The organism is Pseudomonas sp. CFBP 8758, from assembly GCF_014841725.1.
Taxonomy (GTDB): domain Bacteria; phylum Pseudomonadota; class Gammaproteobacteria; order Pseudomonadales; family Pseudomonadaceae; genus Aquipseudomonas; species Aquipseudomonas baltica.
Genome location: NZ_JACYUK010000006.1, coordinates 1 through 57,671, shown reverse-complemented (window position 1 = coordinate 57,671; position 57,671 = coordinate 1). Strand labels below are relative to the sequence as shown.

The 57,671-nt window shown below is 63.6% G+C and carries 38 protein-coding genes (1 of these 38 running past the window's edge); 26 read left to right on the top strand and 12 right to left on the bottom strand.

Annotated features, from left to right (window positions below):
- The 3 genes from IFT75_RS14245 to glgB all read left to right on the top strand — a co-directional run.
- Positions 1-299 carry the 3' end of an alpha-1,4-glucan--maltose-1-phosphate maltosyltransferase gene (locus IFT75_RS14245; protein WP_192055280.1) on the top strand. The gene continues 1,729 nt to the left of window position 1, outside the view, so 299 of the gene's 2,028 nt are visible here — the last part of the coding sequence; the start codon falls outside the window, past its left edge; its stop codon occupies positions 297-299.
- Positions 300-394: 95 nt separating this feature from the next.
- The gene (gene treS / locus IFT75_RS14240) at positions 395-3,718 is read left to right on the top strand and encodes a maltose alpha-D-glucosyltransferase (protein ID WP_192055278.1); all 3,324 of its coding nucleotides are present in this window, start codon (positions 395-397) and stop codon (positions 3,716-3,718) included.
- Positions 3,715-5,958, top strand: a complete 2,244-nt coding sequence (gene glgB, locus IFT75_RS14235) for a 1,4-alpha-glucan branching protein GlgB (protein WP_185793235.1) — start codon at positions 3,715-3,717, stop codon at positions 5,956-5,958. Before treS ends, glgB begins: the two co-directional genes overlap by 4 nt.
- A gap of 72 nt (positions 5,959-6,030) precedes the next feature.
- Here glgB and IFT75_RS14230 read toward each other — a convergent pair whose 3' ends face one another.
- The 9 genes from IFT75_RS14230 to glgA form a co-directional block, all read right to left on the bottom strand.
- On the bottom strand, positions 6,031-6,639 hold the full coding sequence (locus IFT75_RS14230) for a class I SAM-dependent methyltransferase (RefSeq protein ID WP_192055276.1): 609 nt from the start codon (positions 6,637-6,639) through the stop codon (positions 6,031-6,033).
- Complete coding sequence (locus IFT75_RS14225) at positions 6,636-7,394, bottom strand: PIG-L deacetylase family protein (RefSeq protein WP_122477836.1); 759 nt, start codon at positions 7,392-7,394, stop codon at positions 6,636-6,638. Before IFT75_RS14225 ends, IFT75_RS14230 begins: the two co-directional genes overlap by 4 nt.
- The gene (locus IFT75_RS14220) at positions 7,391-8,398 is read right to left on the bottom strand and encodes an acyl-CoA dehydrogenase family protein (RefSeq protein WP_192055275.1); all 1,008 of its coding nucleotides are present in this window, start codon (positions 8,396-8,398) and stop codon (positions 7,391-7,393) included. The genes IFT75_RS14225 and IFT75_RS14220 overlap by 4 nt, the downstream gene beginning before the upstream one ends.
- Entirely contained in the window at positions 8,395-10,557 is a 2,163-nt protein-coding gene (gene glgX, locus IFT75_RS14215; protein WP_122477839.1) for a glycogen debranching protein GlgX, read from the bottom strand. The genes IFT75_RS14220 and glgX overlap by 4 nt, the downstream gene beginning before the upstream one ends.
- A 222-nt stretch (positions 10,558-10,779) precedes the next feature.
- Entirely contained in the window at positions 10,780-11,130 is a 351-nt protein-coding gene (locus tag IFT75_RS14210; RefSeq protein WP_192055273.1) for a DUF2934 domain-containing protein, read from the bottom strand.
- A 14-nt stretch (positions 11,131-11,144) separates the two neighbouring features.
- Positions 11,145-13,934: a malto-oligosyltrehalose synthase gene (locus IFT75_RS14205; protein ID WP_192055271.1), complete on the bottom strand. Its 2,790-nt coding sequence runs from the start codon at positions 13,932-13,934 to the stop codon at positions 11,145-11,147.
- Positions 13,931-16,015, bottom strand: a complete 2,085-nt coding sequence (malQ, locus tag IFT75_RS14200) for a 4-alpha-glucanotransferase (RefSeq protein WP_192055269.1) — start codon at positions 16,013-16,015, stop codon at positions 13,931-13,933. Before malQ ends, IFT75_RS14205 begins: the two co-directional genes overlap by 4 nt.
- On the bottom strand, positions 16,012-17,805 hold the full coding sequence (treZ, locus tag IFT75_RS14195; protein ID WP_185793242.1) for a malto-oligosyltrehalose trehalohydrolase: 1,794 nt from the start codon (positions 17,803-17,805) through the stop codon (positions 16,012-16,014). The genes malQ and treZ overlap by 4 nt, the downstream gene beginning before the upstream one ends.
- 35 nt (positions 17,806-17,840) lie before the next feature.
- On the bottom strand, positions 17,841-19,403 hold the full coding sequence (gene glgA, locus IFT75_RS14190) for a glycogen synthase GlgA (RefSeq protein ID WP_122477847.1): 1,563 nt from the start codon (positions 19,401-19,403) through the stop codon (positions 17,841-17,843).
- 403 nt (positions 19,404-19,806) lie between these two features.
- Between glgA and gnd the strand changes: the two genes are divergently transcribed.
- The 5 genes from gnd to nudC are packed head-to-tail and all read left to right on the top strand — an operon-like array spanning position 19,807 to position 26,084.
- Complete coding sequence (gene gnd / locus IFT75_RS14185) at positions 19,807-21,021, top strand: phosphogluconate dehydrogenase (NAD(+)-dependent, decarboxylating) (protein WP_446731072.1); 1,215 nt, start codon at positions 19,807-19,809, stop codon at positions 21,019-21,021.
- Positions 21,018-22,526 carry a glucose-6-phosphate dehydrogenase gene (zwf, locus tag IFT75_RS14180; RefSeq protein ID WP_192055268.1) on the top strand — a complete coding sequence of 503 codons (1,509 nt, stop codon included), beginning with the start codon at positions 21,018-21,020 and terminating at the stop codon, positions 22,524-22,526. The genes gnd and zwf overlap by 4 nt, the downstream gene beginning before the upstream one ends.
- Complete coding sequence (locus IFT75_RS14175; RefSeq protein WP_185793244.1) at positions 22,523-23,350, top strand: Cof-type HAD-IIB family hydrolase; 828 nt, start codon at positions 22,523-22,525, stop codon at positions 23,348-23,350. The genes zwf and IFT75_RS14175 overlap by 4 nt, the downstream gene beginning before the upstream one ends.
- Positions 23,351-23,407: 57 nt before the next feature.
- Positions 23,408-25,222, top strand: coding sequence for a glycoside hydrolase family 15 protein (locus tag IFT75_RS14170; RefSeq protein WP_185793245.1), 1,815 nt, complete (start codon positions 23,408-23,410; stop codon positions 25,220-25,222).
- Positions 25,223-25,253: 31 nt separating this feature from the next.
- On the top strand, positions 25,254-26,084 hold the full coding sequence (nudC, locus tag IFT75_RS14165; protein WP_185793246.1) for an NAD(+) diphosphatase: 831 nt from the start codon (positions 25,254-25,256) through the stop codon (positions 26,082-26,084).
- Here nudC and IFT75_RS14160 read toward each other — a convergent pair.
- Both IFT75_RS14160 and tkt read right to left on the bottom strand, forming a co-directional pair.
- Positions 26,052-26,843: a TSUP family transporter gene (locus IFT75_RS14160; protein ID WP_185793247.1), complete on the bottom strand. Its 792-nt coding sequence runs from the start codon at positions 26,841-26,843 to the stop codon at positions 26,052-26,054. The two genes, nudC and IFT75_RS14160, sit on opposite strands and share 33 nt — an antisense overlap.
- 255 nt (positions 26,844-27,098) lie before the next feature.
- The gene (gene tkt / locus IFT75_RS14155) at positions 27,099-29,168 is read right to left on the bottom strand and encodes a transketolase (RefSeq protein WP_185793248.1); all 2,070 of its coding nucleotides are present in this window, start codon (positions 29,166-29,168) and stop codon (positions 27,099-27,101) included.
- Between the two features lie 227 nt (positions 29,169-29,395).
- Here tkt and hemB point away from each other — a divergent pair, with 227 nt between their 5' ends.
- On the top strand, positions 29,396-30,370 hold the full coding sequence (gene hemB, locus IFT75_RS14150) for a porphobilinogen synthase (RefSeq protein ID WP_192055266.1): 975 nt from the start codon (positions 29,396-29,398) through the stop codon (positions 30,368-30,370).
- A 9-nt stretch (positions 30,371-30,379) separates the two neighbouring features.
- Here hemB and IFT75_RS14145 read toward each other — a convergent pair whose 3' ends face one another.
- The gene (locus tag IFT75_RS14145; RefSeq protein ID WP_185793250.1) at positions 30,380-30,802 is read right to left on the bottom strand and encodes a DUF4174 domain-containing protein; all 423 of its coding nucleotides are present in this window, start codon (positions 30,800-30,802) and stop codon (positions 30,380-30,382) included.
- On the opposite strand from IFT75_RS14145, the gene IFT75_RS14140 reads away from it, so the two are divergent.
- From IFT75_RS14140 to IFT75_RS14060, 17 genes are all read left to right on the top strand, one after another.
- Complete coding sequence (locus IFT75_RS14140; protein WP_244652756.1) at positions 30,801-31,259, top strand: hypothetical protein; 459 nt, start codon at positions 30,801-30,803, stop codon at positions 31,257-31,259. The genes IFT75_RS14145 and IFT75_RS14140 overlap by 2 nt on opposite strands.
- Before the next feature lie 214 nt (positions 31,260-31,473).
- Positions 31,474-32,412 carry a hypothetical protein gene (locus IFT75_RS14135; RefSeq protein ID WP_192055264.1) on the top strand — a complete coding sequence of 313 codons (939 nt, stop codon included), beginning with the start codon at positions 31,474-31,476 and terminating at the stop codon, positions 32,410-32,412.
- A 318-nt stretch (positions 32,413-32,730) separates the two neighbouring features.
- On the top strand, positions 32,731-33,651 hold the full coding sequence (locus IFT75_RS14130) for an aldo/keto reductase (RefSeq protein WP_185793252.1): 921 nt from the start codon (positions 32,731-32,733) through the stop codon (positions 33,649-33,651).
- A gap of 12 nt (positions 33,652-33,663) precedes the next feature.
- The gene (locus IFT75_RS14125; protein WP_185793253.1) at positions 33,664-34,965 is read left to right on the top strand and encodes an NTP/NDP exchange transporter; all 1,302 of its coding nucleotides are present in this window, start codon (positions 33,664-33,666) and stop codon (positions 34,963-34,965) included.
- An 82-nt stretch (positions 34,966-35,047) separates the two neighbouring features.
- Positions 35,048-37,027, top strand: a complete 1,980-nt coding sequence (locus tag IFT75_RS14120) for a putative bifunctional diguanylate cyclase/phosphodiesterase (protein WP_185793254.1) — start codon at positions 35,048-35,050, stop codon at positions 37,025-37,027.
- Positions 37,028-37,205: 178 nt separating this feature from the next.
- A complete protein-coding gene (locus IFT75_RS14115) occupies positions 37,206-38,483 on the top strand; it encodes a serine/threonine transporter (protein WP_185793255.1) in 1,278 nt (425 codons plus the stop codon).
- Between the two features lie 88 nt (positions 38,484-38,571).
- Complete coding sequence (locus IFT75_RS14110; RefSeq protein WP_122477871.1) at positions 38,572-39,066, top strand: hypothetical protein; 495 nt, start codon at positions 38,572-38,574, stop codon at positions 39,064-39,066.
- Positions 39,067-39,317: 251 nt separating this feature from the next.
- On the top strand, positions 39,318-39,581 hold the full coding sequence (locus tag IFT75_RS14105; RefSeq protein ID WP_185793256.1) for a DUF1652 domain-containing protein: 264 nt from the start codon (positions 39,318-39,320) through the stop codon (positions 39,579-39,581).
- Positions 39,582-39,707: 126 nt separating this feature from the next.
- Positions 39,708-40,208, top strand: coding sequence for a thiol peroxidase (tpx, locus tag IFT75_RS14100; RefSeq protein ID WP_185793257.1), 501 nt, complete (start codon positions 39,708-39,710; stop codon positions 40,206-40,208).
- 557 nt (positions 40,209-40,765) lie between these two features.
- A complete protein-coding gene (locus IFT75_RS14095; protein ID WP_192055262.1) occupies positions 40,766-42,061 on the top strand; it encodes an MdtA/MuxA family multidrug efflux RND transporter periplasmic adaptor subunit in 1,296 nt (431 codons plus the stop codon).
- On the top strand, positions 42,058-45,213 hold the full coding sequence (locus tag IFT75_RS14090) for an MdtB/MuxB family multidrug efflux RND transporter permease subunit (RefSeq protein WP_185793259.1): 3,156 nt from the start codon (positions 42,058-42,060) through the stop codon (positions 45,211-45,213). The genes IFT75_RS14095 and IFT75_RS14090 overlap by 4 nt, the downstream gene beginning before the upstream one ends.
- Positions 45,210-48,317, top strand: coding sequence for an efflux RND transporter permease subunit (locus IFT75_RS14085; RefSeq protein WP_185793260.1), 3,108 nt, complete (start codon positions 45,210-45,212; stop codon positions 48,315-48,317). Before IFT75_RS14090 ends, IFT75_RS14085 begins: the two co-directional genes overlap by 4 nt.
- Positions 48,314-49,753 (top strand): efflux transporter outer membrane subunit, encoded by a 1,440-nt coding sequence (locus tag IFT75_RS14080; protein ID WP_122477882.1) that lies wholly within the window; start codon positions 48,314-48,316, stop codon positions 49,751-49,753. Before IFT75_RS14085 ends, IFT75_RS14080 begins: the two co-directional genes overlap by 4 nt.
- 169 nt (positions 49,754-49,922) lie before the next feature.
- Positions 49,923-52,013 (top strand): putative bifunctional diguanylate cyclase/phosphodiesterase, encoded by a 2,091-nt coding sequence (locus IFT75_RS14075; RefSeq protein WP_185793261.1) that lies wholly within the window; start codon positions 49,923-49,925, stop codon positions 52,011-52,013.
- 26 nt (positions 52,014-52,039) lie between these two features.
- Positions 52,040-52,786, top strand: a complete 747-nt coding sequence (locus IFT75_RS14070) for an SDR family oxidoreductase (protein ID WP_185793262.1) — start codon at positions 52,040-52,042, stop codon at positions 52,784-52,786.
- A gap of 529 nt (positions 52,787-53,315) precedes the next feature.
- Entirely contained in the window at positions 53,316-56,150 is a 2,835-nt protein-coding gene (locus IFT75_RS14065; protein ID WP_244646880.1) for a bifunctional diguanylate cyclase/phosphodiesterase, read from the top strand.
- A 29-nt stretch (positions 56,151-56,179) separates the two neighbouring features.
- Positions 56,180-57,577, top strand: a complete 1,398-nt coding sequence (locus IFT75_RS14060; protein ID WP_192055260.1) for an FAD/NAD(P)-binding protein — start codon at positions 56,180-56,182, stop codon at positions 57,575-57,577.
- Positions 57,578-57,671 lie beyond the last annotated feature (94 nt).

The window sequence follows — 57,671 nt, the reverse complement described above, 5'->3', positions numbered from 1 at the left end:
CTCATCTGGGCGTCGAGTTCTTTCAGTGCTACAACGATAACGTCCTGTATTTCGGCAAGCGGACCGCTGACCGCAGCAACTATGTGCTGGTCGCCGTGAGCCTCGATCCCCACAACGTCCAGGAAGCCCATTTCGAGCTGCCGCTGTGGGAGTTGGGCCTGGACGATGATGCGGCCACCAATGGCGAAGACCTGATGACCGGGCATCGCTGGACGTGGCATGGCAAGAGTCAGTTCATGCGGATCGACCCTGCCTATCAACCGTTCGGCATCTGGAGGATCACCCGCGTACAGCCGTAGGCAAGTGCCACGTCGTACGCCGCACTCGGTGTCTTACGCTGCTCCAGGCGATGTCCAGCCGCTTTAGACACGCTGCTCACTACAGGGAATCCACAATGGCGAAAAAGCCTCGGTCGCAAGCGTTCATCGATGATCCGCTCTGGTACAAGGATGCGGTTATCTATCAGGTCCACGTCAAGTCGTTCTTCGACTCCGACAACGACGGCATCGGTGACTTTCCGGGGTTGATCGCCAAACTCGATTACATCGCCGATCTGGGCGTCAATACCATTTGGCTGCTGCCGTTCTACCCGTCGCCGCGTCGCGACGACGGCTACGACATCGCCGAGTACAAGGCGGTGCACTCGGACTACGGCACGTTGGCCGATGTGCGACGTTTCATCAGCGAGGCGCACAAGCGCGGCTTGCGTGTGATCACCGAGCTGGTGATCAACCACACTTCCGACCAGCACCCCTGGTTTCAGCGCGCGCGCAAGGCCAAGAAGGGCTCCAAGGCTCGCGATTTCTATGTGTGGTCCGACAGCGACGAGAAATACGACGGCACGCGAATCATCTTTCTCGATACCGAGAAGTCCAACTGGACCTGGGACCCCGTCGCAGGCCAATACTTCTGGCACCGTTTCTATTCGCACCAGCCGGATTTGAATTTCGACAACCCGCAAGTGATGAAAGCAGTCATTGACGTCATGCGCTACTGGCTGGACATGGGCATCGACGGTCTGCGCCTGGATGCCATTCCGTATTTGATCGAGCGTGACGGCACCAACAATGAGAACCTGCCCGAAACCCACCAGGTGCTCAAGCAGATCCGTGCCGAGATCGACGCCAATTACCCGGACCGCATGCTGCTGGCCGAGGCCAACCAGTGGCCAGAGGACACCCAGCTGTACTTCGGCGATGCTCACGGCGACAACGGCGACGAGTGCCACATGGCGTTCCATTTCCCGTTGATGCCACGCATGTACATGGCACTGGCGCAGGAAGACCGCTTTCCGGTCACCGACATTCTGCGCCAGACGCCTGCCATTCCAGCCAACTGCCAATGGGCGATCTTCCTGCGCAACCACGATGAACTGACCCTGGAAATGGTCACCGACCGTGAGCGCGATTACCTGTGGAACTACTACGCGGCCGACAGCCGCGCGCGGATCAACCTCGGCATTCGTCGTCGCCTGGCGCCGCTGCTCGAACGTGACCGCCGCCGGGTCGAATTGCTCAACAGCCTGCTGCTGTCCATGCCCGGCACACCGACCCTTTATTACGGTGACGAAATCGGCATGGGCGACAATATCTACCTGGGTGACCGCGACGGTGTGCGCACGCCCATGCAGTGGTCGATCGACCGAAACGGCGGCTTCTCTCGCGCCGACCCGGCCAGCCTAGTGCTGCCGCCGATCATGGATCCGCTCTACGGCTACCAGTCGGTCAACGTCGAAACCCAGGCCAACGACCCGCACTCGCTGCTGAACTGGACCCGGCGCATGCTCGCCGTGCGCCGTCAGCAAAAAGCGTTCGGCCGTGGCACCCTGACCATGCTCACGCCGACCAACCGCCGCATCCTGGCCTACGTGCGTGAATACACCGGCAGCGATGGCAAGACCGAGATCGTGTTGTGCGTAGCCAACGTCTCGCGTGCCGCCCAAGCGGCTGAATTGGATCTGTCCCCGTACGCCGGCATGGTGCCGGTAGAGATGCTCGGCGGCAGCGCCTTCCCACCCATCGGTCAGCTGAATTTTCTGCTGACCTTGCCACCCTACGGCTTCTATTGGTTCCTGCTGGCCAGCGAAACCCAGATGCCGAGTTGGCACGTCGAACCGGCCCAAAGCATGCCTGACTTCCAGACCCTGGTTTTGAAACAACGGATGGAGGAGTTGCTCGACGAGCCGTCGCGCAGCACTCTGGAAAACACCTCTCTGCTGCAGTACCTGCCCAAGCGACGCTGGTTCGGCGGCAAGGACGTAGCCATAGACAACCTGCGCATCGCTTACGGCGTGCGCTTCGGCACGCCGCAAAGCCCGGTGCTCCTCAGTGAGCTGGAGGTCACCGCCGGTGGCCAGACCAGCCGCTACCAGTTCCCGTTCGGCTTCATTCCCGAGGAGCACAGCGGCTCGCCGCTGCCCTTGCAACTGGCGCTGTCGCGTGTTCGGCGCGGCCGTGAAGTCGGCCTGATCACCGACGCCTTCGTCCTGGAAAACTTCATCCACTCGGTGATCGAAGGGCTTCAGGTCGAGAAGACCCTGGCGACCGGCGAAGGCGAGATCCGCTTCCAGGCCACCGAGCATCTGACGGCCCTGAATCTCGACCAGACTTCGGTGATCCGCTACCTGTCGGCCGAGCAGTCCAACAGCTCGGTCGTGGTCGGCGGCAGCCTGGTGCTGAAGATGATTCGCCGCGTCAGCGGTGGCATCCATCCAGAGCTGGAAATGGGTGCCTACCTGACCGCCGCGGGCTACGCCAACATCTCGCCGCTGATGGGGTCCGTCAGCCGTGTGGATGCCAGCGGAACACCGCACTTGCTGATGATTGCCCAGGGTTACCTGAACAATCAGGGCGACGCCTGGGAATGGACCCAGAACAACCTCGAGCGCGCGATTCGCGACGAGATGGCCTTCGCCCATTCCGAACAAGGCCAGCGCTACGACGCACTGGGCGAGCTGGCAGACTTTGCCGGCATGCTCGGCCAGCGCCTGGGCGAGATGCACGTCGCCCTGGCGGCGTCCGGCGCCCAGGCCGATTTCCTCGCCCGGGTGAGCAACCGGAAAGATGCCCAAGGCTGGGCTACAAGCATCGCCAGCCAGGTCGAGCGGGCGCTGGGCCTGCTCGAGCAGCGCCGCGCCGAATTTGCCGAGCAGGACCAGGCTTTGGTGGCCGAACTGCTGGGCCGACGCGAAGAGTTGCTGGCCCAGGTCGAGCGCCTCAGCGCGCAGGCCACTGGCGGTCTGATCATGCGGGTCCATGGTGACCTGCACCTGGGCCAGATGCTGGTGGTGCAGGGTGATGCCTACCTGATCGACTTCGAGGGCGAGCCTGCACGGCCACTCGAAGAGCGCCGCGCCAAATACAGTCCTTACAAGGATGTAGGAGGCGTATTGCGTTCGTTCGACTACGCTGCGGCCATGGCGATCCGCAATGTACAAAGCACCGATGCCTCCGAGGAAGCAGCATCGGCGCGCCAGCGCGTGGCCCAGCGCTACCTGGCCGAGGCCCGCCATGCGTTCATCGGCGCCTACGACCTGGCGACCAAGGCCGTGCCACATCAGTGGCAGGACCCGGACGGCGCGCGCGCGGCACTGGATTTGTTCAGCCTGGAAAAGGCTGCCTACGAGATCGCTTATGAAGCGGAGAATCGCCCGAGCTGGTTGGCCGTGCCCTTGCACGGACTGTTCGGGCTCTTGAGTACGAGGGAGAATAAGCAATGAGTGCGCACAGCGAACATGGCAAGCGCGATTCCGGCGCGTTGCCGGCAAAAGCCGATATCGAGGCGCTGATCCGTGCCGACCATTCCGATCCGTTCTCGGTTCTGGGTGCCCATAGCGATGGCGGCACAGGCAGCTACATCCGTGCCTACCTGCCGACGGCCCTGAGCGTGCAGGTATTGGCCAAGGACGGGGGGCATCCACTAACGACCCTCGACCAGGGCGACGTGCCCGGGTTGTTCACCGGCCATATCGAGCAAAGCCAACCCTACCTGCTGCGCGTGCAGTGGGCCGGGGGGGTGCAGGTCAGCGAAGACCCGTACAGCTACGGCAATCTGCTCGGCGACATGGACATCTACCTGTTTGCAGAGGGCAAGCATCGCAACCTGGGCAGCGTCTTCGGTGCCCAGTTCATCGAAATCGAAGGCGTGCAGGGCGTGCGCTTCGCCGTCTGGGCACCGAACGCCAAGCGGGTTTCGGTGGTCGGTGACTTCAACGTCTGGGACGGTCGCCGTCATCCAATGCGCCAACGCTTCCCGGCCGGCGTCTGGGAGTTGTTCATCCCCGGCCTGCAGCCTGGCGAACCGTATAAATACGAGATTCTTGGCCAGCACGGCATTCTGCCGCTCAAGGCCGACCCGATTGCCCTGTGCACCGAGTTGCCGCCGTCCACCGCCTCGCGGGTGGCCAAGCCGATGCAGTTCGCCTGGGACGACAACGCTTGGCTGGATATCCGCGCCGAGCGTCACGCGCTGGGTGCACCACAGTCGATCTACGAACTGCACGCCGGTTCATGGATGTGCGAGCTCGACGAAGCAGGCGAGGTGGTTCGTCCCTACAACTGGCATGAACTGGCCGAGCGCCTGATTCCGTACGTGCAGAAGATGGGCTTCACCCACATCGAGTTGCTGCCGATCATGGAGCACCCATTCGGCGGTTCGTGGGGTTATCAGCCGTTGTCGCAGTTCGCGCCGTCGGCCCGCTATGGCACGCCGGAAGACTTCGCGGCGTTCGTCAATGCCTGCCACAAAGCCGAAATCGGTGTGATCCTGGACTGGGTCCCGGCGCATTTCCCCACCGACGAGCATGGCCTGGCGCGTTTCGACGGCACTGCGCTGTACGAATACGACAACCCGCTGGAGGGCTTCCATCAAGACTGGAACACGCTGATCTACAACCTGGGCCGCACTGAAGTGCATGGCTTCATGATTGCCTCCGCGGTTCACTGGCTCAAGCAGTTCCATATCGACGGCCTGCGCGTCGATGCCGTGGCGTCGATGCTGTACCGCGACTATTCGCGCAAGGCAGGGGAATGGGTGCCCAACGAGTACGGCGGCCGTGAGAACCTGGAAACCATCGCGTTCCTGCGTCACCTCAATGACGTGGTGAAACAGGAAGCACCGGGGGCCATGGTGATAGCCGAAGAGTCCACCGCCTGGCCGGGCGTGACTCAGCCCACACAGGAAGGCGGCCTGGGTTTCGACTACAAGTGGAACATGGGCTGGATGCATGACACGCTCAACTACGTCCAGAACGATCCGATCCACAGGCCGCATCATCACGGGCAGCTCAGTTTTGGTTTGGTGTATGCCTATTCAGAACATTTCGTGCTGCCGATTTCCCATGATGAGGTCGTGCATGGCAAACACTCGCTGATCGACAAGATGCCCGGTGACCGCTGGCAGAAGTTTGCCAACCTGCGTGCCTACCTGAGTTTTATGTGGACTCATCCGGGCAAGAAGCTGTTGTTCATGGGTTGCGAGTTCGGCCAGTGGCGAGAGTGGAACCACGATCATCAGCTGGATTGGTACCTCACCGAGTACTCCGAACACAAGGGTGTTCAGCAGCTGATCGCCGACCTCAACAGGCTGTACCGCGAAGTACCGGCACTGCACCAGCAGGACTGCCAGCCCGAGGGCTTCCAGTGGTTGATCGGCGACGACGCCACCAACAGTGTCTTTGCCTGGCTGCGCTGGAGTGCCAATAACGAGCCGGTGCTGGTGGTGGCCAACTTCACGCCGGTTCCGCGCGAGGCCTACCGCGTAGGCGTGCCGTTCGGTGGCGAGTGGGAAGAGCTGCTCAACAGCGACGCCGAGCAGTACGCTGGCTCCAACTACGGCAACGGCGGCAAGGTCTTCGCCGAAGAGGAGGGCAGCCATGGCCAACCTCACGCCATCAGCCTCAACCTGCCACCGCTGGGTGTATTGATCCTGCGTCCTACGCGGGCCGATATCCAGGGCTGACGGTAATGAAAAGGGGCTCCTTCACGGAGCCCCTTTTTTTCGACTGAGTATCAAGTCTGCGTGTTCCAAGGGTCAGCGCAATCCCTCGTGCTGGGCGACGGTCGTCGACTCGCAGCTCCACAGTTCCAGTAGAAAATCACCCTCCCTGTGTTCCACCAGCCGGTGCATGCCCAATTCCGCGTGCAGCTGTTCGTGGACCTGCGTGGCCGTCTGCGGCGCACCCTCGATGCTCGCCAGCCAGTGACAGGCAACCACCTGGCCACCGGGGTTCAAGCAAGCACGAGCTTTCTCGATGACCTGGCTGAGGTCGGCGCGACTCAGGTAGTAACCCAGTTCATTGAGCACGATGAGGTCGAAGCGCTCGCCTGGCCAGTCGGCGGGCAGGGCAGCCTGTCGCGCCTGGGCGTGGGCGATGTCGCTCAGGCGCGCCTGGGTCAGGCCCACCGCGCGGGTATTCATGTCGCAGCTGAGCAGGGAGTCGCAGCGCGTGGCCAGTGCCAGGCTGGTCTCGCCGTTGGCACAACCGGGCTCGAAGATCGCGCCATATCGCTCCTGCGGCAGGCAGGCGAGCAGCAATGCCCGCTTGCGCCGCTCGTACCAGCGATGACGCATGGCCCAGGGGTCGTCGTTGCCCTCGTAGAGCTTGTCGAAATACTGGTTGTCGACGCTTTGTCCGCTCATAGAAACACCACCTCGAACGGCTGCAGCAACCGCTCCAGAACGTAGGGGGGCAGCACAGGCGCCAGGCCTATCTGTGGATCGCCTTCCAGCTGACTGGCGAAGGCATGCACCGCATGGCTCTTGCGCGCCACCATCACCTTGTCCAGCGGCAGCTTGCGCGCGCGCGACCATGGGATCCGATCGTCTTCGGGCTGCGCCCAGTGCCAGGTCCAGATCGGCAGTTCATGATGGCTCGCGCCAGCAGCCGCGGCCGCCGTTGCGCCCGCACGGCCTACCGCCTCATGGTCGGTGTGGCCATCGTTGCACCAGGTGCTGAACACCACATCGGTGGGCTTGAGGTAGCGCTGAATGAACTCGGTGAGTCGTTGCTCTTCGTGCGCCACACCGCTGTCGGCAAAGCCTCCGCGAATCCATTGCAAGCTGTGCAGGGGTAGGCCCAGACGGTGCAGCGCCTCGGCGCTCTCCTGCGGGCGCACCGCGCTGAGGCGTTCGGCGGGCCACGTCTGCGAGCCCGGATGGCTGGCGCTGCCGTCGGTGACGGAAATGATCAGGATCTGCCGATCCAGCCCTGCCAGCAATTGCAAAAGCCCACCACAGCCGAGCACTTCATCGTCCGGATGCGGGGCGATGATCACCGCCCGCGAGCCGGCCGGTACCAGTGTCTGGGCGTCGATCAATGGCAGTTCGGCCAAGTGTCGCGAGCCGCGCCAGGCCTGCAGGGGCGTGCCCTGGCCTACGATAGGGTTTTCTTTCATAAACTCCAGGTCCGCGTCGTGGGGGCGCCGAGCAACTGGCCCAGCGCAGCGAGGTCGCGCTCGGCATGGCTCTGTCGCAGGTATACCGGCAGATCGGCGATCAACCGGGCGAAATGAGGATCCTTGCAGTACGGGCCCGCGCCCAGGGCTCGGCCGACATGGCTGATGACGGTGTCGGCGGTGTGTTCAGCCACCGCGCGGCACAGTCGCGCCGAATGCTCGAAATGGCCATCGGGCTGCTGGTCGGCAGCAATGGCGGCCTGGCGCAGGACGGCAATGCAGGCCGCCAATGCTCGATCCACTGCGCCCAGGTGCGCCAGTGCATGAGGTTCGGGCCGGGCATGGCAGTGCTGGGCCAGATAGCGCCCAAGCTCGCGGGCAGCACCGAACCAGCACGCGGCGATGCCGATGCCGCCCAGCCAGAAACCGGGGCGGTTGAGGTAGCTTCCTGCGGTTCCGACGCACCAGCCCTCGGCGTTTTCCAGCAGGATCTCGACGCTGCCGGTGTTGGCCATGCCCACGGCGTTCCAGCCGTCGTCGGTGACGCACAGGTTGGCCTGGTCCATCGGCACCGCGACCAGTTGTTGCTGGCCATCGTCATCCCAGGCCGTAAGCAGGCCATGGGTGACGACGCTGGCGCCCGAACACCAGGCCTTGCGGCCGCTGAGCAGCACGCGGTCACCTTCGTGGCGAACCATCACCCGTGCCTGGGGCGGCTCCGAGGCCCAAGTGCCCCAGATCGAGCCCTCGGGCGCGGGATCGGCGCCCAGTTCCTGCATGATGGCCAACGCGTCAGTGTGGCCTTCGTACAGTTTGCACAGGCCCAGATCATGCCCGGCCACGGCCGCCAGGCACTGCCAGCGCTGCAAAGTGTCGCCGCCGGCGGGCAGCGGCAGGCTGTCCAGGCCCGAGGCGCACAGCCGCCGCAGTTCCTTGCCCAGTGCCGCAGTGTCGGCGTAACCCTGCGCCGGCCAAGTCAGAGCCTCGGTCAGGGTCGGTTTCATTCTTCGACATCCCGGTGCAGTTCGAACATCAGCATCGAGCGACCGGTCACCTGGAATTCGCTGCCGAATTCCAGACGCTCATGCTCACCCAGATCCGGGCGGTTGGTGTCGATGCGGCAATTCCAGTATTCACCTTCCGGTACTTCGGGAAGGGTGAAGTTGACGACGTCATGGTGAGCATTGACGATCAGCAGCAGGGTCGCATCGGCGCCCGGTTTGCGAATGCCACTGGGCTGCGCGCGGCCATCGAGCATCATCCCCAGGCAGCGGCCATGGGCGTCTTCCCATTGCTCGGCGGTCATCTCGTTGCCCAGCGGGTCAAGCCAGGTCACGTCCTTGACGCCGATGGCTTCGTTGTACTCGCCGACCAGAAAGCGATTGCGGCGCAGGATCGGGTAGCTGTTGCGCAGCTTGATCAGGCGTTTGACGAAACGCAGCAGGCCCTTGCCGTCTTCGTCGAGCTCCCAGTTGACCCAGCCGATCTCGCTGTCCTGGCAGTAGGCATTGTTGTTGCCACCCTGCGTGCGCGAGAACTCGTCGCCGGCGACGATCATCGGCGTACCTTGGGAGAACAACAGGGTGGTAAAGAAGTTGCGCATCTGGCGCAGGCGCAGTTCGATGATTTCCGGATCGTCACTGGGGCCTTCGACACCGTGGTTCCAGGAGACGTTGTTACTGGTGCCGTCCTGGTTGTCTTCGTCGTTGTCTTCGTTGTGCTTGTCGTTGTACGACACCAGGTCGCGCAGGGTAAAGCCATCGTGCGCGGTGATGAAGTTGACCGAAGAATAGGGCCGGCGACCGCGCTGATTGAACATGTCGCCCGAACCGGTCATGCGCGCGGCGAAGTCGGCAAGCTGGCCGTCGTCACCTTTCCAGAACGCCCGTACGGTGTCGCGGAAGCGATCGTTCCATTCGGCCCAACCCGGCGCGAAGCCGCCCACCTGATAACCACCGGGGCCACAGTCCCACGGCTCGGCGATGAGCTTCACCGAGCGCAGCACCGGGTCCTGGCGACAGGCAACGAGGAAGCTGTGACGTTCCGAGAAGCCGTCGTGGTAGCGGCCGAGGATGGTTGCCAGGTCGAAGCGGAAACCGTCGACGTGCATTTCCGAGGCCCAGTAGCGCAGCGAGTCGGTGACCATCTGCAACACGCAGGGATGGCTCAGGTCCAGCGTGTTGCCGGTGCCTGAGTCGTTGATGTAATAGCGCTTGTTCTCGGGCATCAAGCGATAGTAGGAAGCGTTGTCGATGCCGCGCATCGACAGCGTCGGCCCTTGCTCGTTGCCTTCGGCGGTGTGGTTGTAGACCACGTCGAGAATGACTTCCAGGCCGGCGTCGTGCAGGTGCGCGATCATCTCCTTGAACTCGGCTATCTTGCCGCTGGCGATGTAGCGCGAATGCGGCGCGAAGAACGCAATGCTGTTGTAGCCCCAGTAGTTGTTGAGGCCTTTCTGCAACAGGTGCTGGTCGTTGACGAAGCCATGGATCGGCAGCAACTCGATCGACGTCACCCCCAGGTTCTTCAGGTGGTCGACCACTTCCGGCACGGCGAGGCCGGCGAAGGTCCCGCGCAGGGACTCAGGCACGGCAGGGTGCTGCATGGTCAGGCCGCGCACATGGGCCTCGTAGAAGATGGTCTTGTCCCACGGCACACTGACGCGATGGTCGCGGCCCCAGGTGTAGGCCGGGTCGATGACTTTGCTCTTCGGCACGAACGGAGCGCTGTCGCGTTCATCGAAACTAAGGTCACCATCGGGATGGCCGATGGTATAGCCGAACAGGGCCTCGGACCACTTGAGTTCGCCTACCAGCTGCTTGGCGTAGGGGTCGATCAGCAGCTTGTTGGGGTTGAAACGGTGGCCGTTCTCGGGGTCGTAAGGGCCATGCACACGGTAGCCGTAGATCAGCCCTGGGTGGGCGTCGGGCAAGTAGCCGTGGTAGATCTCGTCGGTATACTCGGGCAACTCGATGCGCTCGATTTCCTCTTCGCCACTGGCATCGAAGATACAAAGTTCGACCTTGGTGGCATTGGCGGAAAACAGTGCGAAGTTCACACCCAGACCGGTCCAGGTGGCGCCAAGCGGGAAGGGCAGGCCTTCGCGAATACGCGACGGTTCGGTCGGTTCTGGCGCGGGTGCAGCTTTCTTGTGCGGACTCATGGTCGATCCTTGCTCTTGTTTTGCACGCATACGGCGCAGGCAGATGTCATAGCATCATCGGTGTCTTCAGAGTCGGGAGGTGCTGAGGCAGGCAACGGGTCGGTGAACGTGCCGTCCGGGTGACGGGCACGTGAAGTTCGGTAACTGCAGCCATCCAGCCCTGGGGCTGGACCGACGGAAGATGTGCCCGCGTGCCAGGTAGCGGCAGTACGCGGGCGGGTGTCACTTTGCAGCGGGCTTTTTCGGTGGACGCGGCTTCTTCGGTGCCGGTGGCTTGCCAGCACCGTCGGCCTTGGCGGCGGGATCCGCTGCTGCATCGGCTGGCTCAGCAGCCTTGCCCGGGGCCTTGGGTTTGGCAGCAGGACCCTCGCCAGCTGGCTTGGGCTTGGGCTGAGCGGCCGCCTTGGGCTTGGCCGCAGCTTTGCCCTTGGCCGGCTTGGAAGGTGCTAGCGCCTCAGCCTCGGCCAGTTTGCGTGCCATCTCCCAATGGCGCTCGTCCTGCCCTTCGGGCTGACCTTCGGATTCCCAGATCTGATAGGCGAATTCGCGGACTCGTTTATCGTCGGCACTCATTTCAACGCTCCTTATTACAGCTCACTTTGTAGGAAGAGATTGACGGGAAACTCTTTCAGCGCAGTGCTCACCAACAATTCCTTCTCTGCTGTGACTGCGTGGTCGGAGAAAAGTCCCTTCAATGTAGCCCCGGATTGCACCGATGGCAAAACGACACGGGTGTCGCCCCAAGCGCTGGCATCGATCAAAGGCGTCTGGGCATCGGCCAACAGGCCGCTGGCCAGACGGGGCACGATCACTATGGCCGTCGTGCCGTCCAGTACGCGAGCGAACGCGTGAATGCGATCGGCATGCACACCCTGGACGTCGAGCTTCTGGTAGCTGCCGTCCCGGAATAGCGCCGGGTGTGCGGCACGAGCCTGAAGCGTGCGCTGGATCATGGCCTGCTTGATGCGACCATCGTGCCAGTCTTGCAGCAATTCGCTGACCGCAGGGCGGGCGTCGAGCGAATGTTCGCGTGCGGCGTAATCCACCGGACGACGATTGTCCGGATCGACCAGGCTGAAATCCCAGTACTCGGCGCCCTGATACAGATCGGGGATGCCGGGCACGGTCATGCGCAGCAGGGTTTGCACCAGGCTGTCCAGCGCGCCGCTGGGCGCAATGGTGCGACTGGCGGCGGCAATGGCATCGCGCAGCGGGCGACCCTTGTCGCTCAGCAGCAATTGCTCGAGAAAGTCGCGGCAGGCTGTTTCGTAGGCTTCGTTCGGCGCACTCCAACTGCTGATCAGCTTGGCTTCGCGCAACGCCTTCTGTTGCCATTGGTACAGGCGCTCGGCGTAGGCGGTCAGGCCTTCGACGTCGTCACTGCGCAAGTCCAGCGGCCAGCTGCCCAGCAGTGCCTGGTAAAGCATCAGCTCGTCGCCACCACTCGGTGCATGGCCGTCGCCGAAGGCACTGCGCAGCGGCGCAGCCAGCTCCAGCCATTGCTGCACTTGCTCGACGTACCAGGGTGCGCGCTCGCTGAGCACGGCCAGGCGCGTACGGGTGTCTTCGCCCCGCTTGTGGTCGTGGGTGGCAGTGGCCAGCAGATTGTCCGGGAAATGCTCGAGGCGCTGCTGACAGGCCTGGTCGAACGCTTCCGGGGTGCCGGCGAACAGTTCGGTCTCGAAACCGACGTCGTTGCGCGAAAGCAATACGGCAGAGCGGTAGAATGCAGTGTCCTCGACAGCCTTGGCCGCCGCCGGCGATGTCAGTTGCTGGAAGCGCACGCAGGCGTGGCGAATCAGCTTGCGTCGACGGCCGATGGGCAGCGCGCGCCAGCGTTCGCCACCCAGCCAGCGCTGCAGGTAATCGAGTACCGGCCAGTCGGCTTCGCCCAACGTACCGCGTGCGCCGTCCATAGCCTTGTGGAAGAAAGCTTCGTCTTCAGCCGGGCGTCCGCACGGGTTGATATAGGTACGGTACACCGGGAAGTGCACGATCAGCTCTTGCAGCGCTCGGCGGATGGCGCCCAGGGTCAGGTCGCGGCTCATCAAGTCGCCGCGGGCCACTTGCAGCAAGGCCTGGGCCACGGACTCGAAATCGCCGGCGAGGGAACCGTTGAGTACCAGGTTGCGAGCCACGTGGGCTTCTTCGATGAACTCGCTGGGGCGGCCACTGACGCGGCTCCACAGCTCGCCCAGTGGCTGCTCGCCGTCAGGATCATGCTGCAGCAACGACACCTGGTTCATGAACTCGTAGCCGGTGGTGCCATCGACCTGCCAGTCACGGTGCAGTGTTTCGCCTGCGCCCAGAATCTTCTCGACGTAGATCGGTACGTGATCGATGCGCGCGGACTCCGGGCGCTGCTGCAACAGGGCGTTGACCCGACGTCGCAGTTTGCGCGAATAGCCACGCGGGTCGGCCAGGCCGTCGATATGGTCGATACGCAAGCCGTCCACCAGGCCTGCGCCGATCAGTTCGAAGATCTTCGCATGGGTCGCTTCGAACACCGCCGGCCGCTCGACACGCAGGCCGCCCAACTCGTTGACGTCGAAGAAGCGCCGCCAGTTGATGTCGTCACCGGCGGTGCGCCAGCTTGCCAGGCGATAGGATTGTCGCTCCAGCAGCTCGTGCAGGCGGTTGAAGCCTTCGTCGCTGGTAGCATCGAACTGGGCCAGGGAGGCTTGGATGGCATCGTTCAGGCCGCCGCTGGCGACACGGGTCGCCAGATCGGCTTGCAGCGTGCGAGCCTCGCCGTACGCGTCGTCGCTGCCATGCAGGTTGGCGAAGCGCGCGCCCAACTCGCTGACCGGTGCATTGCCCGACGCCGCCAGGATGTGCGGGTAGTCGATCGGACAGATCGGAAAGCGATGCTCGTAGTGCTCAACGAAAAAGCTGCCTTGCTCGGCGTCGAACTTCAGTACCAGTTCACCGCCCTGCAGGGCTGCGCCGTAGTCACTGCCGAGAAAGGGCAACAGCAACTGGCCTTCGAGCAACGGGTCGGGCGAGTGCCACTGAATGTCGAAGAACTCCGAATACGGGCTGCGACGCCCCCACTCGAGCAGGTCGAGCCACCACGGGTTGTGCGCACCCCCCACGGCCATGTGATTGGACACGATGTCGAGGATGAAACCCATGTCCTGCTCGCGCAGCGCTGCGATCAGCCGCTCCAGCGCGGGCTGGCCACCCAGTTCGGGGTTGACCTGGGTCGGGTCGACGACGTCGTAGCCGTGCATCGAGCCGGGGCGGGCCTTGAGAATGGGAGACGCGTACACGTGGCTGATGCCGAGCCGGGAAAAATACGGCACCAGGCGAGCGGCATCATCCAGGGTGAAATCCTTGTGCAACTGCAGCCGAACGCTGGCCGTCATTTTTTTCATCGGTAACGCTCACTGGCTTGTTGGCGGGCGCAGGCCAGCAGCTCTAGGCGTCTGGCAGCGTCTTCATCGTCGAGAAGATTCTGGGCATGGGCGCTGTAGCGGCGGCGCCAATTGGGATGACTGTCTATGGTGCCCGGCAGGTTCGCCTGTTCCTCGATACCCAAGGCATCGTCGATCGGCAGCAATACCAGCGGAGCAGGGGTCTGGCCAAGGAAGCGGGTACTGGCGTCGATCATCGCATCGATGTCGTCCACGCCCTCCACCTGGCTCTGCTGCAGCTCGTGTGCAAGCACCTGGCGCAACGCGCGACGCTCGTGCTCGCGGGTCTCGCGCCAGTGTTTCTCGGTCGGCTCGTCGATCAGTTCCAAGTCGCGGTTCCAATCGATGTCACGCCCGCGCCACCAACCGTTGAGGGTCGGCAGGTCGTGGGTGGTCGAGGTGGCCAGGGCGTTGTCTGGCCACGCTTGATTCTCGATGAACACGCCGTCGTTCTGTTCGAACAGCAGCACGCGCATCCCCAGCATCTGCCGGGCTGCCAGCTTCTCACGCAAGCCATCGGGCACCGTGCCGAGGTCTTCGCCCAGCACCACGGCGTGGTGACGGTGGGATTCGAGCGCGAGCAGGCGCAGCATGTCGTCGATGGGAAACTGCAGGTAGGCACCTTCGCCAGGCTTGGCGTCGGCCGGAATCAGCCACAGGCGCTGCAAGCCCATGATGTGATCGATGCGCAGGCCACCGGCGTGGGCGAAATTGGCCCGCAGCATCTCGATGAATGCGCGGAAGCCATTGCGCTGCAGACCCTCGGGCGAGAATGCCGAGATGCCCCAGCTTTGCCCCGAACGATTCAGAATGTCAGGCGGCGCGCCCACGGTCAGGTCGGCGAGCAACTCGTCCTGACGGCTCCAGGCCTGGCTGCCGGCACCGTCGGCACCCACGGCAAGGTCGGCGATCAGACCGATCTTCATGCCGCTGCTGCGCGCCGCTTGTTGCACCTTGGCCAGGCAGCGGTCGATCAGCCATTGGCAAAATGCATGAAAGGCGATCTCATCGCCGTGGGCTGCAGCGAACTCGGCCACGGCCGTGCCGCGTGGGTCATGCCACTGCTGGGGCCACTGGCGCCAGTCGAGGCTTTCACCGCGAGCCTTGAAGACGGCCTGCAAAGCCTCGTAGCGGCAGTGATTCTCCAGCGCTTCGCCACCGGTGTGGCGGAACGCGTTGAAATCCGCATTGAGGGGGTGTTCGTTCTGGCAGAAGCTGTCATAGAGCGCACGCAGCAAGCGCTGCTTGGCCCCGGCGGCAGCTGGCCAGTCCACCAAAGGCAACGCTTCCAGCGCGTGCAGGGTATCGCCCAACCCGGAAGTTTCGATAGCGGTGCGCACGGCGTCTTCACCGAGCACCGCGGCAGGTGCCGCGTACAGGCTGTTGAGAAACAGCCGGCTCGAAGGCGAGTAGGGGCTGTAGCGCGTGTTGTCGCTGCTGCTCATGGCGTGCATGGGGCTGATCGCCAAGGCATCGGCACCGCGCTCGCCGGCACTGCGCACCAGCGTTTCCAGGGCTTGGGTGTCGCCGAAGCCGCCATCACCGCTGCGGCGCACTGCGTACAACTGAACACTCAGCCCCCAGGCGTGGGCCGTGTCCTGGCCATAGGCGTCGGCTACGCTGAAGCAGCGTGGTGGCGCTACAGCCAGGGTGAAATGCTGCTGCTCGATGTGCACGTCCTGATAACCGACGGGCAACAGGCCGGGCAGGGCGCCGTTTTTGTCCAGGCTCAGCGACAGCGTACTGCCGTCTTCCAGCTTGACTTCGCAGGCCGTACCCGGCTCGAAGAACCGCGCAAGATCGAGCGGCTGGCCGTGTTCGACCGTCAACAGTGGGGGCAGGCGATGCGACTGTGCCGTCTTGCGCAACTCGTCCAGGCTTTGCTCGACCTCTTGCACTGAATCGGCAGGATGGCCCAGGCCACGCAGCACCTTGCGCAGGACACCGTCGGCAACCGTCTGCGGCTTGCCATTGGCATCGGTCCAGTCGACGGCGATGCCGGCGCGCTCGGCAAGATCGTGGAGTTGGCGTTGTTCGGTCATACCGCTGTCTCCGAGTCACCCGCCGGAATCAAGCTGACCAGAGCGGTAAAGGCGGGCAGTCCTTGGTTCAGTACGGTGGTGGTGTCGTTCTGGGGCCGGCTGTCGAACAGCAGGTGTTCGGTCTGCAGATGGGCCGGCACGGTCGCCTCGCTCAGGTTCAGATCGATGCGCAACACGCTGCCATCGCCCATTCGCCATTTTGCCGTCACCGCCTTGTCGGCCAATACCTGCGCACCCAGTGACTGGGCACCATCGAGCCGCGGCACGATCTCGTCGCGGCGCAAGGCCAGCAACTGGCGATACAACTGCACCCAGGCCCCGTCCTGGCGGAACTGGAATTCGGCGAAGTCCGGCCGCGACGCTTCGAACGTGCTGGCAGCGTTCGGATCGGGAATCTTCGCCCGGGTTGCTTCGTTGGCGAAGGCGTCGAACGCGGCAAACTCGGCGCGACGCCCCTCGCGGACCGCTTCGGCCAATTCGCCGTGGTGATCGGTGAAAAACAGGAACGGCTCGTCGGCGGCCCACTCGTCGCCCATGAACAGCATGGGAATCATCGGAGACAGCAACAGCAAGGCAGTGGCGGCGCGCAGGGCCGGTTCGCTGCACAGCAGACTCAGGCGCTCACCCATGGCGCGGTTGCCGATCTGGTCGTGGTTCTGCAGAAACAGCACGAAGGCAGTGGGCGGCAGATGACCGCTGGGTTCGCCACGCGATTCGCCCTTCTGGTTGGTATCGCCCTGATAGATGAAACCCTGACTCAGGCAACGCGCCAGCTTTTCGGTCGACTGTTCGCTGAAGTCGGCGTAGTACGCCTCGTCTTCGCCGGTCAGCAGTGCATGCAGCACGTTATGACCGTCGTCGTTCCACTGCGCGTCGTAACCCTGCTCGAGCAGATGAGCCTGGTTGTGCTCGTTCTCCAGCATCAGCCAGACGTGTCGATCGGCGCCGACCTGCTCGCGCAGGGTGGTGGCCATCTCCTGCAGGAAGGTCGGGTCCTGAATGGCATGCACGGCGTCGAAGCGCAGGCCGTCGAAACGGTATTCGAGCAGCCACATGGCGGCGTTATCGATGAAGAAACTTCTTACCTCATCGCGGCGGAAGTCGATGGCATCGCCCCACGGGGTTTTCTTGTCGTGGCGGAAGAAGCCCTTGGCGTAGCGGCCAAGGTAATTGCCATCGGGGCCGAAGTGGTTGTAGACCACATCGAGGATTACCATCAGGCCATGGCCATGGGCGCAATCGATCAAATGCTTGAGCTGTTCGGGTGTGCCGTAGGAGGCTTCCGGAGCATACGGCAGGACGCCGTCATACCCCCAGTTGCGTTCGCCCGGGAATTCGGCGATGGGCATCAACTCGATCGCGGTGACGCCCAGGGCTGCAAGGCGTGCCAGGTGGGATTCGACACCGGCGTAGCCGCCCAGCGCACCCACGTGCAGTTCATAGATGACCGCCTGGGACCATGGTCGGCCCAGCCAGCTGGTGTTCTGCCAACTGTAGGCCAGCGGGTCGACTACAAGGCTGGCTGAATGCACGTCGTCCTGCTGGGCGCGGGACGCCGGGTCAGGCACTGCCATCTCGCCATCGATATCGAAACGGTAGGCGGTACCGGCCGCGCACTTGTGTTCCAGGGTGAACCAGCCGTCGTTGCCGGCGAGCATGGGCAACGATTCGCCGTCGGCGACCTGCAGCCCGACCGAGAAAGCGTCCGGTGCCCACAATGCAAAGTGAGTGAGCCCGGAGTCCTGCATTACTGCACCGTGGGACCAGGTTTCAGTTTTCCGTGAAGGCATCGATGAAACCTCTTCCATTTATTGATTGATCGCCGTTATTTATGATTCGCAGAAGTCTTGCTGCCATGGACCAGCGCCTGATAAAGCTCGGCGTAAGGCTCCACCGCCTCGCTCCAGTTGAAAGGCTGGGTCATCGCGCGGCAGCGCATGGCGTTCAGCAGTTCGGGCTTGCCGAAGACATAAAAGGCGCGCGCCAGGGCGGCCTTGTAGCTCTCGATGGTCGACTCGCCGAACAGAAAACCGGTTACCCCGTCCTCGATGGTGTCGGCCAGGCCCCCGGTGTTGCGCGCCACAGGCAGCGAGCCGAAGCGTTGTGCATACATCTGGCTCAGGCCGCAGGGCTCGTAGCGTGACGGCATCAGCAGGAAGTCGCTGCCGGCGAACATGCGTCGCGCATCGGTTTCGTTGAAGCCGATGCGTACACCCACGCGACCGGGGAAGCGCAGGGCGAGCTCGCGCATGGCCTGCTCTTCCTCGGGCTCGCCGCGGCCGATGATGATCACCTGGCCACCGTTTTCGACGATGAACTGTGTCACGCCTTCGGTAAGGTCCAGGCCTTTCTGGTAGACCAGGCGGGACACCACGGCGAACAGGGGGCCATCAGATTCTTCGATTTCGAACAGCTTGCGCACGTGGGCCGCATTGACCGCCTTGCCTTCCCAGTCGTTCAGGCTGAACGGGCAGACCAGGTGCGGGTCGGTGGCCGACTCCCAGCTGGCGTCGATGCCGTTGGGAATGCCGCTGAGTTTGCCTTGCTGCGCCTTGCTGCTGAGGAAGCCTTCCAGGCCGCAACCGAATTCAGGCGTGGTGATCTCTTCGGCATAGGTCGCGCTCACCGTGGTGATGTGGTTCGCGTAGGCCATGCCGGCCTTGAGAAACGACAGCTTGCCGAAGAACTCCATGCCGTCCTGCTGCATCGCATGGTTGGGAACGCCCAGCTCGGGGCAGCAGCCGCGGCTGAACACGCCTTGGTAGGCCAGGTTGTGGATGGTGAACAGGGTAGGCGTACGCAGACCACGCCAGTGCATGTAGGCAGGCGCCAGGCCGGCAGGCCAATCGTGGGCGTGCACCAAGTCGGGCTTCCAATGCACCATGCCCTGGCCTGCGGCGATGTCGGCGGCTGCCAGGCCCAGGCGGGCGAAGCGGATATGGTTGTCCGGCCAGTCGCGACCGTTGTTGGCGCCGTAGGGGGTGCCATCGCGCTCATACAGTTCTGGGCAGAGCAACACGTAGATGACCAGCCCGTCGGGCATGTCCATGCGGCCGATCTTGCACGGTGGCAGGGCGGCATGGCCGCTGAGTTCGCCGACCACGTGAATCGGGTTGTCGCTGTTGAGCACTTGCGGGTAGCCGGGAATCAGTACGCGAACGTCATGTACCTGACTCATGGCGCGTGGCAGCGCCGCCGACACGTCACCCAGGCCGCCGGTCTTGACCAGGTCGGCAATTTCCGATGTCACGAAAAGAACTTTTTGTTTGTGGGCGCCAGACGGCGTCTGCAGTGCTTTGCTGGTAGGCGTGGGAACCTGCAAGTGGGCGGGTTCCGCCGCTTGCCTGTTGAAACGCTCTCCGTGGTTTTCGACAGCGGCACTGATCATTGTTCTCTCCCGTGCATTACGTACTTGTATGGCAGATCCTGACTCTAAAAAAAGCGCTGATCGATTAGCGCTTCCCGCTGACACACGCACAGGCGCCGCAGGCAACGGCGTTCCTGCCGCAGGCTGCAATGATTCACGGGATGGCAGGCTTGGCGGACAAGAAACAGCAAATAACCTGCTCCCTATCCTGACCTGTCTGATTTGCAAAAAGTTTCGAGTTTTTTGCATCGGATTTCCAAGCGATACATCGCCTGTGGCCTGAGTGTAGGAGATCCGCCATTTTTTTGGGCCAGGCGCGCGACTGACGGCCGATAATTATTGGCACACTCGTACTACAGGCCTCTGCCAGAGGGCTTCCAGCGCACTTTGGCTGTGCGCCGAAAGCGCTTTTGCGCGGTCGTCCATGCCTGCCTCGCAAACCGTTGCGATTTGTGTCGGATCCCAGGTATGGACGTTGATGAAATCGACAAAAAAAGCCAAGTTTTGCCCAGCGTCGCAATCGACCAAAGGTATACTCGGAAACTTACCGGTATCGTCCGGGACTAACTTGGAAGCTCGATCGGGCAATACCCGTACAGGCTTTCAGGACAACACCGTTCAAGAAATATCTTCTTCAAGCAACATAGAGTGGAGCTCTCGCATGCAACTGGGAATCATTGGGCTGGGCCGCATGGGCGGCAACATCGCCAGAAGGTTGATGCGCGCGGGTCATCAAACGGTGGTCTTCGATCGCAATCAGGATTCAGTGCATGGCCTGGCCGGTGAGGGCGCCATCGGGGCCGCCGATCTAGCCGATCTGGTGAGCAAGATGGACACGCCGCGCGCGGTCTGGGTCATGCTGCCCGCCGGCGCTCCGACCGAGGCGACCATCGCCCAGCTGGGCGATCTGCTCGAGCCGGGCGACGTGATCATCGACGGGGGCAACACCTTCTACAAGGATGACATCCGTCGCGCACGCGAGCTGGCGGCACGCCAGTTGCACTACGTCGACGTCGGCACCTCTGGCGGCGTGTGGGGCCTGGACCGCGGCTATTGCATGATGATCGGCGGCGAGCCGGACATCTTCGAACGCCTCGACCCACTGTTCGACTGCCTGGCGCCGGGCATGGGCGACATCCCGCGTACCCGTGATCGCAACAGTTCGGACGATCGTGCCGAGCGTGGCTACATCCATGCAGGTCCGGCCGGTTCCGGGCACTTCGTCAAGATGATCCACAATGGCATCGAGTACGGCATGATGCAGGCCTTCGCCGAGGGCTTCGATATCCTCAAGACCAAATCCAGCAGCGAGCTGCCGGAAGATCAGCGTTTCGACCTCAACCTGGCCGATATCGCCGAAGTCTGGCGTCGCGGCAGCGTGGTGTCGTCGTGGTTGCTCGATCTGACGGCCGATGCCCTGGCCAGCGATCAGCAGCTGAGTCAATATTCCGGCGTCGTGTCGGACAGTGGTGAAGGCCGCTGGACCATCGACGCAGCGGTCGAGCAGGCCGTTCCGGTACCGGTGTTGTCCAGCGCCTTGTTCGCGCGTTTCCGCTCGCGTCAGGACGCGACCTACGGTGACAAGATCCTCTCGGCGATGCGCTTCGGCTTCGGCGGTCACGTCGAGGTTCCCAAATGAGTAGAGCGACCTCGAAAGTAGATGCCGCTCCACCGTCAACCCTGTTTCTGTTCGGCGCCCACGGCGACCTTGTCAAACGCTTGCTGATGCCGGCCTTGTACAACTTGAGCCGGGATGGACTGCTGGACAACGGCCTGCACATTGTCGGGGTCGATCACAACGAGGTGAGCGACGCGGATTTCGCCGCCAAGCTCGAAGCCTTCATCATCGAACAGGCGCGCGCCAAGGGCATCGACGAGCCGGACAAAGTGCTGGATCCGGCGCTCTGGGCCAAGCTGCGCAAGCGCATCAGCTACATTTCCGGCGACTTCCTCGACGACGCCACCTACCAGGCGATTGCCGAGCGCATCGAAGTCAACGGTACCGGCAATGCCATGTTCTACCTGGCCACCTCGCCGCGCTTCTTCAGTGAAGTCGCGCAGCGACTGGGCAGCAGCGGGTTGCTCAAGGAGCAGCCTGACGCCTTTCGCCGGGTGGTGATCGAAAAACCCTTCGGTCACGACCTGGCGTCCGCCGAAGCGCTCAACGCCTGCCTGTTGAGCGTGATGAGCGAGAAGCAGATCTATCGCATCGATCATTACCTGGGCAAGGAGACGGTGCAGAACATTCTGGTCAGCCGTTTCTCCAACGGTATTTTCGAAGCGTTCTGGAACAACCACTACATCGACCACGTGCAGATCACTGCCGCCGAAACGGTCGGGGTTGAAACCCGTGGCAATTTCTACGACCAGACCGGCGCGTTGCGCGACATGGTCCCCAATCACCTGTTCCAGCTGTTGGCGATGATTGCCATGGAGCCCCCGGCGGCCTTCGGCGCCGACGCGGTCCGCGGCGAGAAGGCCAAGGTGATCGGCGCCATTCGCCCCTGGTCCAAGGCCGATGCCTTGAAGAATTCGGTCCGTGGCCAGTACACCGCGGGGCAGGGCGACAAGCCCGGCTATCGCGAGGAGCCCAAGGTCGACCCGCAGAGCAGCACTGAAACCTACGTGGCGCTCAAGGTCATGGTCGACAACTGGCGCTGGGTCGGTGTGCCGTTCTATCTGCGCACCGGCAAGCGCATGAGCGTGCGCGACACCGAGATCGCCATCTGCTTCAAGCCGGCGCCCTACGCGCAGTTCCGCGATACCGAAGTAGACCGGCTCAAGTCCAACTACCTGAAGATCCAGATCCAGCCAGACGAGGGCATGTGGTTCGACCTGCAGGCCAAACGCCCCGGCCCGGCAATGGAGCTGGAGAACGTCAAGCTGGGCTTCGCCTACAAGGACTTCTTCCAGATGCAGCCGTCCACGGGCTACGAGACGTTGATCTACGACTGCCTCATCGGCGACCAGACCCTGTTCCAGCGCGCCGACAACATCGAAAATGGTTGGCGCGCCGTGCAGCCGTTCCTCGACGCCTGGCGCGAGGGCGGCAGCATTGCCATCTACGCGGCGGGCGAAGACGGTCCGGAGGCGGCCGACGAGTTGTTGGCACGCGATGGCCACCACTGGCATCGACTGGGATGAGTGCGGCTTCGCAAGACCTCATCCAGTTCGTCCTCAGCGACATGGACGGCACCCTGCTGATGCCCGATCACAGCCTGAGCCCCGCGGTTATCGAAGCGGTGGCGCAGCTGCGCGAGGCAGGGGTGCGGTTTACCCTGGCGAGCAGCCGCCCGCCGCGGGCCATGCGCCAACAGATTCAGACCTTGGGAATCGACCTGCCGACCGCTGCATTCAACGGTGGCGTATTGGTCAATCCCGACGGCAGTGAGCTGCAGTCCCACTGGGTGGAGCGCGCGGCGGTCGATATTTGCCTGGCGTTGTTTGCCCAGCACCGGCTGGACGTCTGGGTGTTCGCCGACGACCAGTGGCTGGCACGCGACCGCGACGCTCACTATTTTCCCAAGGAGCTGCACGCTCTGGGCTACGAGCCGTTGATCGTCGACGATTTCACGCCCTATCTGGACCGCGTGCACAAGATGGTCGCCACCTCCAGCGACTTCCAACTGCTGATCGATCTGGAACGGCAGCTGCAGGGGCCGCTGAGCGGCAAGGCGATTGCGGCACGCTCGCAGCAGTATTACCTGGACATCACCGCGGTGTTGGCCAACAAAGGCGAAGCCCTGGCAACCTTGGCTGCCGGTTTGAGCATTGACCTGGCCAACACCGCCGTATTGGGTGACGGCGCCAACGATGTGGCCATGTTCAAGCGGGCCGGTTTTTCCGTGGCCATGGGCCAGGGCGAGCAGGCGGTGCGCGACCAGGCCGATGCAGTGACCGCCAGCAATGCGGCAGACGGCGTGGCGCAAGCCATTCATGAGCTGATATTGCCCCGCGCTCGACGTTGATACAGTTTTCCGGCGTGGCACCGACTTCCGGTCCGCGCCCGTGGTCATGAGGGTTCCATGCCGGCACTGATCGAAGACTATGCCCTGTTGGGCAACTGCCGTACCGCTGCTCTGGTTGACAAGTCGGGTTCGCTGGATTGGTTGTGCTTTCCTCGTTTCGATTCCCCTGCCTGTTTCTCGGCCTTGCTGGGTGACAGCGAAAACGGCCGCTGGCGTATCTGCCCCAGTGATGCCTTGACCGCTACCGAGCGCCGCTACCGCGACAGCACGATGATCCTGGAGACGGTGTTCCATACCGAGCACGGCAGCGCCATGCTCGTCGACTGGATGCCGGTGGGTGACCAGGACTGCGTAGTGCGCACGGTGGTCGGCCTGAGCGGGAAGGTCGCTTTCGACATGGAGCTGGTCATGCGCTTCGACTACGGCAGCAGCGTGCCCTGGGTCGAGCAGGCCCATCCCCGGACCCTCACTGCGGTGGCCGGCCCCGACATGCTGGTGTTGCGCAGCGCGTCCGACCTGCACGCGGTGGACCACCGCACCGGCAGCCGCTTCACGGTCGCCGCCGGCGAGCGGCTGTGCTATCGCCTGAGTTTCCAGGCCTCGCACCTGCCGCTGCAACCGGCCGTGGATGCCGACCGCTGCCTGGCCGAAACCGAGCGCTACTGGCATGAGTTCGCCGAGCGCTGCCCCGACGTGGGGGCATGGACGCCGCTGGTCAAGCGCTCGCTGTTGACCCTCAAGGCCATGACCTATGCCCCCACGGGCGGCATCGTCGCTGCGGTCACCACCTCGCTGCCCGAGCAGTTGGGCGGCGAGCGCAACTGGGATTATCGTTACTGCTGGCTGCGCGATGCCACCATGACCTTGCTGGCCTTCATGAACCTGGGCTACTACGAAGAAGCCGCTGCCTGGCGCAAGTGGTTGATGCGTTCGGTTGCCGGCAACCCCGAGCAGATGCAGATCATGTACGGCCTGGCCGGCGAGCGCCGATTGCCCGAGCAGACCCTGCCATGGCTGGCGGGCTACGAGGGTTCGGCGCCGGTGCGCATCGGCAACGGCGCCGCGACCCAGCGGCAGCTGGATGTCTACGGCGAAGTGGCCGACGCCATGAGCCAGGCCATCCGCGCCGGACTGCCGCGACACCCCCGTGGCGCCGCGATTTTCCGCGTCATACTGCCGTACCTGGAAAGCATCTGGGAGCAGCCGGACGAGGGGATCTGGGAGATTCGCGGTGCGCCGCAGCACTTCACCCACTCCAAGGTCATGGCCTGGGTAGCTTTCGACCGTGCGGCGAACCTCGCCGAGCCCACAGAGGAGGGACGGGAGCAGGCCGCGCGTTACCGCGCCGTCGCCGACCGCATCCATGCCCAGGTCTGCAGCCGAGGCATCGATGCGCAGCTGGGGCATTTCGTTCAGGCCTATGGCTCGACCCATACCGATGCCAGCCTGCTGCAGATTGCCTTGACCGGTTTCCTGCCGCCGGACGATCCGCGGGTGGTGGCGACCGTGGCACGTATTGAGAGCACGTTGATGCGCGACGGTCTGCTGCTGCGTTACGACACCGCCCACGGGGTCGATGGCTTGGACCCTGGCGAAGGGACTTTTCTGGTGTGCTCTTTCTGGCTGGCCGATGTCTATGTGCTGCAAGGCCGCATGGCCGACGCCGAACGGCTGTTCGAGCGCCTGGCCGGTCTGTGCAACGACGTTGGCCTGCTGGCCGAGCAGTACGACCCACAGGCGGGGCGCATGCTGGGGAATTTTCCCCAGGCGTTCAGCCAGTTGGGCATCATCAATACCGCGCTCAACCTGTACCGCGCGCAGAACCCGGCCCAGGCCCGCGCTGCCGCCGCCGTGGGCGCGCGCGTGGAATGATCGCGCGGCTGCAAAACGAGGATTCGATTCGATGAGTGAACGCTGGACCACAGCGGTGCTCGATACCGCACAACCCGGTGGCTGGGCCGTGGCTCGCAGCAGTCAGGGATTTCTCTGCAACGCCCAAGGCGTACTGTTCGAGCGTGACTGGCTCAGGCAGCAACCCATCGATGTCCTGACCGAACACGGCATCGGGCATTTCGACGGCCGGCCGGTGTACCTTCTGGAGCTGCGCAGCCCGGACGCACCGGACGGCTGCCACTGGCAGGGCCTGCGGCAGTTCATGCTCGAAGGCGATTTCCAGGTCTACCGCATGCTCGGCTATGCCGCGCAGATTGGCACCTGGGCGCGTGAGCATCGGTTTTGCGGCAGTTGCGGCGGCCCGACATTGCAGGTGCCAGGTGAACGTGCGATGCATTGCGCGCGCTGCGAGTTGCGCAGCTATCCGCGGATCTCGCCGAGCATGATCGTACTGGTCACCCGCGGCGATGAAGTCTTGCTGGCTCGCTCTCCACGGTTCGTGCCGGGTGTCTACAGCACGTTGGCCGGCTTTGCCGAGCCGGGCGAGTCTGCCGAAGACTGCCTGCGCCGTGAGGTGATGGAAGAGGTGCAGGTGAGCGTACGCAACATCCAGTACATCGGCAGCCAATGCTGGCCGTTTCCGCATTCGATGATGCTGGGTTTCCATGCCGAATACGCCGCCGGCGAGATCGTGCCCCAGCTCGACGAAATCGAAGACGCCCAGTGGTTTCGCATCGATGCATTGCCGGCCCTGCCGGCCGGGCGCTCGATTGCCCGGCATCTCATCGACCTGTACGTGGGGCGCCGCTCAGGCCTGCCCGAACCAGTGCTGCCAGGCTAGCCGCACGGTCAGGGCCAGCACGATGGTAATGAACACCGGGCGGATGAACTTGGCGCCGCCGCCGATCGCCGTGCGTGCGCCGAAGAACGCACCCACCGTCACTGCCAGGCCCATGCTCAGGCCGATCAGCCAGTCGACCTGACCGCTGATGATGAACACCGTAAGTGCGGCGATGTTGCTGACGAAGTTCATGCTGCGCGCCACGCCGCTGGCGCGGACCAGGTCCAGTGGGTACAGCAGCATCGTGCTGACGGTCCAGAAGGCCCCGGTGCCGGGGCCTGCCACGCCATCGTAGAAGCCCAGCGTCAAGCCTTGGGGCAATTGCCATTTGCGCTTGATCGGCGCGTGGCTGTCCAGCGGCGCCTTGGGTGTACCGCCGAACAGCAGGTACAGGCCGCAGGCGAAGACGATCACCGGCAGCATCCGGTTCAGCCATTCGGCAGGCATGTAGTGCGCCGCACCCGCACCGAGAAACCCGCCGACCAGGGTGCCCAGCAGCGCATTCTTCCATTGCTGCGGATGGAACAGCTTGCGTTTGTAGAAGGTATAGCTTGCAGTCGCGGCGCCAAAGGTCGAGCTGAGCTTGTTGGTGCCCAGCACCAGGTGCGGTGGCAAGCCTGCAGTGAGCAGGGCCGGCGTGGTGAGCAGGCCACCGCCGCCAGCGATGGCGTCGATGAACCCGGCCACGAATGCTACCAGCACGAGAATGAGCAGGACGCTCGGCGTGACGCTGAGATTGGACAGAAGATCGAAAGACATGGGGTCGGCTTCACGGCAGGGTGCATGCGAAAGGCGCAGGCGAATGCAGCCATTCTAGCCGGTGCGCGGCGCTGCATGCATCCGTAGGAACGGTCTTTGGCCGCGAATGGGAAGCCGCGGAGCCGCAGATGAACCGCGCCGCCCGTTTCGCGGCCAAAGACCGCTCCTACACAGAAGCCTGATACCGTAGGAGCGGTCAGCGGCCGCGAAAGCAACGCCGCGGAGTTCCAGGTTCACCGCGCCGCCGAGATGGGGCTAGCCGATCTGCTCTTTCGCCAGCTTCACCACATTGTCCACGGTGAACCCGAACTTGGCCTGCAACTTGTCGATCGGCGCCGAGGCCCCGAAGCTGTTCATCACCACCTTCGCACCGGTGGCACCCACGTAGCGATCCCAACCCAGCGGTCCGGCCTGCTCGATGGCCACGCGCGCAGTCACCGTAGCCGGCAGCACCTGTTCGCGATACTGCGCATCCTGCTCCTCGAACAACTCCCAGCACGGCAGGCTGACCACACGCGCCGCGATACCTTGCTCGTGCAACTGCTCATAAGCCTGCACAGCAAGGCCCACTTCACTGCCAGTGGCGATCAGAATCACCTGCGGATTCTCGCTGTCGGCCAATACATAGCCGCCACGGGCGACGCCCTCGGCACTGCCGAAGCGCTCGCGATCCAGGGTCGCCATAGGCTGACGCGACAGCACGATGCACGACGGCCGATCGGTCTGTGCCAAGGCAATCTTCCAGGCCTGGGTGGTTTCGTTGGCGTCGCCTGGGCGCAACGTCAGCAGCCCTGGGGTGGCACGTAGCTGGGTCAGGTGCTCGATGGGCTGATGGGTAGGGCCGTCTTCACCGACACCGATGGAATCGTGAGTGAAGACGAACACCACCGGCAACTCCATGATCGCCGCCAGGCGAATCGGCGGTTTCATGTAGTCGCTGAACACCAGAAAGGTCGAGGTGTACGGACGGATGTAGCACAGCGCCAGGCCATTGGCGATCGCGCCCATGGCGTGCTCGCGGATGCCAAAGTGCAGATTGCGCCCCCCAGGCTGGGTTGCCGAAAAACTGCCGGCACCGTCGAACGTCAGGTTGGTCTTGGTCGACGGCGACAGATCGGCCGAACCGCCCAGCAACCAGGGAATCTTCTTGGCGAACGCGTTCAGCACCTTGCCGCCCGCGGCACGCGTCGCCACACCCTTGGCGTCGGTGTCGAAGGCTTCCAGTTCGGCCTGCCAACCTTCGGGCATTTCCCCAGCGCGCATGCGCCGCAGTTCTTCGGCCAGGTCGGGTTCGCGTTCTGCCAGTGTCTGCAACTGCTGTTCCCACTGCGCATGGCGTTCACCATGGCTGTTCAGCAAAGTGTCACGCAGATGATGGGCCACGCTGTCAGGCACCGAGAAGCTGCTGTTCTCATCCCAGCCGTAGGCTTTCTTGGCCAGCTTGATTTCATCGTCACCCAGCGCTTCACCGTGGGCAGCGGCGGTGTTCTGTTTGTTCGGCGCGCCGTAGCCGATCACGCTGTCGACCATGATCAAGGTCGGCGCGTCGCGGTTCTGGGTGAACTGCTCGAAGGCTTTGGCCAACGCTTCGGTGTCGTTGGCGTCGGTGACGTGCAAGGTGTTCCAGCCGTAGCCCTTGAATCGGGTCAGCACGTCTTCGCTGAACGCCAGTTCGGTGTGGCCTTCGATGCTGATCGTGTTGTTGTCGTAGATCCAGCACAGGTTGGCCAGCTTCAAATGGCCGGCCATCGACGCGGCCTCGCTGCTGACGCCTTCCATCATGTCGCCGTCGCCGCAGATCGCGTAGACGTTGTAGTCGAACAGCTTCAGGTCGTCGCGGTTGAAGCGCGACGCCAGCCAGTGCTGGGCCATGGCCATGCCCACGCTGTTGGCGCAACCTTGGCCCAGCGGCCCGGTGGTAGTCTCGACACCGGTAGTGAAACGGTATTCGGGATGCCCGGGAGTCTTGGAGTCCATCTGCCGAAACTGCTTGATGTCGTCCAGGCTGACTGCAGGCTGGCCGGTCTTGGTCCCGTGCTCGTCGATTTCTTCGACGCCCGCCAAGTGCAACAGCCCGTACAGCAGCATGGAAGCATGGCCGGCGGAGAGCACGAATCGGTCGCGGTTGGGCCAGTCGGGATGCTCGGGGTGGTAGCGCAAGAAGCGGCTCCACAGGGTATAGCCCACCGGCGCCAGGGCCATGGGTGTGCCGGGATGCCCGGAATTGGCTTTCTGCACGGCATCCATGGCCAGCGTGCGCAGGGTATTGATGCACAGCTGGTCGGTGGCGGTGGAACTGGCTGGGTTGGAAACCTGATTTGTCATATTGATTCGATCCCACATTGAGTTCGCGAGGAAATCGCGGTGAAGATGTCGTCAGGGTTGACCCTTGAGCGGCCGGGTAAGTTGCGTTGCAAGGCTACCCTCTGCACTCCAACCAATTGTTACCTGCCGTGCAACTCAGCTTTATCGAAATCCGGTTTGCCCGGCGCCCGTCTCCCGGCCTAAGCTTGCCCGCTCGATGCCGTACGCCCTTATCAGTGGAATCCATGATGCCCATCCAGTTTCCTTCCGCCAGGCCGCGCCGCCTGCGCCGCAACGCTTCTTTCCGCGATCTGTTCCAGGAAGCCGAATTCAATCTTGGCGACCTGGTGCTGCCGATTTTCGTCGAAGAAGAGATAGACGACTTCGTGCCCATCAACAGCATGCCGGGAGTCATGCGCATTCCCGAGTCGAAGCTTGCGGGCGAGATCGAGCGCTACGCGCGTGCCGGCATAAAATCGGTGATGACGTTCGGTGTGTCTCACCACCTCGATGCCGATGGCAGCGACACCTGGAACGAAAACGGTCTGGTGGCGCGCATTGCCCGTATCTGCAAGGACACCGCTCCCGAGATGGTGGTCATGGCCGACACCTGTTTCTGCGAGTACACCTCCCATGGCCATTGCGGGGTTCTGCACGGTGACCATGTCGACAACGACGCCACCTTGATCAACCTCGGCAAGCAGGCCGTGGTTGCGGCCCGCGCCGGTGCCGATTTCATTTCACCGTCGGCGGCCATGGACGGCCAGGTGCAGGCGATCCGTGCTGCGCTGGACGAAGCCGGTTTCTTCGACACGTCGATCATGGCCTATTCGACCAAATTCGCGTCGTCGTTCTACGGCCCGTTCCGCGAAGCCGGTGGCACGGCCCTCAAGGGTGATCGCAAGACGTACCAGATGAACCCCATGAACCGTCGTGAAGCCGTGCGCGAATCGCTGCTCGACGAGCAGGAGGGCGCGGACGCCTTGATGGTCAAGCCTGCAGGGGCCTACCTCGACATCATTCGCGATATCCGCGAGGCGTCGCGCCTGCCGCTGGCTGCGTACCAGGTCAGTGGCGAATACGCGATGATCAAGTTTGCCGGCCAGGCAGGCGCGGTGGACGAGCAGCGTATCGTGCGCGAGAGCCTAGGCGCGATCAAGCGCGCCGGCGCCGACCTGATCTTCACTTACTTCGCCATGGACATCGCCCGCGAAGGCATCTGAATCGTCGATTCACTCGCCCTGGCGCATCGGCATGCGGTCGATGGTGCTGAACAAAGCCTGCGGATCGACAGGCCCCGGCTGGTCGACCTTGATGCCGCCGTCCTTGCCCACCAGCAAGACCCGGGCCTGGGCATCGGCCGGGTGCCTGAGCGCCTTGAGCAGCGCCGCGCTGGCCTCATTGCTCAACGGCTGGCCATTGCGGCTGGCCCGGCCGCCGACGATTTCGTAGAGCACCATTTCACGTTCGACGAACGCCTCGCGGTTGACCGGCTTGGCCAGCGCGGTGCGCAGGTCGACCAGGGTGGCATCGCGTGCATCAGGCGCAATGACGATCAGTGGACGACTCTGCCAACGTTCGGCAACCAGCGGGTTGGCGTCGCTGGCATGGGCCAGCGACGCGCCCAGCGCCAGGGCGGTGATCAGGTTTTTCATGTTCCATTTCCTTTCAACGAGCGGGGTCTGGCCCGACAGGGGCATTCTCGACAATGGCATTCCCGGTAGAACTTGGGCATGCGCGATGGGTTCCAAGCCGTATCGCTCCTGCGCAATGGGTAATGCAATGCCACTTAGAATCCAGCATCACGACATCGACCAAACCAACTTGCGCACCGTTAGTGAGATCTGGCTGGCGGGCCCGGCATGCACATTCAGTGCTGAAAGCGAGCTCGACACTCTGTGTTTCTGGCGTGGAAGGCCGGCTGTCAGCCACGACATGCTCAGCGAAGGCACCCATGAGCAGAATCTGCAGCGTCTGTGGCTGGTCATTCCTGACGTTGCCGATAATTCCGCCGTTGCGGCGGTAGAGGCCAGGCTGCGGACTGCTCTGGAAAAGCAGTACATGGAAGGTGAGTTCTATCCTGCGCAGCAGAAAACTACGACTGAGTTGTAGTCAACTCTATTTACGTTTCCAAACAATGCAGAAAGCCCGGTCAGTCATTGACGGTTCGGGCATATTGCATGAGCCTGCGTCTAGGTTTGCATCGTAACCTAATGATTTAAAAAGTTATTGTTTTTAAGTGGCGTGGCACGCGTGGTGCATTGTTCTCCCCGCAAGCATTACGTGAGCGATCACACACGTTGAACCTGCTAGGAGCACGACAATAATGATGACCCCTGCTGACCACCTTCCTCCTGCCGCGCTGTCCGCTTCGACGGACAGTTCCAATCACTCCGGTGTATCCTGGGCCGCGATTTTCGCCGGCGCAGCGGGTGCCGCCGCCTTGTCGATGATCCTGGTCGTGCTGGGCTTCGGCCTCGGATTTTCAGCCATATCGCCTTGGGCCGACAAAGGGGTCAGCGCAACGACCCTGGGCGTCTCCACAGTAATCTGGCTGACATTCACGCAAATCGTCGCTTCCGGAATGGGCGGTTATCTGGCCGGCCGCCTGCGGGTGAAGTGGGCCAACATGCACGGCGACGAAGTGTACTTCCGCGATACCGCGCACGGCTTCCTGGCGTGGGCAGTGGCCTCGCTGGTCACTGCGATGCTGGTGTTGGGTTCGGTCGGCAGTGCGATCGGCGGCGGCGTGCAGGCCGGTGCCAGCGTTGCCTCCGGTACCGCCGTGGCAGCGGGCAGTTCCGCGAATGACAACGCCAGCGACCCGTACGGCTACTTCGTCGACATGCTGTTTCGCGACAACCGCCCGGTAGCGGTCAGCGATGACGCAGCCCATGCCGTGGTGACCCGTATTTTCGCCCGGACTGTGAGCAACGACGGTCAGCTCGCCGGTGAAGACCGCGCCTACTTGGCGCAACTGGTCAGCCAGCGTACCAACTTGACCCAGGCTCAGGCCGAGCAGCGCGTCGATCAGGTCTACGGTCAGGCGTTGAAGTCGGTCGAAGACGCTGAAATGGCCGCCCGCCAGGCCGCCGATACCGCCAAGAAGGTTGCTGCCGCCACGGCGCTGTGGACGTTCGTCGCCTTGCTCTGCGGCGCGTTCTTCGCCAGCTTCGCGGCGACCTTCGGTGGCCGCAGCCGGGATGCCGTGGTCTGGCATGAACGCGACCGCACCCGCACTCACACACCCACTTCGATTCGCTGATCAAGGAGTAATGCCATGCGCTCGATTCTCTTGTTTTTCCTCGGTGTGCCTATCCCGATCATCATCTTGATCGCGCTGTTCATGCACTGATTCATCCAGCAGTTGCATGACAAAAAACGCCCCCGGCGCAATTACATTGCCCGGGGGCGTGTCGTTTGAGCCTGCTGTAATGCAATCGCGCGGTCGAAAATTTGTTGTCCTGATGTTTCATTCGTCATGGATGGCGCCCCGAGTCCTGTGTGCTTGGCCATACTGGGGTCTGCCATCTTCGTGGGAAATGTCTTCCCGACTCGCGTGAAAACCCTGAGGGGCTACTCCATGCCGACCCGCCGCCAATTCGTTCAGTACACTGCCATGTTGAGCGCAGCCGCCAGCTGGGGCTCGCTCATGTCACCCCTGGCATTCGCCGCACAACCCTTGTTGCAGCGCAAGATTCCCGCCTCCGGGGAACAGCTTCCGGCTATCGGCCTGGGTACCTCGCAGACATTCAACGTCGACCCCGCTTCGGCAGACATGGCGCCGCTGCGCGATGTGCTCAGGGCCTTCGTCGACGGTGGCGCCAGGGTGATCGACACGGCGCCCAGCTATGGTCGCGCCGAGCAGGTGACCGGCGACCTGGTGAACCAGGCCGGCGCGCGCGACAAGGTGTTTCTCGCAAGCAAGGTATCTGCGACCGGACGCGAGGCCGGCATGCGCCAGATCGAAGCCAGCTTCAAGGCCCTGCAGACCGACAGGATCGACCTCATCCAGGTTCATAACCTGCAGGACACCCGTACCCAGTTGGCATTGCTGCGTGAACTCAAGGCCCAAGGCCGTATTCGCTACATAGGCGTGACGCATTACGTGGGATCGGCTCACGACGAGCTGCTGGCCGTGCTGAAGAAAGAGCCGGTCGATTTCGTCCAGGTCAACTACTCGATAGGCGCGCGCAACGCCGAGCGTACCCTGTTGCCGTACTGCGCCGATCACGGCATAGCCACCTTGATCAACCGCACGTTCGAAGCTGGCCGGCTGTTCGCCAAGGTCAAAGGCCGCGCTCTTCCCGAGTGGGCTGCGGCCGAGCTGGATGCCAGTTCATGGGCCCAGTTGATGCTCAAGTTCGTGCTGGCCAACCCTGCGGTCACCACGGTGATTCCAGCCACCTCGCAGCCGCGCTATGTCCTCGACAACCTGTTGGCCGGCCAGGGCCGCCTGCCCGATGCCGGCCAGTTGCAACGCATCGCCGCCGAATTCGCCTGAGGTGCGCTACCTATGATCAGCGTCAGTGCGCGTCTGCGTCAGGCGATCAATGCCCGACCCGATGAAGGGCGGGCAGCGCTGGCCGCGTTCGCGTTGTTTTTCTGCCTGTTCTGCGGCTATTTCATGCTGCGGCCGATCCGCGAATCCATGGGCATCCAGGGCGGTGTGGAAAACCTGCAATGGTTGTTCACGGCCACCTTCGTCGCCATGCTGGTGGCCGTGCCGCTGTTCGGCTGGCTCAACTCCAGGGTGCCCAGGCTTCACTACATCGACTGGGTATACGGATTCTTCGGCGGCAACCTGTTGCTGTTCGCCGCCGCCTTCGCTGCTGCCGAGCAGGGCATCTGGCTGGCGCGAGTCTTCTACGTATGGATCTCGGTCTATAACCTGTTCGTCATCTCGGTGGCATGGAGCTTGATGGCCGATGTGTTCGATGGCGCCCAGGCCAAGCGCCTGTTCGCGTTCATCGCCGCTGGAGCCAGCGTCGGCGGCCTGGCGGGGCCGGCCACGAGCGCGCTGCTGGTCGGCGTCATCGGCGCCAGCGGGTTGTCGATACTGGCGGCAGCATTGCTTGGCGTCGCGATCTTGCTGAAACACCGATTGATGAGCTGGCGTGCCGAGCACGGGGCAGGGCGGCCGGGTGCCGCGCACGCCGAAAGCCCGCGCAAGCCGGTGGCCGGCAACCCGTTCAGTGGGCTGACGCGTGTGCTGCAATCGCGCTACCTGCTGGGCATTTGCGCCTTCGTCGTGCTGTTGGCCACGGTCAGCACCTTTCTGTATTTCGAACAGGCCCGTCTGGTCGCCGAACGCTTCCCCGGTCGCGAGGAACAGGTGCGGGTATTCGGCATCATCGATTTCGTGGTCCAGGCCGGTGCGCTCATCGCCCAGTTGTTCATCACCGGCCGGCTGGCGCAACGGCTGGGAGTGAAGACCTTGCTGGCGCTGGTGCCGGCGCTGGTCTGCCTGGGCTTCGTCGGCCTGGCGCTGGCACCCACTTTCGCCATGCTGGCTGGGCTGATGATCGTGCGCCGCATCGGCGAATACGCCTTCGTACGTCCCGGTCGCGAAATGCTCTTCGCCCCATTGGACGCCGAAACCAAATACAAGGCGAAGAACTTCATCGACACGGTGGTCTACCGCGGCGGCGATGCCTTCAGTGGCTGGGTGAAGAGCCTGCTCGACCTGCTCGGACACGGCGTGCTGCTGATCGCCCTGGTGGGCGCTGCCTGCGCGGCGCTGTGGGGAGCGGTGGGCTGGTACCTGGGTGGCAAAGCGGATGCAGCCTCAGCAGAACATTCGGACGCTCGCAAATAAACTGCCTGGATGACCCACGGTTGGCTACAGTAAAGCTGAGTTCGGCCGACAACTTCTGATTACACCCATACGTTCGGACATGATGTCTACGACCAGACGCTTCACCTGCACCGGCCTGTTCGCGCTGATCAAACGGTTGTGCAGCGTACCTCAAGGCAATTCGCGTCTGCTGGCGGCCCAGTACCAGGCCCTGGCCAGGCAGATTCCCCTGATGTACTTCATCCTGCTCATCAACAGCTGGGCGCTGGCCTTCACCCACATGGCCAGCTCGCCCGTGTGGATGACCGTGCACATACCGCTGGTACTGACCCTCATCAGCCTGGTACGAGCGCTGGCCTGGCGCCGCGGTTGGCAGCACCAGCCAGACGATGTCGAAGTCGCCCAGGCGCTGGCACGGACCAACCGTATCTGTTGCGTGGTAGCCATCGGTTTCACCGTGTGGGCGCTGGCCCTGTTTCCCTATGGCGACAGCTACGCCAAGGCCCATGTGGCGTTCTACATGGCCATCACGGTGATCGGCTGCATTTTCTGCCTGATGCACCTGCGCTCCGCCGCCCTGATGACGGCCGCCGTGGTCAACGTAGCCTTCATTGCCTTTTTCGCCTCCACCGATAACCCGACGTTCATCGCCACCAGCGTCAACGTGATGCTGGTCACGGGCATCATGCTGGTGGTGTTGCAGAACAACTACCGCAACTTCACCGGCCTGGTGAACGCCCAGGCGCACAGCGAAGCGCTGAGCGACGAGAACTTCCTGCTGGCCAACAAGGACAGCCTGACCGGGCTACCCAATCGCCGCTGGTTCTTCAACTGCCTGGACACCTGTCTGGCCCAGGCAGGGGAGCAGGGGCACAGACTGGGCGTGGGCATTCTCGATCTGGACGGATTCAAGCCGGTCAACGACCTGTACGGACACAGTGTCGGCGACCGCCTGTTGGCCGAGGTCGGCACGCGCCTCGCTGCGCTGCTGCCGGACGGCGTTCACGTTGCGCGTCTGGGTGGCGACGAGTTTGCCTTGATCCTGCCCGATTGCGGCGACAACGCGCAGATTGCAGCCTTTGCCGAACGCATCTGCATCGAACTGGGCAAGCCCTACCTGTTGGTCGATGTGCCAATCCAGGTCGGTGCTTCGATGGGCCTGGCGACCTTCCCGGACCTTGCCACCGATGCGCACGAGCTGTTCGAGTACGCCGACTACGCGCTGTACCACAGCAAGCGCCATGTCGTCGGTCACATGTCGCTGTTCTCGGCGCTGCACAGGAAGCAGTTGCAGAGCGCGATCCTCACCGAGCAGGCGCTGCGTCGTGCCGATCTGGATCGCGAGTTCAGCGTCGCCTTCCAGCCCATCGTCGAGTTGCAGACCGGCGCCACCGTGGCGTTCGAAGCCTTGGCTCGGTGGCAGAGCGTGGAGCTGGGGCCTGTGCCGCCCGGCCAGTTCATTCCGGTCGCCGAGCGCAGCGGCATGATCAATCGTCTGACCCTGCCACTGTTGGCCAAGGCCCTGCAGGGTGCATGCACCTGGCCGGCGCCGATCCGTTTGTCCTTCAACCTGTCGGCCCACGACTGCGGCTCCCCCGAAGCCGTGCAGGCCATCGTCAAACTCCTGGCCAACGGCCCGTTCGACCCCAGCCGAGTCGACCTGGAAATCACCGAAACGGCGACCCTGCAGGATCTGGACCTGGTTCAGGAAGCAATCGCATCCCTGCGGGGCCTGGGCTGCGGTATTTCGCTCGACGACTTCGGTACCGGCTATTCGAGCCTGAGCCATCTGCACGCGCTGGCCCTGACCAAGCTCAAGGTGGACCGCAGTTTCGTCGCCCGCCTGCACGAGAAACCGGCCAGCTACAAGATCGTCAAATCGCTGCTGGCCTTGACCCAGGACATGGACCTGGATTGCATCTTCGAAGGGGTGGAAACCCGCGAGGAGGCGCAGGCGCTGGCATTGCTGGGTTGTCGCTATGTCCAGGGCTATTACTTCGCCAGGCCCATGCCCGCGGACACTACCGCGACCTGGCTGGTGCAGAGCCTCGTACCGGAGAAATGGCTGGCAACCTCGACCTAAGCGCGCCATTGTCGTGCCGGATGGCCGTGCACCGACGGACCGTTGCTCGAGTAACCCTTTGCTTTCCTTGCACAATCTTGGACAATCACGCCCCTTTTCAAGGCCGGGGCGCTGCCAGCTGCACGTTTTTCCCGCTTCCGGCCATCAGTTGAACACAGGCAAGCGGAGATTCGACCGGATGAACGAGCAGGCCAACAGCCTCGACCCACGCTACGCCCAGGCGCCCGCCGCCCTGACCCCCTGGAGCCGCCACGACACCACCTGGATGCTCGGCCTGTTCGGCACTGCGATCGGCGCCGGCACCTTGTTCCTGCCGATCAACGCCGGCCTGGGTGGTTTCTGGCCGCTGGTCATCCTGGCCGTGCTGGCGTTCCCGATGACCTACTACGCGCATCAGGGCCTGACCCGCTTCGTGCTTTCCGGCCGCGCCGGCACGGACATCACCGATGTCGTGGAGGAGCACTTCGGCCTCAAGGCGGGGGCGTTGATAACGCTGCTGTACTTCTTCGCCATCTTTCCGATCCTGCTGATCTACAGCGTGGGCCTGACCAACACCGTCGGCAGTTTCATGGAGCATCAGTTGCACATGGATACGCCGCCACGGGCGGTGCTGGCGCTGGTACTGATTCTCGGTCTGTTGATCGTGGTGCGCTGCGGCGAACAGTTCATCGTCAAGGCGATGAGCCTGATGGTCTATCCGTTCATCGTCGCGCTGGTGTTGCTCGCGCTGTACCTGATTCCGCACTGGAATGGTGGCATCTTGGCGACCGCCGGGGACCTGCCCACACCCGGTGCGCTGATCCATACCCTGTGGCTGGCGATCCCGGTGATGGTGTTTTCCTTCAACCATTCGCCGATCATCTCGGCCTTCGCCGTGGACCAGAAGCGTCGCTACGGCGAGCACGCCGACCAGCGCAGCAGCCAGATCCTGGCGCGCGCCCATGGCTTGATGGTGGTGCTGGTGCTGTTCTTCGTGTTCAGTTGCGTGCTGACCCTGTCGCCTGAGCAGCTTGCCGAAGCCAAGGCGCAGAACCTGTCGATCCTGTCCTATCTGGCCAACCACTTCAGCAATCCGGTGATCGCGTTCGCCGCACCGCTGATTGCGATCGTGGCTATCGCCAAATCGTTCCTGGGCCACTACATCGGTGCCAGCGAAGGCATCAAGGGCCTGGTTCTGAAATCCGGCCGTCGGCCCAATGCCAAGGCCCTGGATCGTTTCACCGCACTGTTCATGTTGTTGGTCTGTTGGCTCGTGGCCACGCTCAATCCGAACATCGTGCGCATGATCGAAAGCTTCGGCGGGCCGGTCATTGCCGCGCTGCTGTTCCTCATGCCGATGTACGCGATCCGGCGTGTGCCGGCCATGCGCAAGTACGCCGGGCACGTGTCCAACGTATTCGTGACGCTGGTAGGCCTGGTGGCGATTTCGGCGCTGGTCTATTCGCTGAGCGCCTGAGCAAGCCTGTTACACTGACCCTCGATGCCCGACCTGCGGCCGCCGATTTGCGGCATGCCCAGGGCGGGCGCGCACCGAGGTGGTCGTGATGGACGAAGTACAGCAACTGGCTGACATGCTCAAGGAACACGCCGCAGCCCAGCAACGCCTGCAGCAGGCGTTCAAGGACCAGTGCCAGCACTGGCAAGCCAGCATCCAGGCACTGTTCGGTCAAATCGAAACCTGGCTGGCGCCCCTTACCGATCGGCAACTGCTGGCGATCGAACGTTCTCCCTGGGTCGCCACCAGCAGCAATTACCCCAGCGAGCACTCGCCTTTCATCAGTGAATCGCTGGCAATCATTCTCGCCCAGCGCCGGGTCGAACTGGTGCCGCAGGTGATGGGGCAGGGTGGGGCGATGGTGATAGCCGTCGCTGGTCTGACTTCGGATCGTCACGGCAGCATTTCCATCGTCAAGGACTCGGCGGATGGTGCCTGGTACTGGCGCAAGGAACGTGGCACCAAGGAAGCGGAGTCCAATGTGCTGGATGCCGATTTCTTCGCCCAGCAGCTTCAGGGGCTGATTCCCAAGCCGCGCGACTGAGCAGCGCGGCGCCGTCGACTGCAAGCGTTGTAGGGCTTTCACGGTGCTGAAACGCTTCTTTGAAATTTCTGTACAAGTATTTTATTTCTATTGATTTCAGTGGGTTGTGCTGATTTTTCGCTGAGCCGCAAACTCTCGTTGCACCTGTTCGAGCGCGGGTATATATCTCTTGGAACGAAACTGTTCTGTAGTCCCGAGGCCTAGTCCGCCGCGGGTAGGACGCCGATCACAGGCTCTACAGGAGATAGACCATGCTTCCCCCCGGACTCAGCGCGCTGGAGCTGCGCAATATTGTCGAACTGGCGTTTTTGCCACGCAAATGCGTGTGCACAGTGATCGACGATGAATCGCTGTGTATCAAGCTGTTGAACGAGCAGACCGATGAGGTCGAGCTCTTCAAGGCGGATATTCCCTTCCAACGAGTGGTCAGCGCTGTCGAACGGGCACGGCTCGTTCTGGAACTGGAAAAGCCGCAACCTGCCACCACTGTCCATGCCCGTGCCAGAGCCGGTTGAGCCTCGTTTCAACAGTGCCAGGGCGTCTGTGTGGCTGGAACACTTATTTTCAATCTACGCATAGGCCGTGCGTCACTTTTCATGGTTAACTTTGCCCTTTCTCAATCCCGAAAAAGGACAAGGCTCATGGCTCAAGTGACGCACAAAGGCAACGCGATCAACGTCAGTGGCGAGCTTCCCCAGGTCGGTGCCCAGGCGCCGGCGTTCACCCTGGTCGGCGGTGGCCTGGCCGAGGTGTCGCTGCAAAGCCTGGCCGGCAAGCGCAAGGTGCTGAACATTTTCCCAAGCATCGATACCCCGACTTGCGCCACTTCCGTGCGCAAGTTCAATGCCCAGGCCAACGACGTGGCCAATACGGCCATCCTCTGCATCTCCGCCGATCTGCCGTTCGCCCAGGCCCGTTTCTGCGGCGCCGAAGGCCTGGAAAACGTCCAGAACCTGTCGACTTTCCGCGCCCATGATTTTCATCACGCCTATGGCGTCGACATTGCCGACGGTGCCCTGAAGGGGCTGACCGCGCGTGCAGTCGTGGTACTCGACGAGAACGACAAGGTGCTGCACAGCGAGCTGGTCCCCGAAATCGGCCAAGAGCCCAATTACGAGGCCGCCCTCGCTGTCCTGAAGTGATCCGTCGCAGTATCTGACAGCCCGCAGTGACCCCGGACGCGGCTCGCGCCGCTGCTACAAAGGTTGTGGCGCTCCCGTAGCAGCGGCGCAAGCCGCGCCCGGCGACACCGCGCTCCCGTAGCAGCGGCGCAAGCCGCGTCCGGCGACACCGCGCTCATGTAGCAGCGGCGCAAGCCGCGTCCGGCAGCACCACGCTCCCGTAGCAGCGGCGCAAGCCGCGTCCGGCCGGCACCGCGCTCCCGTAGCAGCGGCGCAAGCCGCGTCCGGCAACACCGCGCTCCTGTAGCAGCGGCGCAAGCCGCGCCCGGCAGCACCGCGCTTCTGTAGCAGCGGCGCAAGCCGCGTCGGCCGGCACCACGCTCCTGTAGCAGCGGCGCAAGCCGCGTCCGGGAGCACTGCGATGTGTCTGATGCTTGCGCGTAAGCCACGATGCGGCTCGCGCCGCTGCTACAGTGCGTGTTATTCCCTGCCAAGGTAAATTGCCCGTAAAGGCGCTTTGCTTATGCATCCCGACTCCTTATCGTTCAGCCTCCTCAAAGTAGAAGCCCACCCGCACAATGGTCGATCATTCAATGCAGTCCCCAGGTCCCCGTAAATCGCGTCGCTGGCTGTTCGGCCTGTTGATGGTGGTGGTTGTCGCCGTGTTGTGCTGGTGGTTCTGGCCAGCCAACAAGAATTCCCAGAACGACGCGGCCTCGGCGCCCGCCGCCGGGCGCAATGCAGGTGCCCCGCGGCCCGGCTTCGGCGGCTCTGCCGAGCCCACTCCGGTGCGTGTCGCCGAGGTGATCACCGGCGACTTCCCGGTGTATTACAAGGCCCTGGGTACGGTGACAGCGACCAATACCGTGAATGTGCGCAGCCGTGTCGCAGGCGAATTGATCAAGGTCAACTTCCAGGAAGGGCAGCGAGTCAAGGCCGGGGACCTGCTGGCCGAAATCGACCCGCGCAGCTATGAAATCGCCCTGCAGCAAGCCCAGGGCACGCTGGCGCAGAACCAGGCACAGCTGAAGAACGCGCAGATCGACCTGCAGCGTTACAAGGGCCTGTTCGCCGAAGACAGCATCGCCCGCCAGACCCTGGATACCCAGCAGGCACTGGTGGGCCAATATCAGGGCACCATCCAGACCAACCAGGCTGCGGTCAACGACGCCAAGCTCAACCTCGACTTCACCCGCATCCGCGCGCCCATTGCCGGCCGTCTGGGCTTGCGCCAGCTGGACATCGGCAACCTGGTGGCCGCCAACGACACCAATGCGCTGGTGGTGATCACTCAGGTGCAGCCGATCACGGTGGCCTTCACCTTGCCTGAAAGCCAGCTCACCCCGGTGCTGGCGCGCTATCGCAGCGGCGCGAAACTGGCAGTTGAGGCCTGGGACCGAGGCGACACGCGCAAACAGGCCACCGGTGTGCTTGGCAGCCTGGACAACCAGATCGACACCACCACCGGCACGCTGAAGTTCAAGGCGCGCTTCGAGAACCAGGACGAAGCCCTGTTCCCCAACCAGTTCGTCAACGTGCGGCTGCTGTCCGATACCCTCAAGGGCGTGGTGCTGGTGCCCTCGGCGGCCGTTCAGTATGGCGTCGACGGCACCTTCGTCTACGCCATGGATGGCAACGACAAGGTCAAGATTCGCCAGCTCAAGGTAGGCGCCACCGATGGCAGCAATACCGTAGTGGAACAGGGCCTGGCGCAAGGCGACCGGGTGGTGCTCGAAGGCACCGACCGCCTGCGCGACGGCAGCCGTGTCGAAGTGGTCGATGACAGCGCCAAGGTGCCGACCTCGCCTGGGCAACACCTGCAGGGGCAGGACGGGGCCGCTGTGCCTGGAACGACGGGCAAGACCGGCGCATGAATATCTCGCGGCTGTTCATCCTGCGGCCTGTCGCAACGACGCTGACCATGCTCGCCATCGTTCTGGCGGGTGTGCTTGCGTATCGCTTGCTGCCGGTGTCGGCGCTGCCGCAGGTCGACTACCCGACGATTCGGGTCATGACGCTCTATCCCGGCGCCAGCCCGCAGGTGATGACCAGTGCGGTCACCGCCCCCCTCGAACGCCAGTTCGGGCAGATGCCCGGCCTGACCCAGATGGCCTCGACCAGCTCGGGCGGCGCGTCGGTGCTGACCCTGCGCTTCAGCCTGGAAATCAACATGGACGTCGCCGAGCAGCAGGTGCAGGCGGCGATCAATGCGGCGAGCAACCTGTTGCCGTCCGATCTGCCCGCGCCGCCGGTGTACAACAAGGTCAACCCGGCCGACACCCCGGTGCTGACCATAGCCATCAGCTCCAAGACCATGCCGCTGCCCAAGCTCAACGATCTGGTCGACACCCGCATGGCGCAGAAGATCGCTCAGATCAGCGGCGTGGGCATGGTCAGCATCGCTGGAGGGCAGCGCCAGGCGGTGCGCATCAAGGTCAACCCTGAAGCCCTGGCGGCCAACGGCCTGAACCTGTCCGACGTGCGCACCCTGATCGGCGCCTCCAACGTCAACCAGCCCAAGGGCAACTTCGATGGGCCCACGCGGGTATCGATGCTCGACGCCAACGACCAGCTGCGCTCCCCCGAGGAATACGCCAATCTGATCCTGGCGTACAACAATGGCGGGCCGCTGCGCCTGCGTGACGTCGCGCAGATCGTCGACGGCGCCGAGAACGAGCGGCTGGCTGCCTGGGCCAATCAGAACCAGGCGGTACTGCTCAACATCCAGCGCCAGCCGGGCGCCAACGTCATCGACGTGGTCGACCGGATCAAGGCACTGCTGCCGACCATCACCGACACCATGCCGGCCGGGCTCGACGTCACGGTGCTGACCGACCGCACCCAGACCATCCGCGCCTCGGTCACCGACGTGCAGCACGAACTGCTCATCGCCATTGCCCTGGTGGTGATGGTCACCTTCCTGTTCCTGCGTCGATTCAGCGCCACCCTGATTCCGTCCATCGCCGTGCCGCTGTCGCTGGTGGGCACCTTCGGCGTGATGTACCTGGCCGGGTTCTCGATCAACAACCTGACCCTGATGGCGCTGACCGTGGCCACCGGCTTCGTGGTCGACGACGCCATCGTCATGCTGGAAAACATCTCGCGCCACATCGAAGAAGGCGAAACACCGATGCAGGCTGCGCTCAAGGGCGCGCGGCAGATCAGCTTCACCCTGCTGTCGCTGACGTTCTCGTTGATCGCGGTGCTGATCCCGTTGCTGTTCATGGCCGACGTGGTCGGGCGCCTGTTCCGCGAGTTCGCCATCACCCTGGCGGTAGCCATCCTCATTTCTCTGGTGGTCTCGCTGACCCTGACGCCGATGATGTGCGCGCGCCTGCTCAAGCGCGAGCCGAAGGAAGAGGAGCAGGGCCGCTTCTACAAGGCCAGCGGCGCCTGGATCGACTGGCTGATCGCGCGCTACGCCGGCGGTCTGCGCTGGGTGCTGCGCCACCAGCCGCTGACCCTGCTGGTGGCGGTTGCCACCCTGGGCCTGACGGTGCTGCTGTACCTGGTGGTCCCCAAGGGTTTTTTCCCGGTGCAGGATACCGGGGTCATCCAGGGCATTTCCGAGGCCCCGCAATCCATTTCCTTCAAGGCCATGAGCGAGCGGCAGCAAGCTCTGGCCAAGATCATTCTGCAGGATCCAGCCGTCTCCAGCCTGTCTTCGTACATCGGCGTGGACGGCGACAACGCCACGCTCAACAGTGGCCGGCTGCTGATCAACCTCAAGCCCCACGGCGAGCGCGACCTCACGGCCAGCCAGATCATTGCGCGCCTGCAACCGGAGGTCGACAAGCTGCTGGGCATGCGCCTGTTCATGCAACCCGTGCAGGACCTGACCATCGAAGACCGGGTCAGCCGCACCCAATACCAGTTCAGCCTGTCGTCTCCGGATGCCGACCTGCTCGCCACCTGGAGCGCACGCCTGGTGGACGCCCTGAAGCAGCGACCCGAGCTCACCGATGTCGCCAGCGACCTGCAGGACAAAGGCCTGCAGGTGTACCTGGTGATCGACCGCGATGCTGCCAAGCGGGTCGGAGTGGACGTCGCCGATATCACCGATGCGCTGTACGACGCCTTCGGCCAACGGCAGATTTCCACCATCTATACCCAGTCCAGCCAATACCGCGTGGTGCTGCAAGCCACCGATGCCAGCACCCTGGGACCGCAGGCGCTGGAGCAGATCTACGTCAAGGCCAGTGTCAACGGCACCGGTACCACCAACCAGACCGCCGACAGCGACACCACGGCGACCAGCGGCACCCAGGTGCGCCTGTCGAGCCTGGCGCACATCGAACAGCGCCAGGCGCAACTGGCAATCGCGCACATCGGTCAGTTTCCGGCGGTGATGATGTCGTTCAATCTGGCCGAGGGCGTGGCCCTGGGCAAGGCGGTCGACGTGATTGAACAGGTGCAGCGCGACATCGGCATGCCGTTGGGTGTGCAGACCCAGTTCCAGGGTGCGGCGGAGGCCTTCCAGGCGTCGCTGCAGAGCACCTTGCTGCTGGTGCTGGCGGCCATCGTCACCATGTACATCGTGCTGGGTGTGCTCTACGAGAGCTACATCCACCCCATCACCATTCTGTCGACGCTGCCCTCGGCGGCGGTGGGGGCCCTGCTGGCATTGCTCATCAGCGGCAACGACCTGGGCATGATCGCCATCATCGGCATCATCCTGCTGATAGGCATCGTCAAGAAAAACGCGATCATGATGATCGACTTCGCCCTGGAGGCCGAGCGCAATCAGGGTCTGGACCCGGAAACCGCAATCTACCAGGCCGCGCTGCTGCGTTTCCGGCCGATCCTGATGACCACCATGGCCGCGCTGTTCGGCGCGGTACCGCTGATGCTCGCCAGTGGCTCGGGTGCGGAACTGCGTCAGCCGCTGGGTCTGGTGATGGTCGGCGGGCTGTTGGTGAGCCAGGTGCTGACCCTGTTCACCACCCCGGTCATCTACCTGTACTTCGACCGCCTGGGGCGGCGCTGGGGACGCCAGCCGGCCGCCGTGGAACAGGCTGAATCATGAACCTGTCCGGACCTTTCATCCGCCGCCCGGTGGCGACCTTTCTGATGAGCGTGGCGATCATGCTGCTCGGCGGGGTCAGCTTCAGCCTGCTGCCAGTGTCGCCGCTGCCGAGCATGGACTTTCCGGTGATCGTGGTTTCCGCCAACCTGTCCGGTGCCAGCCCCGAGGTCATGGCCTCGACCGTGGCCACGCCCTTGGAACGCTCGTTCGGGGCGATTCCGGGCGTGACCACCATGAGCAGCCGCTCAAGCCAGGGCTCGACGCGGGTCATTCTGCAGTTCGACCTCGACCGCGACATCAACGGCGCGGCCCGTGAAGTGCAGGCGGCGATCAACGCTTCGCGCAACCTGTTGCCCAGCGGTATGCGCAGCATGCCGACCTACAAGAAGATCAACCCCTCGCAAGCCCCGGTCATGGTCCTGTCGCTGACCTCCAATGTGCTGGAGAAGGGCAAGCTCTATGACCTGGCCTCGACCATCCTGTCGCAGAGCCTGTCCCAGGTGCCCGGGGTAGGGGAGGTGCAGATCGGCGGCAGCTCGCTGCCCGCAGTGCGCATCGAGCTCGAACCGCAGTTGCTCAACCAGTACAACGTCTCGCTCGATGACGTGCGCACGGCCATCGACGGCACCAACGTGCGCCGGCCCATCGGTTTCGTCGAGGACGGCGAGCGCCAGTGGCAGGTGCAGGCCAACGACCAGTTGGACAAGGCCGACGACTACAAGCCACTGATCATTCGCTACCAGGACGGCTCGGTGCTGCGCCTGAGCGATGTGGCCAAGGTCACCGACGGTGTGGAAGATCGCTACAACAGCGGCTTCTACAACGACAACTCGGCCGTGCTGCTGGTGATCAACCGTCAGGCTGGCGCCAACATCATCCAGACCGTCAGCCAGATCAAGGAACAGCTGCCGGCCCTGGAAGCGCTGTTGCCCGAAAGTGTCGAATTGAACATCGCCATGGACCGCTCGCCGGTGATCACCGCCACCCTGCACGAGGCCGAGATGACCCTGCTCATCGCCGTGGTGCTGGTGGTGTTGGTGGTGTTCCTGTTCCTGGGCAATTTCCGCGCCTCGCTGATTCCCACCCTGGCCGTTCCGGTGTCGCTGGTCGGCACGTTCGCGATCATGTACCTGTGGGGTTTCTCGCTGAACAACCTGTCGTTGATGGCGCTGATCCTGGCGACCGGGCTGGTGGTGGATGACGCCATCGTGGTGCTCGAGAATATTTCCCGGCACATCGACGACGGCGTGCCGCCGCTGCGCGCCGCCTACCTGGGCACGCAGGAAGTGGGCTTCACCCTGCTGTCGATGAACGTCTCGCTGGTGGCGGTGTTCCTCTCGATCCTGTTCATCGGTGGCATCATCGAGAGCCTGTTCCGCGAATTCTCCATCACCCTGGCCGTGGCCATCGTGGTTTCGCTGTTCGTTTCCCTGACCCTGACCCCGATGCTTTGCGCGCGCTGGTTGAAGCCGCATCGGCCCGAGCACGACAACCGCTTGCAGCGCCTGAGCAACCGCATCAATCAGCGCATGGTCGCTGGCTACGACCGCAGCCTTGGCTGGGTCTTGCGTCATCGTCGGCTGACCCTGCTCAGCCTGTTGCTGACCATTATCGGCAACGTGGCACTTTACGTGGTGGTGCCCAAGACCTTCATGCCGCAACAGGACACCGGCCAATTGATCGGCTTCGTGCGTGGCGACGACGGCCTGTCGTTCTCGGTCATGCAGCCGAAGATGGAAACCTATCGCCGCGCGCTGCTCGCCGACCCTGCGGTCGACAGCGTGGCCGGTTTCATTGGCGGCAACAACGGCAGCAACAACGCGACCATTCTGGTCCGCCTGAAGCCGATCGAAGTGCGCAAGATCAACGCGCAGCAGGTCATCGAACGGCTACGCAAGGAACTGCCCAAGGTGCCCGGCGGCCGCCTGATGCTGATGGCCGACCAGGACCTGCAGTTCGGCGGCGCACGCGAGCAGAGCACCTCGCAGTATTCGTACATCATCCAGAGCGGCGATCTGTCGGCCTTGCGCACCTGGTACCCGAAAATCGTCGCGGCCTTCCGCGCACTGCCGGAACTGACCGCCATCGATGCGCGCGAAGGGCGTGGCGCCGCGCAGGTGACGCTGATCGTCGACCGCGACAAGGCCAAGCGCCTGGGCATCGACATGAGTACTGTGACCTCGGTGCTCAACAACGCCTACAGCCAGCGGCAGATTTCCACCATCTACGACAGCCTCAACCAGTACAAGGTGGTGATGGAAATCAACCCCAGGTACGCCCAGGACCCGATCACCCTGGAGCAGGTGCAGGTGATCACCATGGACAACAAGCGCGTACCCCTGTCGAGCATCGCCCACTACGAAAACAGCCTGGCCGACGACAGCGTCAGCCATGAAGGGCAGTTCGCCTCGGAAAGCATCTCCTTCGACCTGGTCAACGGGGTGACCCTCGACGTCGCCACGCCGTTGATCGAGCGGGCGCTGGTGCGAGTCGGCCTGCCCGAAGACATCATCGTCAAGGTCGCCGGCACCGGCGATGCCTTCGCGGCGGCGCAGAAGAGCCAGCCGTTCATGATTCTCGGCGCGCTGGTCGCGGTCTATCTGGTGCTCGGCATTCTGTACGAAAGCTACATCCATCCGCTGACCATCTTGTCGACCTTGCCCTCGGCGGGGGTGGGCGCGCTTTTGAGCATCTACCTCACCGGTGGCCAGTTCAGCCTGATCTCGCTGCTGGGCCTGTTTCTGTTGATCGGCGTGGTGAAGAAGAACGCCATCATGATGATCGACCTGGCGCTGCAGCTCGAGCGCAACGAAGGGCTGGGCCCGGCCGAGTCGATCCGCCGCGCGTGCCTGCTGCGCCTGCGCCCCATCCTGATGACGACCATGGCGGCCATTCTCGGCGCACTGCCATTGATGTTCAGCACCGCCGCCGGTGCCGAGATGCGCCGGCCGCTGGGCCTGACCATCATCGGCGGCCTGGTGTTCAGCCAGATCCTCACGCTTTACACCACTCCGGTGGTCTACCTCTATCTGGACCGCCTGCGCCACCGCTTCAACGCGTGGCGCGGCGTGCGTACCGATGCCGCTCTGGACACTCCGCTATGACCGATTCCGTTTTTCCGCGCGTCTCGCGCCTTGCCAGTGTGGCGCTGTGCAGCCTGATGCTGGGTGCCTGCACCCTGGGCCCGGACTACCAACGCCCGACCATCGCCACGCCGGTGGCATTCAAACAGGCCGATGGCTGGCGCCAGGCCAATCCCAGCGATGCCCTGGCGCGTGGCGCCTGGTGGGAACTGTACGGTGATCGCCAACTCGATGCGCTGGTGGTCAGGCTCAACCGTTCCAACCAGACCGTTGCCCAGTACGAAGCGCAATACCGGCAGGCCCAGGCGCTGGTCCGCAGCACCCGCGGCGCGCTGTTTCCCACCGTCGATCTGAGCGCCGGCAAGACCCGCTCCAGCCAGGGCACCGGCAGCAGCGGTTCGAGCCTGAGCCAATCCAGCAGTGGTATCCGCGACACCTACAACACGCAGCTGGGCGTGAGCTGGGAAGCTGACATCTGGGGCAAACTGCGCCGCGGGCTGGAAGCCGACCGCGCCAGCGCCCAGGCCAGCCTGGCGGATCTGGCGGCGATGCGCCTGAGCCTGCAGTCGGAGCTGGTACAGAACTACCTGCAGTTGCGCGTGATCGATGAGCAAAAGCGTTTGCTAGAGGCGACCGTCCAGGCGTATCAGCGCTCCCTCGACCTGACCCAGAATCAGTACCGCGCGGGCATTTCCGGCAAGGATGCGGTGTTCCTCGCGCAAACCCAGCTGAAATCGACCCAGGCCGACCTGATCGATCTGGTCTGGCAGCGGGCGCAGTTGGAGAACGCCATCGCAGTGCTGATCGGCATGGCACCTTCGGAATTCAGCCTGGCCGGCAGTACCGACATTCCGTCGTTGCCGGCCATTCCTCTGGCGCTGCCGTCGCAACTGCTTGAGCGCCGTCCCGACATCGCCGCCGCCGAGCGCTCGGTGATGGCCGCCAATGCCGAAATAGGCGTGGCCAAGACGGCCTATTTTCCCGACCTGACCCTGAGTCTGGCGGGCGGCTACAGCAGCAGCAGTTTCAGCAACTGGGTATCGTTGCCCAATCGCTTCTGGTCGGTCGGACCGCAGTTGGCGATGACCCTGTTCGACGGTGGGCAGCGTGCGGCCGAAGTGGACCGCAGCGAGGCGGCCTATGACCAGACCGTCGCGCAGTATCGGCAGACGGTGCTCGATGGCTTTCGCGAAGTGGAAGACTACATGAGCCAGTTGAAAGTCTTCGACGAGGAAGCCTCGGTGCGCAACGAGGCGCTGCAGGCTGCGCGGGAGTCGTTGCGACTGACATCCAACCAATACAAAGCCGGCCTTATTGGCTATCTTGATGTGGTCAACGTGCAGGCCACGGCGTTGAGCAACGAACGCAGCGTATTGACGTTGATGCAAAGCCGGCTGGTCGCCAGCGTGCAGTTGATCGCGGCGCTGGGCGGCGGCTGGCAGGAACCGGCACAATAGCGGGTTTGCCACGCGCACGTCCCTGGCAGCGGCGCAAGCCGGGTCAACGGTGGGCGCCTTTCGTCGGATTCACCATGGCGTTCGTGACGCGGCTTGCGCGGCTGCTACAGGATGGCTGCGCAGAGTCACGTCACCCTTTGAAACCCCGCACGGCCTTGTCGAGATATCGATGCTAATTGGTACTTATTCTTCCGCTCTTGTCGTCGTATCGCTGTGTGTTGCCATCCTGGCGTCGTACACCGCGCTTGATCTGGTCGGGCGTATTGCCACGGCGCAGGGCCGGGCTGTGTACCTGTGGATGAGCGGCGGGGCGCTGGCCATGGGCATCGGCGTGTGGTCGATGCATTTCATCGGCATGCTCGCTTTCGAACTGCCGATCCAGTTGGGCTACGACCTCAGCCTCACGGCAGCTTCGCTGCTCATTGCCGTGCTCAGTTCCGGCTTTGCCCTGTGGCTGGTCAGCCAGCCGCAGCTGCCGGGGCCGCAACTGGCCGTCGGCGCACTGATCATGGGCGCCGGTATCAGCAGCATGCACTACACCGGCATGGCGGCGCTGCAGATGCAGCCAGGCATCGTCTACGACCCTGTGCTGTTCGTTGCGTCGCTGGCGATTGCCGCAGGGGCTTCCGGTGCCGCGTTGTGGATTGCCTTCCGCCTGCGCCGCAACCGCCCTAATGTACGCGTGGCCCGTGCCGGAGCCTCGGTGGTAATGGGCATCGCCATCGTCGGCATGCACTACACCGGCATGGCTGCCGCCGAATTCCCGGCGGGCAGCGTCTGCGGCGGGGCCCTGAACGGCTTGACCGGCGACGGCCTCGACTACCTGGTGCTGGTGACCACCCTGGCGGTGCTGGGCATGACCCTGTTGACGTCGGTACTGGATGCGCGCATGGAGTCGCGTACCTCGGCGCTGGCCAACTCCCTGACCCTGGCCAACCAGGAACTGACGCAACTGGCCCTGCACGACAACCTGACCGGGTTGCCCAACCGCATACTGCTGGCCGACCGCATTGGCCAGGCGATCAGCCAGGTCGATGCCGTCGGCGGCTACCTGGCGGTGATGTTCATCGATCTGGATGGCTTCAAGCCCGTCAACGACGCCTTCGGCCATCACATGGGCGACCAGTTGCTGCGTGCCGTGGGCTCGCGTCTGCGCGGCGGTCTGCATGGCCAGGACACCCTGGCGCGGATCGGCGGCGACGAGTTCGTCCTGCTCGTCAGCCTGGAAGAGCCGGCCTATGCCAAGGGTATCGCCGCGCAGCAGGTGCATCTCATCGGCCAGTCTTTCGAGGTGGCAGGGCACACATTGCAGATTTCAGCGAGCATCGGTATTGCCCTGTACCCAGGCAACGGCGCCGATCAGAACGAGTTGCTGATGAATGCCGACGCGGCCATGTACCACGCCAAGAGCATCGGCAAGAACGGCTACAGCTTTTTCGAAAGCTCGATGAACACCAATGCCCGCAAGCAACTGCAGCTGCTGCAGGAACTGCGCATGGCAGTCACCGAGCAGCAGTTGCGTCTGTTCTACCAGCCCAAGTTCGGTGCCCGCAGCGGCGAGCCGATCGGCGCCGAAGCGCTGCTGCGTTGGCAGCACCCGCGAATGGGCCTGCTGGCGCCTGCCGCCTTCATCGACCTTGCGGAGAAAACCGGGCTGATCATCGACATTGGCAGCTGGGTGCTCGACGAGGCCTGTCGGCAGATGCGCGAGTGGGTCGACCAGGGCTTCGGGCACTGGCGCATCGCGGTCAATCTTTCCGCCCTGCAGTTCGGCCATGCCGGCCTGGTCCGCGGGGTGGCCAGCACCCTGGATCGGCACGGGCTCGACGCGGCCAACCTGACCCTGGAAATCACCGAAACCACGGCGATGAGCGACGCCGACGCCAGCATGAACGTGCTGCAGCAGCTTTCGGACATGGGTGTCGATCTGTCCATCGACGATTTCGGCACGGGTTATTCGAGCCTCATGTACCTCAAGCGGCTGCCGGCCAACGAGTTGAAGATCGACCGCGGTTTCGTCCGTGACCTGGAGCAGGACAGCGACGATGCCGCCATCGTGTCGGCGATCGTCGCGCTAGGTCGGGCGCTGGGCCTGCGGATCGTGGCCGAAGGGGTGGAAACCAGCAATCAACAGCAGTTCCTGACCCGCCTGGGCTGTGATTCCCTGCAGGGCTATCTGCTTGGCCATCCGCTTCCGGCCGAGCGTTTCATGCACGACATTCAGGCGGCCAGGCAGGTCAAGAGCGCCAGCCGCGCCTGAATCCGTCTTTGGAGGCTAGGTATTTCATGGAAAAAGTCATTGTCATCACAGGTGGCAGCCGAGGTATCGGCGCTGCGACCGCGCTGCTGGCGGCAAGCCAGGGCTATCGTGTGTGCATCAACTATCGCAGTGACGACGCAGCGGCCGGGGATGTGCTGCAGCAAGTGCGGGCGCTGGGCGTGCAGGCCATCGCGGTGCGTGCCGACGTCAGCCGCGAAGATGGCGTGTTCCGTTTGTTCAGCCAGGTGGATGCCGAGTTGGGCCGGGTCACTGCGCTGGTCAACAACGCGGCCACCAACGGCCCCAGGGCGCGATTGGACGAGATGTCCGAGCAGCGCCTGCTCGGGTTGATGACGACCAACGTAGTCGGCCCCATGCTGTGCGCCAAGCATGCGGTAGGGCGGATGTCGCGGCGGCATGGCGGCCAGGGTGGGGTGATCGTCAACGTGTCGTCGATCGCCGCTCGGCTGGGTTCCGCGGACGAGTACATCGACTACGCAGCGTCCAAAGGGGCTATCGATAGCTTCACCATCGGCTTGGCCAAGGAGGTGGCCGGCGAGGGCATACGGGTCAATGCGGTTCGTCCCGGAATGATCTTCACCGATTTCCATGCCCTGTGCGGCGAACCGGGCCGGGTTACGCGCAAGGAAGGCGCCGTGCCCATGGGCCGCGGTGGCCAGCCGGATGAGATTGCCCAGGCGATCATGTGGTTGGTGAGCGATCAGGCCAGCTACACCACCGGCGCCCTGCTGGACGTCGGCGGTGGCCTGTAAACCCGACCCCCTCCGGTAGGAGCGGTCATCGGCCGCGAAAGAATCGCCGCCGTGTATCTGAGACACCGCGGCGCCTGGTTCGCGGCCACGGACCGCTCCTACAGAGATTGCATTTACCCCTCCCGTAGGAGCGGTCATCGGCCGCGAAGGGCTGGCACCGTATACCTGGCACACCGCGGCGCCGGGTTCGCGGCCACGGGCCGCTCCTACAGAGATTGCATTTACCCCTCCCGTAGGAGCGGTCATCGGCCGCGAAGGGCTGGCACCGTATACCTGGCACACCGCGGCGCCGGGTTCGCGGCCACGGGCCGCTCCTGCAGATCCGACAACAGAGCGTCGATGTTGTGTCGCTTGTGGCGGGACAAGGGGTTTGCGACACAAAGGTTTGCCGTAAACGTCAGGGCCGTTCGTGGGGCTTGCCATTAGATGGCCATAGGCTCGAAGATGTACGCCGTTGGTTTTCTGGCATGGAGCGTCTATGAGTTCCGATTCCCCGACCTTTGCCGAGTTCGGCAAGGGCTCTACGCCCATGCTCGAGGCAGCATCGCTGGAAGCGATTCTGCAGCAGGCCCGTGAATGGCCCCACAGCACTGCGTGGGCGTGGTATCGGGCGGGCGAACAGCTGCATCTCGAAGGCCAGGGCGACCTGCAGCGACACTGGCCCCTGGTGCTGGCCAACCACGAACTGCAGCGTTTCTGCGAAAGCTGCAGCCTCCAGTTGTGGCCGACCGGGCAGGGCGAAGGGGTACTCGGCTGGCTGATGGCCCCTGTGCACGTCACCCACGACGGGGCCCTCGCCGACCTGGCCGCTGCCATCGGTCGCCAGGTGCAGACCGACGCTCTGGCCCGCGCGCAGATCACTCAACGCGTACTTTACGAAATCACCTACCTGGCCAGCTCGACCCGCGACCGCGGGATTTTCCTGGTGGGTGTACACAAGCTCCTGGCGAGCCTGATCGATGCAGAGAACTTCTACCTGGCGCTCTACGATGCGCAAAGCGGCAAGATCACCTACCCCTACTACGTGGACGTCATCGACGTCGAAGCGCTGGAAGCGGAAAACTACGAGTACCTGACCCCCGAACATCTGTCGCTGACCGGCCAGGTATTGACCAGCGGCCAGCCCCTGCTGATCGACGCCAAGGGTATCGCCCTGGCAGGGCGGCAGGGGCGTTTCCACTGCGTGGGGCACATCCCCGAATTCTGGATGGGTTCGCCGCTCAAGAACGCCCGCGATGAAGTGTTCGGCATGATCGCCATGCAGGTCTACGACGTGGAGCGGGCCTACAGTGCGGAAGACCGTGCCCTGTTCCTGGTGGTCGCCCGGCACGTTGCCATGGCTCTGGATCGGATTCTGCATCGTGCCGACCTGGAAGAAACGGTGTCGCGGCGTACCCAGGAATTATCCCAGCTCAACGCCGCGCTGCGTCTGGAAGTCTCCGAGCGCAAGCGCGCAGAGCACCTGCAGGTCGCGCTGTTCCAGATCGCCGAGCTGTCGAGCAAGCCAGGCGAAATCGACGGCCTCTATCACAGCCTGCACGTGATCGTCGGCGACCTCCTGTATGCACGCAACTTCTACATTGCGATCTTCGACGGCGAAAGCGGCGAAGTCAGCTTTCCTTACTATGTCGATGAGCAGCTCACCGGCCGCCCGCAGCCGCGCCGGGGGCGGCGTGGCCTGACCGAGTACGTGATTCGCCAGCGCTGTGCCTGCCTGATCGACTTCGACGCCGCGACGCGTCTGATGATCCAGGGTGAAATCGAAGACAGCCGCGAGCTGGTCCGCTCGCAATCCTGGCTCGGTGTTCCGCTGTTCGACGATGATCGCGTGCGCGGCGTACTGGTGGTGCAGAGCTACGCCAGTGACGTGCACTACACCCTGCGCGACCAGGACCTGCTGACCTTCGTCTCGCGCCACATCGACACCGCGCTGTCGCGTCGCAGCGCTGCCGAAGCCATCTACGAAGCCAACCTGCGGCTGGAAGCGCGGGTGCAGAGTCGAACGCGCGAGCTTGACCATGCCAACGCCAAACTGCAGTACGAAAACGCCCACGACGCACTGACCGGGCTGCCCAATCGCATTCACCTGCAGCAGCGTCTGGCCCAGGCCTGGGACCAATACTGCTCAGATGGCCGTGAACTGGTGGTGATGTTCATCGACCTGGACCGTTTCAAGATGGTCAACGACAGTTTTGGTCATCACTTCGGCGACCAGTTGCTCAGGGAAGCCGGTGCGCGCCTGCGCAGTTGCCTGCGTGAAGATGACCTGCTGGCCCGCCTGGGTGGCGACGAGTTCGCCGTGCTGGCGCCGGATTCGAACCTGGAAGCTGCCGTGGAAATTGCCGAGCGCATTCTGGTGGCGTTCGATCGGCCCTTTTTCATCAATGCCCACGAGGTGTTTTCCTCGTGCAGCATCGGCATCGTCGGCGCCGACAGCCAGTTCCACAGCGAGACGGCCGACTTGCTGCGTGACGCCGACAAGGCGATGTACCGGGTCAAGAATGCCGGTCGCGACAGCTACGCAGTGTTCAACCAGGCATTGCGCCGCGAAGTCTCCGACCAGGTCGAACAGGAGGGCGCGTTGCGCAATGCGCTCAAGCGCAGCGACGAACTGCTGCCCTATTTCCAGCCCATCGTCGACGTACAGACCGGCGAGGTGCGGGCGCTGGAGGCCTTGATCCGCTGGCACCAGCCGGACGGACGCATCATCGCCCCCGGGCATTTCCTGCCCGCGCTCGAAGGCCTGCGGCTGATCGGCCGCCTCGACCTCTACATGCTGACCTGCGTAGCGGAAATTCTCGCCCAGCCGGCGCACGCAGACTGGCCGCCGGTGCACGTGAACTGCTCCAGCTACAGCATTACCCGCAGCGGGTTCGCCGACGAAGTGCTGGCGGTGCTCGCGCGGCATCACGTAGCGGCCTCGCGAATCTGCCTGGAACTCACCGAGGGCGCGCTGGTGGCCGAGCCGGCCATGGCGCAGCGGACCATGCAGCAGCTGGCCGAGCACGGCATGAGCGTGGTGCTCGATGATTTCGGAGCCGGTTTTTCATCGCTCAGCTACGTTCACCAATACCAATTCAACGGGTTGAAGATCGACAAGTCGTTCATTCTCGAATTGACCAGCAGCGCGCGCAGCCGGGCGATCGTCCGTGCCATCGTGCGCATGGCCGAATCGCTCGGGCTGACGGTCGTCGCCGAAGGGGTGGAGGACCTTGCCACCCTGCAGTTGTTGCGCGAGATGGGTGCTTCCCAGGCCCAGGGCTATTACTTTGCCCGGCCCGCAGCGCTGCACGATCTCGATCTGGCCGCTTGCCGGGGCATCGTGGCGGCGTCGCAGCGGCCGGGTGCCTTGCATGACGTATGATCGGCGCCATCGTCCTTGAGAACTTACCCATGACCGATGTTGTATCCAGGCACGCCGATGTAGTGATCATCGGTGGCGGCTTGAGCGGGACCCTGCTGGCGGTGCAGTTGCTCAGGCAATCTCACGCACGGCGGATCGTCATCATCGAGCCGCGCCCCGAGCTCGGCCGAGGTGAGGCTTACAGTGCCACCGAGTTGGGGCACACCCTCAATGGCAATGCGGCGCGCATGAGCGTCGACCCCGACAACGCCGACGACCTGACCGAATGGCTGACCCGGTTCATCGACGACGGCGGGTGGCCGCAGTCGGCCGAGCAGTCGCTGCCGGTGGCGGAGCTGTTCCCGCCGCGCGGCATCTTCGGGCTCTATGCCCAGCAACGCCTGGCCGAGGCACGTGCAGCGGGTGCCCGGTACGGGGCCACGGCAGAGCATGTGCGCGCGCAGGCGATCGATCTACAGACCCATGCCGAGCAGGTCGAGATCACCCTGGACAACGGCCAAGTGTTGTACGGGCGGCAGGCGGTGCTGGCCACGGGCATGTTTCCCGCCGCGCGCACCGCCTTGAAAGCGCCGGGTGGGCTGAACGCTGGGGCGGTCGACCCGTGGGACGTGCAGGCCATGCGTGGCCTCGACCGTCAGGCCCGGGTGTTGATCATCGGCTCGGGACTGACCATGGTCGATGCCGTGGTCTCGCTCGACCAGGCCGGCCATCGCGGGCCGATCACGGTGATTTCGCGGCACGGTCTGTGGCCTCATGTTCGTCGCCAGCCGCCGAGCTGGCCGGATTTCCTGGCAGCGGCCGACGATGTGCGCAGCCCGCGCCAGCTCATGGCCGAGGTGCGCAAGCAATGCCGCCAGGCGCTGCAGGAAGGTGTCGACTGGCAGGCGCCGCTGGACACCGTGCGTGCGCATATCGCCCGGCTCTGGAGCCAGGCCAGCGAACGCCAGAAACGCCAGTTCGTACGCCATGTACGGCCCTGGTGGGAAAGCCACCACCATCGGTCACCGCCGCCCAGCGACGCGCTGGTGCAGAGGCTGATACGCGAGGGGCGGCTGACCCTTCAGGCGGCCAGCTATCAGCGCGCCGACGGCACGACCCTGACCATCCGCCGGCGGGGCGAATCTGCCTCGGTGCAGCTGCACGGGGATGCGTTGATCAATTCCAGTGGTATCGAATATGACTGGCGGCGGGTCGACAAGCCGTTGCCGCGCCAGCTTCTGGCGCGTGGCTTGATCCGGCCGGGGCCCTTGGCCCTGGGCATAGAGGCTGACGTCGATGGTGCTGTCGTGGACGCCCAAGGGCTGGTCGCCGAGCGACTGTTCGCCATGGGCCCGCCGTTGCGGGGGATGTGGTGGGAGAGTACCGCTGTGACCGACGTCGCGGCGCAGGCCAAACGCCTGGCAACGACCCTGCTGAGCCGCTGTTGAACCCGTAGTGCACCCGCCACACCGCAGCGCGCCCTTCGCGGCCACGGACCGCTCCTACGGGGATTGCGGTTCCTCTTTTCGGGCGGTCATCGGC

Excerpts from the sequence above, each read along its gene's own strand:
- treS (WP_192055278.1), top strand. The coding sequence starts at position 395 with ATGGCGAAAAAGCCTCGGTCGCAAGCGTTCATCGATGATCCGCTCTGG.
- glgB (WP_185793235.1), top strand. The coding sequence starts at position 3,715 with ATGAGTGCGCACAGCGAACATGGCAAGCGCGATTCCGGCGCGTTGCCG.
- IFT75_RS14230 (WP_192055276.1), bottom strand. The coding sequence starts at position 6,639 with ATGAGCGGACAAAGCGTCGACAACCAGTATTTCGACAAGCTCTACGAG.
- IFT75_RS14225 (WP_122477836.1), bottom strand. The coding sequence starts at position 7,394 with ATGAAAGAAAACCCTATCGTAGGCCAGGGCACGCCCCTGCAGGCCTGG.
- IFT75_RS14220 (WP_192055275.1), bottom strand. The coding sequence starts at position 8,398 with ATGAAACCGACCCTGACCGAGGCTCTGACTTGGCCGGCGCAGGGTTAC.
- glgX (WP_122477839.1), bottom strand. The coding sequence starts at position 10,557 with ATGAGTCCGCACAAGAAAGCTGCACCCGCGCCAGAACCGACCGAACCG.
- IFT75_RS14210 (WP_192055273.1), bottom strand. The coding sequence starts at position 11,130 with ATGAGTGCCGACGATAAACGAGTCCGCGAATTCGCCTATCAGATCTGG.
- IFT75_RS14205 (WP_192055271.1), bottom strand. The coding sequence starts at position 13,934 with ATGAAAAAAATGACGGCCAGCGTTCGGCTGCAGTTGCACAAGGATTTC.
- malQ (WP_192055269.1), bottom strand. The coding sequence starts at position 16,015 with ATGACCGAACAACGCCAACTCCACGATCTTGCCGAGCGCGCCGGCATC.
- treZ (WP_185793242.1), bottom strand. The coding sequence starts at position 17,805 with ATGCCTTCACGGAAAACTGAAACCTGGTCCCACGGTGCAGTAATGCAG.
- glgA (WP_122477847.1), bottom strand. The coding sequence starts at position 19,403 with ATGATCAGTGCCGCTGTCGAAAACCACGGAGAGCGTTTCAACAGGCAA.
- gnd (WP_446731072.1), top strand. The coding sequence starts at position 19,807 with ATGCCTGCCTCGCAAACCGTTGCGATTTGTGTCGGATCCCAGGTATGG.
- zwf (WP_192055268.1), top strand. The coding sequence starts at position 21,018 with ATGAGTAGAGCGACCTCGAAAGTAGATGCCGCTCCACCGTCAACCCTG.
- IFT75_RS14175 (WP_185793244.1), top strand. The coding sequence starts at position 22,523 with ATGAGTGCGGCTTCGCAAGACCTCATCCAGTTCGTCCTCAGCGACATG.
- IFT75_RS14170 (WP_185793245.1), top strand. The coding sequence starts at position 23,408 with ATGCCGGCACTGATCGAAGACTATGCCCTGTTGGGCAACTGCCGTACC.
- nudC (WP_185793246.1), top strand. The coding sequence starts at position 25,254 with ATGAGTGAACGCTGGACCACAGCGGTGCTCGATACCGCACAACCCGGT.
- IFT75_RS14160 (WP_185793247.1), bottom strand. The coding sequence starts at position 26,843 with ATGTCTTTCGATCTTCTGTCCAATCTCAGCGTCACGCCGAGCGTCCTG.
- tkt (WP_185793248.1), bottom strand. The coding sequence starts at position 29,168 with ATGACAAATCAGGTTTCCAACCCAGCCAGTTCCACCGCCACCGACCAG.
- hemB (WP_192055266.1), top strand. The coding sequence starts at position 29,396 with ATGCCCATCCAGTTTCCTTCCGCCAGGCCGCGCCGCCTGCGCCGCAAC.
- IFT75_RS14140 (WP_244652756.1), top strand. The coding sequence starts at position 30,801 with ATGTTCCATTTCCTTTCAACGAGCGGGGTCTGGCCCGACAGGGGCATT.
- IFT75_RS14145 (WP_185793250.1), bottom strand. The coding sequence starts at position 30,802 with ATGAAAAACCTGATCACCGCCCTGGCGCTGGGCGCGTCGCTGGCCCAT.
- IFT75_RS14135 (WP_192055264.1), top strand. The coding sequence starts at position 31,474 with ATGATGACCCCTGCTGACCACCTTCCTCCTGCCGCGCTGTCCGCTTCG.
- IFT75_RS14130 (WP_185793252.1), top strand. The coding sequence starts at position 32,731 with ATGCCGACCCGCCGCCAATTCGTTCAGTACACTGCCATGTTGAGCGCA.
- IFT75_RS14125 (WP_185793253.1), top strand. The coding sequence starts at position 33,664 with ATGATCAGCGTCAGTGCGCGTCTGCGTCAGGCGATCAATGCCCGACCC.
- IFT75_RS14120 (WP_185793254.1), top strand. The coding sequence starts at position 35,048 with ATGTCTACGACCAGACGCTTCACCTGCACCGGCCTGTTCGCGCTGATC.
- IFT75_RS14115 (WP_185793255.1), top strand. The coding sequence starts at position 37,206 with ATGAACGAGCAGGCCAACAGCCTCGACCCACGCTACGCCCAGGCGCCC.
- IFT75_RS14110 (WP_122477871.1), top strand. The coding sequence starts at position 38,572 with ATGGACGAAGTACAGCAACTGGCTGACATGCTCAAGGAACACGCCGCA.
- IFT75_RS14105 (WP_185793256.1), top strand. The coding sequence starts at position 39,318 with ATGCTTCCCCCCGGACTCAGCGCGCTGGAGCTGCGCAATATTGTCGAA.
- tpx (WP_185793257.1), top strand. The coding sequence starts at position 39,708 with ATGGCTCAAGTGACGCACAAAGGCAACGCGATCAACGTCAGTGGCGAG.
- IFT75_RS14095 (WP_192055262.1), top strand. The coding sequence starts at position 40,766 with ATGGTCGATCATTCAATGCAGTCCCCAGGTCCCCGTAAATCGCGTCGC.
- IFT75_RS14090 (WP_185793259.1), top strand. The coding sequence starts at position 42,058 with ATGAATATCTCGCGGCTGTTCATCCTGCGGCCTGTCGCAACGACGCTG.
- IFT75_RS14085 (WP_185793260.1), top strand. The coding sequence starts at position 45,210 with ATGAACCTGTCCGGACCTTTCATCCGCCGCCCGGTGGCGACCTTTCTG.
- IFT75_RS14080 (WP_122477882.1), top strand. The coding sequence starts at position 48,314 with ATGACCGATTCCGTTTTTCCGCGCGTCTCGCGCCTTGCCAGTGTGGCG.
- IFT75_RS14075 (WP_185793261.1), top strand. The coding sequence starts at position 49,923 with ATGCTAATTGGTACTTATTCTTCCGCTCTTGTCGTCGTATCGCTGTGT.
- IFT75_RS14070 (WP_185793262.1), top strand. The coding sequence starts at position 52,040 with ATGGAAAAAGTCATTGTCATCACAGGTGGCAGCCGAGGTATCGGCGCT.
- IFT75_RS14065 (WP_244646880.1), top strand. The coding sequence starts at position 53,316 with ATGCTCGAGGCAGCATCGCTGGAAGCGATTCTGCAGCAGGCCCGTGAA.
- IFT75_RS14060 (WP_192055260.1), top strand. The coding sequence starts at position 56,180 with ATGACCGATGTTGTATCCAGGCACGCCGATGTAGTGATCATCGGTGGC.